This is a genomic window from Gluconobacter roseus NBRC 3990 (genome assembly GCF_006538885.1).
In the GTDB taxonomy this organism is placed as follows: Bacteria; Pseudomonadota; Alphaproteobacteria; order Acetobacterales; family Acetobacteraceae; genus Gluconobacter; species Gluconobacter roseus.
The window spans coordinates 170,037-227,707 of record NZ_BJLY01000003.1 but is presented as its reverse complement, the minus strand read 5'-3'; the positions used below and the strand labels follow the sequence as shown (position 1 = coordinate 227,707).

General features: G+C 60.7%; 48 protein-coding genes and 1 riboswitch (1 of these 49 only partly in view). Of the genes, 26 read left to right on the top strand and 22 right to left on the bottom strand.

Annotated features, from left to right (window positions below; translation table 11 throughout):
* Together GRO01_RS08510 and GRO01_RS08505 are read left to right on the top strand one after the other, a co-directional pair.
* On the top strand, positions 1-177 hold the 3' portion of the coding sequence (locus GRO01_RS08510; protein ID WP_062510925.1) for a cupin domain-containing protein. The gene continues 339 nt to the left of window position 1, outside the view; only the last 177 of its 516 coding nucleotides appear in the window; its start codon lies beyond the left edge, outside the window; its stop codon occupies positions 175-177.
* Between the two features lie 745 nt (positions 178-922).
* Complete coding sequence (locus GRO01_RS08505) at positions 923-4,129, top strand: TonB-dependent receptor domain-containing protein (protein ID WP_231490420.1); 3,207 nt, start codon at positions 923-925, stop codon at positions 4,127-4,129.
* A gap of 140 nt (positions 4,130-4,269) precedes the next feature.
* Here the strand turns inward: GRO01_RS08505 and GRO01_RS08500 are convergent, their stop codons facing one another.
* From GRO01_RS08500 to GRO01_RS08490, 3 genes are read right to left on the bottom strand one after another with little or no spacing between them, the layout of a single operon-like run.
* Complete coding sequence (locus GRO01_RS08500) at positions 4,270-5,505, bottom strand: NAD(P)/FAD-dependent oxidoreductase (RefSeq protein WP_062459500.1); 1,236 nt, start codon at positions 5,503-5,505, stop codon at positions 4,270-4,272.
* A gap of 38 nt (positions 5,506-5,543) precedes the next feature.
* Positions 5,544-6,512, bottom strand: coding sequence for a nucleoside hydrolase (locus tag GRO01_RS08495; RefSeq protein ID WP_062510921.1), 969 nt, complete (start codon positions 6,510-6,512; stop codon positions 5,544-5,546).
* Positions 6,509-6,760, bottom strand: a complete 252-nt coding sequence (locus GRO01_RS08490) for a DUF3297 family protein (RefSeq protein ID WP_041112680.1) — start codon at positions 6,758-6,760, stop codon at positions 6,509-6,511. The genes GRO01_RS08495 and GRO01_RS08490 overlap by 4 nt, the downstream gene beginning before the upstream one ends.
* Positions 6,761-6,942: 182 nt before the next feature.
* Between GRO01_RS08490 and GRO01_RS08485 the strand changes: the two genes are divergently transcribed.
* The 4 genes from GRO01_RS08485 (at position 6,943) to GRO01_RS08470 (ending at position 14,365) form a co-directional block, all read left to right on the top strand.
* Positions 6,943-8,157: a lipase family protein gene (locus GRO01_RS08485; RefSeq protein WP_062510919.1), complete on the top strand. Its 1,215-nt coding sequence runs from the start codon at positions 6,943-6,945 to the stop codon at positions 8,155-8,157.
* 71 nt (positions 8,158-8,228) lie between these two features.
* Positions 8,229-9,032, top strand: coding sequence for an SDR family NAD(P)-dependent oxidoreductase (locus GRO01_RS08480; RefSeq protein ID WP_062510917.1), 804 nt, complete (start codon positions 8,229-8,231; stop codon positions 9,030-9,032).
* 80 nt (positions 9,033-9,112) lie between these two features.
* On the top strand, positions 9,113-12,418 hold the full coding sequence (locus GRO01_RS08475) for an efflux RND transporter permease subunit (RefSeq protein WP_062510915.1): 3,306 nt from the start codon (positions 9,113-9,115) through the stop codon (positions 12,416-12,418).
* Between the two features lie 21 nt (positions 12,419-12,439).
* Entirely contained in the window at positions 12,440-14,365 is a 1,926-nt protein-coding gene (locus GRO01_RS08470; RefSeq protein ID WP_062510912.1) for an alpha/beta hydrolase family protein, read from the top strand.
* 34 nt (positions 14,366-14,399) lie between these two features.
* On the opposite strand, the gene flgA is transcribed toward GRO01_RS08470, so the two are convergent.
* The 6 genes from flgA to GRO01_RS08440 all read right to left on the bottom strand — a co-directional run bounded on the left by flgA (position 14,400) and on the right by GRO01_RS08440 (position 20,595).
* Positions 14,400-15,392, bottom strand: a complete 993-nt coding sequence (gene flgA, locus GRO01_RS08465; RefSeq protein ID WP_062510910.1) for a flagellar basal body P-ring formation chaperone FlgA — start codon at positions 15,390-15,392, stop codon at positions 14,400-14,402.
* A gap of 2 nt (positions 15,393-15,394) precedes the next feature.
* Positions 15,395-16,186: a flagellar basal-body rod protein FlgG gene (gene flgG / locus GRO01_RS08460; protein ID WP_062510908.1), complete on the bottom strand. Its 792-nt coding sequence runs from the start codon at positions 16,184-16,186 to the stop codon at positions 15,395-15,397.
* 35 nt (positions 16,187-16,221) lie between these two features.
* A complete protein-coding gene (flgF, locus tag GRO01_RS08455; protein ID WP_062510906.1) occupies positions 16,222-16,962 on the bottom strand; it encodes a flagellar basal-body rod protein FlgF in 741 nt (246 codons plus the stop codon).
* 82 nt (positions 16,963-17,044) lie between these two features.
* Positions 17,045-18,226 carry a GNAT family N-acetyltransferase gene (locus GRO01_RS08450; RefSeq protein ID WP_062510904.1) on the bottom strand — a complete coding sequence of 394 codons (1,182 nt, stop codon included), beginning with the start codon at positions 18,224-18,226 and terminating at the stop codon, positions 17,045-17,047.
* Positions 18,227-18,249: 23 nt separating this feature from the next.
* Positions 18,250-18,717, bottom strand: coding sequence for a RidA family protein (locus GRO01_RS08445; RefSeq protein WP_011252523.1), 468 nt, complete (start codon positions 18,715-18,717; stop codon positions 18,250-18,252).
* Between the two features lie 99 nt (positions 18,718-18,816).
* Entirely contained in the window at positions 18,817-20,595 is a 1,779-nt protein-coding gene (locus GRO01_RS08440; RefSeq protein WP_062510903.1) for a chloride channel protein, read from the bottom strand.
* A gap of 167 nt (positions 20,596-20,762) precedes the next feature.
* Here GRO01_RS08440 and GRO01_RS08435 point away from each other — a divergent pair, with 167 nt between their 5' ends.
* From GRO01_RS08435 to GRO01_RS08425, 3 genes are all read left to right on the top strand, one after another.
* Positions 20,763-21,530, top strand: coding sequence for an alpha/beta fold hydrolase (locus GRO01_RS08435; protein ID WP_062510900.1), 768 nt, complete (start codon positions 20,763-20,765; stop codon positions 21,528-21,530).
* Positions 21,531-21,797: 267 nt separating this feature from the next.
* A complete protein-coding gene (locus GRO01_RS08430; protein ID WP_231490417.1) occupies positions 21,798-22,481 on the top strand; it encodes a hypothetical protein in 684 nt (227 codons plus the stop codon).
* Between the two features lie 392 nt (positions 22,482-22,873).
* Complete coding sequence (locus GRO01_RS08425) at positions 22,874-25,057, top strand: putative bifunctional diguanylate cyclase/phosphodiesterase (protein ID WP_231490415.1); 2,184 nt, start codon at positions 22,874-22,876, stop codon at positions 25,055-25,057.
* 15 nt (positions 25,058-25,072) lie between these two features.
* On the opposite strand, the gene GRO01_RS08420 is transcribed toward GRO01_RS08425, so the two are convergent.
* Entirely contained in the window at positions 25,073-25,720 is a 648-nt protein-coding gene (locus tag GRO01_RS08420) for a DNA-3-methyladenine glycosylase family protein (protein WP_062510893.1), read from the bottom strand.
* Between the two features lie 237 nt (positions 25,721-25,957).
* On the opposite strand from GRO01_RS08420, the gene GRO01_RS08415 reads away from it, so the two are divergent.
* The 6 genes from GRO01_RS08415 to GRO01_RS08390 all read left to right on the top strand — a co-directional run bounded on the left by GRO01_RS08415 (position 25,958) and on the right by GRO01_RS08390 (position 32,869).
* Positions 25,958-27,076 (top strand): energy transducer TonB, encoded by a 1,119-nt coding sequence (locus GRO01_RS08415; protein ID WP_062510891.1) that lies wholly within the window; start codon positions 25,958-25,960, stop codon positions 27,074-27,076.
* A 76-nt stretch (positions 27,077-27,152) separates the two neighbouring features.
* Positions 27,153-28,088, top strand: a complete 936-nt coding sequence (locus GRO01_RS08410; RefSeq protein WP_062510889.1) for a hypothetical protein — start codon at positions 27,153-27,155, stop codon at positions 28,086-28,088.
* Between the two features lie 102 nt (positions 28,089-28,190).
* Entirely contained in the window at positions 28,191-29,081 is an 891-nt protein-coding gene (locus GRO01_RS08405) for a hypothetical protein (protein ID WP_062510887.1), read from the top strand.
* A 153-nt stretch (positions 29,082-29,234) separates the two neighbouring features.
* Positions 29,235-30,167: a ribose-phosphate pyrophosphokinase gene (locus GRO01_RS08400; protein ID WP_062510885.1), complete on the top strand. Its 933-nt coding sequence runs from the start codon at positions 29,235-29,237 to the stop codon at positions 30,165-30,167.
* A gap of 48 nt (positions 30,168-30,215) precedes the next feature.
* Positions 30,216-30,812 (top strand): histidine phosphatase family protein, encoded by a 597-nt coding sequence (locus GRO01_RS08395; protein WP_062510883.1) that lies wholly within the window; start codon positions 30,216-30,218, stop codon positions 30,810-30,812.
* Positions 30,813-30,928: 116 nt separating this feature from the next.
* The gene (locus tag GRO01_RS08390) at positions 30,929-32,869 is read left to right on the top strand and encodes a M61 family metallopeptidase (protein WP_062510881.1); all 1,941 of its coding nucleotides are present in this window, start codon (positions 30,929-30,931) and stop codon (positions 32,867-32,869) included.
* A gap of 130 nt (positions 32,870-32,999) precedes the next feature.
* Here the strand turns inward: GRO01_RS08390 and GRO01_RS08385 are convergent, their stop codons facing one another.
* The 4 genes from GRO01_RS08385 to GRO01_RS08370 form a co-directional block, all read right to left on the bottom strand.
* Positions 33,000-34,520 carry an efflux transporter outer membrane subunit gene (locus GRO01_RS08385; protein WP_141306951.1) on the bottom strand — a complete coding sequence of 507 codons (1,521 nt, stop codon included), beginning with the start codon at positions 34,518-34,520 and terminating at the stop codon, positions 33,000-33,002.
* On the bottom strand, positions 34,517-37,627 hold the full coding sequence (locus GRO01_RS08380) for an efflux RND transporter permease subunit (protein WP_062510879.1): 3,111 nt from the start codon (positions 37,625-37,627) through the stop codon (positions 34,517-34,519). The genes GRO01_RS08385 and GRO01_RS08380 overlap by 4 nt, the downstream gene beginning before the upstream one ends.
* 18 nt (positions 37,628-37,645) lie before the next feature.
* On the bottom strand, positions 37,646-38,782 hold the full coding sequence (locus GRO01_RS08375) for an efflux RND transporter periplasmic adaptor subunit (protein ID WP_062510872.1): 1,137 nt from the start codon (positions 38,780-38,782) through the stop codon (positions 37,646-37,648).
* Positions 38,783-39,059: 277 nt separating this feature from the next.
* Positions 39,060-39,866 (bottom strand): OmpW/AlkL family protein, encoded by an 807-nt coding sequence (locus tag GRO01_RS08370; protein ID WP_062510870.1) that lies wholly within the window; start codon positions 39,864-39,866, stop codon positions 39,060-39,062.
* A 271-nt stretch (positions 39,867-40,137) separates the two neighbouring features.
* Between GRO01_RS08370 and GRO01_RS08365 the strand changes: the two genes are divergently transcribed.
* Entirely contained in the window at positions 40,138-40,734 is a 597-nt protein-coding gene (locus GRO01_RS08365; RefSeq protein ID WP_062511439.1) for a Crp/Fnr family transcriptional regulator, read from the top strand.
* 74 nt (positions 40,735-40,808) lie between these two features.
* Positions 40,809-41,264: a hypothetical protein gene (locus tag GRO01_RS08360; protein ID WP_062510869.1), complete on the top strand. Its 456-nt coding sequence runs from the start codon at positions 40,809-40,811 to the stop codon at positions 41,262-41,264.
* A 49-nt stretch (positions 41,265-41,313) separates the two neighbouring features.
* Here the strand turns inward: GRO01_RS08360 and GRO01_RS08355 are convergent, their stop codons facing one another.
* Entirely contained in the window at positions 41,314-42,753 is a 1,440-nt protein-coding gene (locus tag GRO01_RS08355; RefSeq protein WP_062510867.1) for a cryptochrome/photolyase family protein, read from the bottom strand.
* Positions 42,754-42,955: 202 nt separating this feature from the next.
* Between GRO01_RS08355 and GRO01_RS08350 the strand changes: the two genes are divergently transcribed.
* The 5 genes from GRO01_RS08350 to ribH all read left to right on the top strand — a co-directional run bounded on the left by GRO01_RS08350 (position 42,956) and on the right by ribH (position 46,984).
* Positions 42,956-43,147, top strand: a complete 192-nt coding sequence (locus GRO01_RS08350) for an entericidin A/B family lipoprotein (RefSeq protein ID WP_062510865.1) — start codon at positions 42,956-42,958, stop codon at positions 43,145-43,147.
* Positions 43,148-43,328: 181 nt separating this feature from the next.
* Positions 43,329-43,486, top strand: a riboswitch (FMN riboswitch).
* Between the two features lie 129 nt (positions 43,487-43,615).
* The gene (ribD, locus tag GRO01_RS08345) at positions 43,616-44,638 is read left to right on the top strand and encodes a bifunctional diaminohydroxyphosphoribosylaminopyrimidine deaminase/5-amino-6-(5-phosphoribosylamino)uracil reductase RibD (RefSeq protein ID WP_062511437.1); all 1,023 of its coding nucleotides are present in this window, start codon (positions 43,616-43,618) and stop codon (positions 44,636-44,638) included.
* A complete protein-coding gene (locus tag GRO01_RS08340) occupies positions 44,620-45,258 on the top strand; it encodes a riboflavin synthase (RefSeq protein ID WP_141306949.1) in 639 nt (212 codons plus the stop codon). The genes ribD and GRO01_RS08340 overlap by 19 nt, the downstream gene beginning before the upstream one ends.
* Positions 45,255-46,508 (top strand): bifunctional 3,4-dihydroxy-2-butanone-4-phosphate synthase/GTP cyclohydrolase II, encoded by a 1,254-nt coding sequence (locus GRO01_RS08335; RefSeq protein ID WP_062510861.1) that lies wholly within the window; start codon positions 45,255-45,257, stop codon positions 46,506-46,508. The genes GRO01_RS08340 and GRO01_RS08335 overlap by 4 nt, the downstream gene beginning before the upstream one ends.
* The gene (gene ribH, locus GRO01_RS08330) at positions 46,505-46,984 is read left to right on the top strand and encodes a 6,7-dimethyl-8-ribityllumazine synthase (RefSeq protein ID WP_062510859.1); all 480 of its coding nucleotides are present in this window, start codon (positions 46,505-46,507) and stop codon (positions 46,982-46,984) included. Before GRO01_RS08335 ends, ribH begins: the two co-directional genes overlap by 4 nt.
* Before the next feature lie 32 nt (positions 46,985-47,016).
* Here ribH and pqqE read toward each other — a convergent pair whose 3' ends face one another.
* From pqqE to pqqA, 5 genes are all read right to left on the bottom strand, one after another.
* On the bottom strand, positions 47,017-48,087 hold the full coding sequence (pqqE, locus tag GRO01_RS08325; protein WP_062510857.1) for a pyrroloquinoline quinone biosynthesis protein PqqE: 1,071 nt from the start codon (positions 48,085-48,087) through the stop codon (positions 47,017-47,019).
* On the bottom strand, positions 48,084-48,374 hold the full coding sequence (gene pqqD / locus GRO01_RS08320) for a pyrroloquinoline quinone biosynthesis peptide chaperone PqqD (RefSeq protein ID WP_062510856.1): 291 nt from the start codon (positions 48,372-48,374) through the stop codon (positions 48,084-48,086). Before pqqD ends, pqqE begins: the two co-directional genes overlap by 4 nt.
* Positions 48,371-49,090, bottom strand: a complete 720-nt coding sequence (pqqC, locus tag GRO01_RS08315; protein WP_062510854.1) for a pyrroloquinoline-quinone synthase PqqC — start codon at positions 49,088-49,090, stop codon at positions 48,371-48,373. The genes pqqD and pqqC overlap by 4 nt, the downstream gene beginning before the upstream one ends.
* A complete protein-coding gene (gene pqqB / locus GRO01_RS08310; protein ID WP_062510851.1) occupies positions 49,087-50,001 on the bottom strand; it encodes a pyrroloquinoline quinone biosynthesis protein PqqB in 915 nt (304 codons plus the stop codon). Before pqqB ends, pqqC begins: the two co-directional genes overlap by 4 nt.
* Before the next feature lie 114 nt (positions 50,002-50,115).
* Entirely contained in the window at positions 50,116-50,196 is an 81-nt protein-coding gene (pqqA, locus tag GRO01_RS08305; RefSeq protein ID WP_010502998.1) for a pyrroloquinoline quinone precursor peptide PqqA, read from the bottom strand.
* Positions 50,197-50,380: 184 nt separating this feature from the next.
* On the opposite strand from pqqA, the gene GRO01_RS08300 reads away from it, so the two are divergent.
* The 4 genes from GRO01_RS08300 (at position 50,381) to hisD (ending at position 54,635) form a co-directional block, all read left to right on the top strand.
* On the top strand, positions 50,381-51,640 hold the full coding sequence (locus GRO01_RS08300; protein WP_062511435.1) for an AI-2E family transporter: 1,260 nt from the start codon (positions 50,381-50,383) through the stop codon (positions 51,638-51,640).
* Positions 51,641-51,845: 205 nt separating this feature from the next.
* A complete protein-coding gene (gmk, locus tag GRO01_RS08295) occupies positions 51,846-52,472 on the top strand; it encodes a guanylate kinase (RefSeq protein ID WP_083541414.1) in 627 nt (208 codons plus the stop codon).
* 145 nt (positions 52,473-52,617) lie between these two features.
* On the top strand, positions 52,618-53,343 hold the full coding sequence (gene hisG, locus GRO01_RS08290) for an ATP phosphoribosyltransferase (RefSeq protein WP_062495092.1): 726 nt from the start codon (positions 52,618-52,620) through the stop codon (positions 53,341-53,343).
* Complete coding sequence (gene hisD, locus GRO01_RS08285) at positions 53,343-54,635, top strand: histidinol dehydrogenase (protein WP_062510847.1); 1,293 nt, start codon at positions 53,343-53,345, stop codon at positions 54,633-54,635. Before hisG ends, hisD begins: the two co-directional genes overlap by 1 nt.
* A 47-nt stretch (positions 54,636-54,682) precedes the next feature.
* On the opposite strand, the gene GRO01_RS08280 is transcribed toward hisD, so the two are convergent.
* Together GRO01_RS08280 and GRO01_RS08275 are read right to left on the bottom strand one after the other, a co-directional pair.
* A complete protein-coding gene (locus GRO01_RS08280) occupies positions 54,683-56,314 on the bottom strand; it encodes a phospholipase C (protein ID WP_083541443.1) in 1,632 nt (543 codons plus the stop codon).
* 103 nt (positions 56,315-56,417) lie between these two features.
* The gene (locus GRO01_RS08275; RefSeq protein WP_244926375.1) at positions 56,418-57,629 is read right to left on the bottom strand and encodes a cytochrome-c peroxidase; all 1,212 of its coding nucleotides are present in this window, start codon (positions 57,627-57,629) and stop codon (positions 56,418-56,420) included.
* Positions 57,630-57,671: the final 42 nt, after the last annotated feature.

Sequence of the window (57,671 nt, the reverse complement as noted above, 5' to 3'; positions counted from 1 at the left end):
AAGAAGGTCGTCATGGGACCGGGCGAAGTCTCACTTGGTGAGGACCAGATGAGCCGCAAGGACGCCAAGGGCCATGTCGGGCATTTTGCCGGCAATGTCGGAGACGGCCCCGTCACCCTGATGGTTATACAGACCGACGAACAGCCAACCATGGATCAGCCCTGCCGTTTCCACTAAGCGGTTTCTGGTATTTCAGTATCTGATCAGAACAAGCCAAATCCGGATCAACCGTCCGGATTTGGTCTTCCGGAAGACCTATTCTGACAGGTCGTCACCCTTGGGTGCCACGACATAAAGCCCCCAAAGGCGCTGATAACCCCTCTCTGTCGTGAATAATCCGCCAAAAAGGACCAGAGAGCTTTTTTCGGATTTCCGCTTTCCCAAGCCAGTTACAATCCAGAAAATATCATGACAAACCGTTACTAAATTACGGTATCGGTATTATGATTGATGATCATAATATTTGATAAGAAAGAAAAATAAAATACAGATTCAATAAAAACTCATAGAATAATATTTTAAAATTAATCAGAAATGTTTTTTTATTTTTCATAAAAATCACTCTGCAATTTAAAAAGGTTTTTTGATGTAACATTATATTTATACTTATTTTTTTATATAAAACACATTTAGTAATATTTTTTATACCAATTATATATTACTTGAATTGAATTGTAATAATTCAAGTATAGATTATACATGTGACATAAAAGCAACTTATTTAGTTGGATATGACAATAGTGTTGCATTCCTGCTGCAAAATTATTGCGGACCGTTTCGATTTCCGATGAAAATGTCACCAGAGATAAAATTTACTTGCGACCTTCATCGAAAAGGAACAACGGCCGCGATGACCACCTCTGTGCATCACTCACTGAAAAGACGCACCCCTCCGCCCCGGACGCTTATCCGGGTGTTTTTGATGGCCGGCATTTCCTACAGCGTTCTGCCAAGTGTTAGCGCTCACGCCCAAACCACCACGACCGCATCCGCAAAACATTCCCCCGCTCATAAGAGCGCAGCCAAGAAAAAAGCTCTGGCAAAAGCTGCGACAAAAGCGACGCCGGTTGCTGCAGCCACTACCGCTTCGACTGCCGCACCGGTTGCAACCACGACAGCGACTGCTCCGGCAACCAAGTCAAACGCCAGGTTACTGCAGGGCACAGAAGCTTCGGATTCAGCTGAAGTCATCACGGTCACCGGTACACGTCTGTCCCAGACGCGCCTGACAAACGTCATGGCCGGAACCTCGCTCAGTGCCGATCAGATCAAGAAGCGCGGCTACACCGATATCGGTATCGCGCTGATGCGTGAAAACCCGGCTTTCGGTGTCGGCGACAACTCCAATACCCCGATCGGAAGTCAGGGTAGCTTCGGTGCCGGTCAGTCCTTTACATCGCTGCTGAACCTCGGGCCCCAGCGCACCCTGACGCTGATCGATGGCATGCGCATGGTGGGTGGCTCAACAGCCTCCCTGTACGGTAAAGGCTCGGGTTCGCAGGTAGACATCAGCGCCATTCCGACATCCCTTCTGAAAGGCGTAGACACAAAGCTTGGTGGCGCAGGTGCGGCTTATGGTGCGGACGCCGTTGCAGGTGTGATCAACTATCAGCTTGACGACCACTTTACCGGCGTAGATTTCAATGCTCAGGGTAACTGGAGCCAGAAGCTCGACGCGCCAGGCGAAAAGATTACCTTCAAGGTCGGCCATGACTTCGATCATGGCAAGGGCGGCATGGTCTTTGACGTCGAATACCGTAATCAGGGCGGTATGGTTGACAATGACCGGATCAATCTCACTGGCCGCGACCGGATAGGTTATGTGCGTGCGCCCTATACCAGCACAAACTCGCCCTACATCTATAATTTCGATAAGGCTTCGCGCAACATTATTGCAACCGTCACCGGCGTTCCACAGCTGACCGGCGCGAATGTTCCCATTTCCTACGGCAAGGTTGTGGACGGCATTGCCGGTGCCGGTGGCCAGCCGCTGATGTTCAGCAACAACGGGCAGTCGCTTGTTCCCATCACCTGGGACTATGCCACCAAGAGCGCCACAACCGTTGTCGGTGGTAATGCGACCGCGCTTCAGGATTACACCCAGCTCTACACGCCGACCAACAAGCTCAACCTGACGCTGCTCGGCCATTACGATATCACTGACCACATCCATGCGACGTGGCAGGGGTGGTATGCCCGCGGCACGGCGTCGAGCGAAGTCGGACAGGGAACATGGAGCACCCCACAGTTCGCTGATCCGCTGACCATAGACAACTACCATAACTATGGTGAAGTGAACGGTGCCTATCAGTTGAGCACTAACAATCCGTACTTGTCCTCAGCTGCACGTTCGACCATCGTGAATGCACTTGCCGCCAAAGGTCTGCCGACCGACACGTTCTACATGTCGCGTCTGAACCAGGATCTCGACGGCGGGATGTTCCAGACGACGATGCAGATGTTCCGCTTCCAGGGGGGCCTGAACGGTGATTTTGACGCTGTCGGACGTCACTTCAACTGGAAGGTCCGGGGTGAATACAGCCGCTACATGAACGACACATGGCAGCCGTCCATCGTTGCGCAGAACCTTATCAATTCGCTCAACTCCACCACCGATGCCAGCGGCAACATCATCTGCTCCCCCGGCTACACCAGCGCGCCTATCAAAACCCGCAGTTCCACCTGTGCGGCGTTCAATCCGTTTGGTACCGGCCAGGCAACGCCTGCGGCCGTGAACTACATCACAGCGGATGCCCATCAGAAGAACACCAACGCACAGCGTGACCTGCAGGGCGAAATCTCCAGTACCGTGATGCGTCTTCCCGCAGGCGATGTCAGGTGGGATATCGGTTACGAGCATCGCCGCGAAGGCTATCGCTTCAACCCCGGCGCGTTCTCCCGCGGATGGGAACAGGATGATGGTTCGTATCTGCAATACGGCAATTCAACAGCAATTCCGCCTACAGGTGGTGCGTATCACACGCATGAAGTCTTCGGCGAACTTGACGTTCCGCTGGTGTCGCCCAGCATGCATGTCCCCGGTGTCTACAGCCTGTCCGCCACCGCAAACGGCCGCTACATCAACAACAGCATGACCGGCGGCTACTGGACGTACATGTTCGGTGGTGCCTGGTGGCCCACACAGGACATCGGCCTGAGTGGCAACTATGCCCGCTCGATCCGCAATCCGTCCGTCACCGAACTGTTCGCACCCCAGAGCACGGATTACGAATACGGCATTGATCCCTGCTCCACGGCGGGCATTGGTGCGGGACCCAACCCGGCAATGCGTGCAGCAAACTGCGCCAAAGCCGGCATCAAGCAGCCGTTCGAATCCAACTTCAACAACTTCTCGATTGAAGGTCAGTCTGGCGGCAACACAAAGCTGAAGAACGAAGTCTCAACCAGCTATACCGGAACGCTGGAACTCCGGCCGCACTTCATCCGCGGTCTCGACTTCCGTGGCTCCTTCGTCGACGTGAAAATCGATAACGCCATCACGTCACTCACCCCTGAAAACCTGATGGATGCATGCTACGACTCGGCTTCCTATGGTCCAAGCAACGCTTATTGCAATACCTTCCAGCGTGGATCTGACGGGCAGCTTCAAACGTTCACGGCTGGCTATTACAATATCGCCAACTTTGAGACGCAGGCGCTTCAGGCCACCCTCACCTATGACACGCCGCTTTCGCGCTTCGGCCTGCCCCAGTCCGCAGGTGCACTCGGCCTCAGCGGCAATTATGTGCATTACCTGAAGAGTCAGCAGAACTATCTGGGCAGCACCTATCTGCTGAGCGGCACGACAAGCGCGCCCAACGACAACTTCACGTTGAACGCGAACTACATGAGAGGTCCGTTCACCCTTCAGTGGCAGACGCTCTGGTACGGCCCGTCACAGTACCAGGTGCAGGTTCCTGCAAACTACTATGCAGCCAACAAGCGTCCGTCCTTTGCCATGTTCAACCTGACGGTGGGCTACGACATCACCCGGAACTTCAGCGCAAACTTCATGGTGAACAACATCACCAACGCGCTGCCGAAATATCCCGGTACGGTCAGCCTCAACCGCTACTACGAGGCGATCATCGGCCGTTCCTTCCAAATGAACCTCGGCGTTCATTTCTGATCCTCCGGTCAGACGGAACACTGGAAAAGAGGGGCTTTGGCCCCTCTTTTTTTGTCTGTCGTCCCAAACGCAAGCACAAAAAAACGGGACGGATTTTCATCCGTCCCGTCTCTGGTTCCAGCTCCCGATAAGGGAAAAGGTCAGCCCGTCTCTTTGGGCGTGTGCTTCACCTTGATGTTGTATCCTTTGAGCATTCCGTACCAATACAGACGCGGGAAGACTTCCGTCTTGAGGAACCAAGCAAAGCGGCTGGGCTTGCGCTGGTCGTACGGGAAGCTCGGCGCGACCTTGCCGCCATACAGGAACTCGGCCAGCACGACCTTGCCGTAGGATACCGTCAGCGGGCAGGCGCCATAACCGTCATAGCTGCCCATCTGCGGGCGGCCATCGAGCGAAGCCAGCAGGTTTTCCACCACGACCGGAGCCTGTTCGCGGGCTGCCGCGGCTGTCTTGGCATTGCTGGTGCCCAGAACGTCACCGGCCCCGAAGATGTTGTCATAGGTCTTGTGACGCAGGACGGTCGGATCGACGTCCAGCCAGCCAGCGTCATTGGCGAGCGGGCTTTTCTTGACGAAATCCGGAGCACTCTGCGGCGGTACGACATGCAGCATGTCGAACTGGCGCACCACGGTCTGATCCGTTCCGACGATCTGGAACGTGGCCTCGCGCTTCTCGCCATCCACCTTGATCAGGTTTTCCTTCATGTGAAGGTTCACGCCATAATAGTCGATCTCGCGCTGAAGCGAGGGGACGAAATACGGCACACCAAACAGCGCGTTTCCGGCCAGCGAGAAATCGACTTCCGTGCGATGCAGCGAACCTTCGCGGCGCCAGTGATCGCAGGCCAGATAGACGATCTTCTGCGGCGCGCCGGCGCATTTGATGGGCATGGGCGGCTGCGTGAACAGCGCCTTGCCGCCATCGAGATGACGGATGCATTCCCACGTGTAAGCGGCCGTCTCACGCGAATAGTTCGACGTTACGCCGTTGCGACCCAGCGTTTCGGGCAGGCCTTCGATCTTGTCCCAGTCAAGCTGAAGGCCGGGGCAGACAACCAGACGGCGGTATTCGACAACGCGGCCACTTTTCAGCGTCACGGTATTGGCTTCGGGCTGGAAGCTTTCAACGCTGTCGCGCAGCCAAGTGACATTGCGCGGGATCAGTCCGCCTTCCTGCCGCAGCGTTTCGGGCAGCGTCATCACGCCAGCACCGACGAGGGTCCAGCCCGGCTGATAGGCATGCGTGGTGGACGGCTCGATGATGGCGATCGACAGGTTGGCGCGTTCACGCCTGAGCTGGGCTGCGATGGTAATGCCGGCGGCACCGCCACCAACGATGACGACTGAGAAGCGATCCTGCTGGGTCGGGTCTGCCATGTTCGGTTACTCCAACGTCATTGTACGACGGAAAGAGTCTAGTCCAGAAGGGCAAGTCTTTCCGTCAGAAGGGAATAGAAGGCGTCTGAATCAACGTCATTGATCCATAACGCGTTCGGAACGCGATCGGTTACGTTCCACAGGTCAACAACACTCTGACCCATGCACAGGGGTGCGTCGACCTCGATTTCCACATTGCACTCGCGCCCCCAGAACAGTTCCGGCTTCAGAAGCCAGCCGATGGTAAGCGGATCATGCAGCGCACCGCCCTCCCAGCCGTATTTCAGCTTCTCGAAGCGGTCTTCCGCGCCCAGCATCCGCACCACCATGTCCGTCACCGGCGTGCCGACCGCGGCGATCGGCGCCAGACGGGCCGGTGTGGCGATAGCGCGATGCGTCACGTCAAGCGGCAGAAGCGTGATGGGAATGCCGGAATGCATGACGATCCGGGCCGCATGAGGGTCCACGAAAAAATTGAATTCTGCGGTCGGCGTGATGTTGCCGCCTTCGCGCTGCGCCCCGCCCATGGCCACGACTCCCGCGATCCGGGACGCGATATCCGGCGCATGGGTCAAGGCGAGAGCCAGATTGGTCATCGGGCCGAGGCAGACGAGCGTGATCGCGCCCTCGGGTTCACGACGCAGCATGTCCACAAGCCAGGTCGCAGCATCAATCGCCTGCGGACGTAATGTCGGCTCCGGAAGATCGGCGCTGGCCATGCCCGTTTCGCCATGGACGTGCTCGGCGCTGATAGGCGCGCGGTGCAGGGGACGGGCCGCGCCCCCGAAAACGGGAATGTCGGTACGGCCTGCCAGTTCGAGCAGGGCGCAGGCATTCCGCGTCGTCAGGGCAACAGGCACATTGCCGGCAACGGTCGTGATGGCCTCGACCTTCAGTTCCGGCGAGGCCAGCGCCAGCAGGATGGCAACCGCATCGTCCTGACCCGGATCGGTGTCGATAACGATGCGGCGGGGTGCGATCGGTGCGGAGCCGGCCTGTGTCATCATGCTTCTTCTTCGGAGTCCTTGATCCAGACCTCAACTGGTCCCGTAACCTTGATCGTCATCGGGCGGCCACGGCGATCCAGCGTCTTGCCAACAGCCAGACGGACCCAGCCTTCGCTGATGCAGTATTCCTCGACGGTGGTGCGCTCTTCGCCCTTGAAACGGACACCGATGCCGCGCGAAAGCAGCTCTTCGTTGTAATACGGGCTGTCCGGGCTGGCGGAGAGACGATCAGGAATGGTGTCGGTCATGGCAGGGCTATCCTCGTTTGTATCAGATCCGATCATGTCGGACCGGCGCGTCAGAGGTCTTCTCTGTAGCGCCGGATGGACGGCTCTCCAAGTCCGCCTCCGTTCCGGAACAGGACATGGCCGCTCCCACAGGACGCAGAGCGCTGCTATGAGAGACGCTCCCCGTCGGAGACAGACCTCTCATGCCGTACCGCTCTTTTCGCCGTAAACCGGAGCGCCGCCTTCCCGGACTGACCGCCCTTGCATCGCTTCTGATGCTGCTGACGGCAGGAGCCGCACTGTCCGGCTGCGCCTCGGATGACGATGGCGACAACTGGTCCGTCAGCGCGCCGGTCTCGGCCGGGCAGGCCATCCGGCTGGATTCCGTGCCGTCCCATGAGCCGGCCTCGGTCTATCGCCTGACCTATCGCAGTACGGATGCGCACAATCCGCAGCAGCTCGTCCGCGTCTCCGCTCAGGTTCTGGTTCCGCGCGGTCGTGCCCCGGCGGGCGGCTGGCCGGTTCTGGCCTGGGCGCATGGAGAAAGCGGCCTGCACCTGACCTGCGCGCCGTCCGTCATGGGGATCGGCACCGTGCAGGCGCATTTCTATGATGGCTGGCTGCGTCAGGGCTTTGCAATCGTCGCAACCGACTATCCGGGAATGGGCGAGCCCGGCGCGCCGCTCCTTCTGAATGCGCGCTCGGAAGGCATGAGCGTTCTCGATTCCGTCCGCGCGGCCCGAGAGCGCCTGCCGGACCTGTCGGAGAACGTGGTGCTGAATGGTCATGCACAGGGCGGTCAGGCTGCCCTCGCCGCTGCCGCGATGGCTTCGACCTATGCGCCGCATCTGCGGATTCTGGGCACAATCGCCGCTGCCCCTCCCTATCTCGACGAGCAGACGGTGCAGGAACTTCTGCATCCCGCCAACCCGCATAGCTTCTCGCCCGCCGTGCCGGAACTGCTGACGCTCGGGCAGTCGCTGGTCGAAACCGATCCTTCGACGGACATCAACGAGGCCTTCACCCCACGGGGACAGCGTCTTCTGCATGAGGCCGGCTCCATGTGTGCCTCGGACTTCTTCCCGATCGCCAAACGCTCCGGTTTGGCGCCCGCCACACTGCTCGAGCCCGAAGCGGACCGTGTGCTGGCGCCGGTTTTCGACTGGGCGAAATATCCCGGCTTCTCCCTGCCCTCGCCCGTGCTCATCGAGTCCGGCGCGCAGGATCTGCACACTTCCACCAGTCAGCAGAAGCGCCTCGTCGCCCGTCTCTGCGCCGCCGGAACCGCTGTGACGCACCGGATTCATGACGCCAGCCATAACGGCACGCTCGCCGCGATGACCACGGAAGCCCACAGTTTCGCCGGGCAGCTTCTGCAAGGCACGACACCCCGTTCGGACTGCAATTCATCCCGCTAAACCCATGGGCCGGAAATGTTTTCACCCGGGCGGGGGTCGCATCCCGGAAACACTCTGTTAGACTTCGCCGGATGAATATCCTGATTACAGGGGCCGCATCCGGCATCGGACGCGGTCTTGCCCTGAAGCTGGCCCGCCCCGGCGTTTCCCTGCAACTGTGCGATCATGCGGCAGATGGCCTGGCGGAAACGGCCCGGCAATGCGACGAAAGGGGGGCCCGGTCAGTCCCCAAAGTGCTGGATACGCGAGACCGTCAGGGCATGGCGGACTGGATCGCCACAGCGTCCGGAGAACGGCTCGACATGGCGTTCCTCTGCGCAGGCATCACGGGCGGTCTGCCTCCCGAGGCCAATGACGGTCTGGTGCTGGAGCGCGAAGAGCGCGTGTGGGAGATGCTCGACACCAATCTGACTGGAACGCTCAACACATTCTTTCCGGTTGTGCAGGCCATGCGCCGGCAGAAGCGGAACGGCGAAAACCTTCGGGGCCGGATCTGCGTGATGGCCTCCATCGCAGGGTTCGTCTGCTATCCCGGCACACCGTCCTATTCCGCTTCCAAGGTCGCTCTGGACCGTTTCGTCGTGGCCAATGCCGCCCGTCTGGAGCGCTTCGGCATCAGTCTGACCAGCGTATGCTGCGGGTTTGTCGATACGCCCATGGTGACGCAGAACCGTTTTCCCATGCCGGGGCTGATCTCCACGGAAGACGCGGTTGGCCGGATCCTGCGCGGCACCCTGCGTCAGACCCGGCGCGTGATCTTTCCCGGCTGGCTGGTCATGGGTTCGCGCCTGATGGACCTGCTGCCACCCCGTCTGGCAGAGCGGTATTACGTGACCCAGCCTTCCGCGCAGCCGGCAGGGATGCCCGATTTCTGACGCCCTTCATGGCCGGAAACTGACATTTTGTGTCCTATCAGTAATGACCCGAAGCGCGGTTTTGTGGATAAACTGGCCACATGAATTTCTGCCGCCTGTTCATAGACCGCCCTGTCGCGACGACACTGATGTCCATTGCCATCTTCATGGCGGGCTTCATCTGTTATCCACTGCTGCCTGTCGCCACGATGCCGGACATGACCACGACCGCCATCATGGTCGTGGCAACCCAGCCGGGCGCGGATCCGCAGCAGATGGCGACATCGGTCACTACGCCACTGGAACGCAGGCTGGGATCGATCGCGGATCTGGAAAGCATCGAATCCGATACCAGTGCGGGACAGGCCCGGATTTTCCTGGAGTTCTCGTCATCGCGAAACATCGACGGCGCGCTCCGTGACACGCAGGCCGCCCTGCGCGCGGCACGCGCCGATCTGCCAACCGGTACGATGGATGCCGATCCGCAGGCCTTCAAAATGGATGGGGGTGGCTTCCCGGTCTATCTGATGAGTCTGACCGGCGATCAGAAAACCCAGGCCGAACTTTACGATGTCGCCAATATCCGCATCAAGCCGCTTCTGGCCGAGGTCAAGGGCGTAGGGCGTGTGGAAGTCGTGGGATCGGCCAACCCCGCCGTGCGTGTCGAACTCAATCCCGGACCGCTCTATAAATGGGGCATCGGTTTCGAGGACGTGCGAACGGCTCTGGCATCTGCCAATGCCTTTACGCCCAAAGGCTTCATCGACAGCCATGGTCAGCGGATGATGCTATCCACCAACGATCAGGCTACCACCGCAGCGCAGTACCGTGACCTGATCGTCGGATACCGCAACAATTTCTATCCCGTCCGGCTGAGCGACATCGCCACCATCACCGACAGTGTTCAGGACGTCTACCAGACCAGCTACATCAACGGGCACCGCGCCATCACCCTGGTCGTAACCGCCCAGCCACATGCCAATACCGTGGCCATCGTGGACGGCATCAACGCCAACCTGAAACATCTGCGCGATGCCCTGCCGGCTGACGTCAATCTGGTCGTGGGTCTTGATACATCCCGCTCCATCCGGGCGTCCCTAGCCGATGCACGGCTAACGCTTGTCCTGTCCGTTGTGCTGGTCGTGCTCGTGATCCTGCTGTTTTTCCGCAAGATGATCACGACGCTCATTCCGGCCGTGACGGTGCCTATCGCCCTGTCCGGCACGCTGGCGGCCATGTCGGCCTTCAACTTCACGCTCGACGTTCTGTCGCTCATGTCGCTGACCATCGCGGTCGGTTTCGTGGTCGATGACGCCATCGTCGTGCTGGAAAACATCGCCCGCCACATGGAGGAAGGAAAGGACCGCTATGAGGCCAGCCTGATCGGCGCTTCGGAAATCGGCTTCACGGTCCTGTCCATCAGCGCTTCGCTGGTTGCGGTCTTCATCCCGCTGCTGTTTCTGCCCGGCGGCGCAGGCTCGATCATGTTCGAGTTCTGCATGACGATGATCTCCGCCATCGTCATCTCGATGTGGCTTTCCCTGACTCTGACGCCGATGATGTGCGCGCATCTCCTGGAAATCGACCATGGGGACCAGCCGCGAAAGGGTGTGTTGGGCTCCATCGCCGTCATTACGGAAACCTCGCTGGACTGGACGCTGCGGCAGTATGGCCGTTCCATGCACTGGTGCCTGCGCCATCCCATCCTGATGGGACTGACCCTGCCGCTCAGCTTCATCGTGCTGGTAGGGTCGATCGTACTAATGCCCAAGGAGTTCATCCCGTCGCAGGACATGTCTCTGCTGGCCGGGCGCATCAAGGGCGATGCCACCATGTCGTTCGATGAGATCGACAGACGTCTGCGCGTGGTGGGCGCCGTGGCCCAGACGGACCCGGACGTGCTGTCCACCACGATCTTCAGTGACGACAAGAACAGCGGCGAGCTCTACCTGCATCTGAAGGAAAAGGATCAGCGGGCTTCGGCCGAAACAATTCTGGACCGGATCCGCAAGCGCCTGCCCAATGAGCCGGGCGCAGATGTCTCGTTCTGGAGCGTCGGCGGCAGCAGTCAGGGCGGCAACAGCTCCAAGAACACCGGCAGCTACCGGTATGTCCTGCGTGGTGACAACGTCTCCGACCTGTTCGGCTATGTCCCCACATTGCTGGGAGCCCTGCGGACCTCGGGCAAGCTGGTCAATGTCTCCTCCACGACCGAAGGACAGTCCGTCGCGGCCTACATCACCGTCGATCGCGATACGGAAGCGCGGTATGGCGTGACACCGCAGCTCATCCAGAACGTGCTGTATGATTCCTACGGTCAGGCCATCGCGTCCACGATCCACCTGCCTACCACCGATCACCGCGTAGTCATGGTGCTGGCCCCGCAGTACCGGATGGACCCCGAAACCCTCAAGCAGGTCTGGATCTCCACGTCTGCCGGAACCGCTGCCGGTGGCGTGGCCTCCAACCTGATCCGTGCCCGCAGCGATGCCAGCACTTCGGCAAACAGCTTCACCTCTCTGGCAACCGCATCGATCCAGAACTCGCTGGCCAACCAGATCTCGGGCAATACCTCAAGCGGTGCGGCCGTCTCGTCCTCGACCGAAACCATGATCCCGCTGATCAATGTCGCTTCCGTCCTGTGGAAGCCCCAGCCCCTCGATATCACCCATCGCGGCAATTATTATTCCGCCAACATCTCGTTCGATCTGGCGACGGGCGTGAGCTATAATGACGCGGTCGAGCTGATCAAGCAGACCATGCAGGACACACACGCTCCGGACGGTGTTCTGGGCGACTTCACCGGGACGGCCGGCGATACCCGCAAGCTCATGATCAATGGCGGGCTGGCATTCCTGGCCGCCATTGCGGTGATGTATATCGTGCTGGGCATTCTCTATGAGAGCCTGATCCATCCCATTACGATCCTCTCCACCCTGCCTTCCGCCGGTATCGGCGCAGTTCTGGGACTGTGGATTGCCGGAGAGTCCTTCAGCATCATTGCCATGATCGGCATCATCCTGCTGACAGGTATCGTCAAGAAGAACGCCATTCTCGTCATCGACTTCGCCATTCATGCCGAGCGTATCGAGAGACTCTCCCCCAAGGACGCCATCTTCAAAGCTTCGATCACCCGCTTCCGCCCCATCCTGATGACGTCGCTTGCCGCTGCTCTTGGTGCAGTGCCGCTCATCGTCAGCAATGGCTATGGCGCGGAAATGCGCCGGCCACTGGGTGTGTCCATCCTTGGCGGCATGGTCGTCAGCCAGCTCCTGACCCTTTATACCACGCCGATCGTCTATCTGTGGATGGATGCCATCGGTGCGAAAGCCAAACGCCTGTGGCACTGGCTGCTCGGCCTTCTGCGCCGCCACAGCACTGCCAATCCTTCCGCCAAACAGATCTGAAACCGGATAAAACAGCGCCCTATGACCTTACCCCGTCGCCTTGCATTGCTGGCCGCCCTGTTCCCCGTGACGGCACTGGCCGCACCCGTCCAGCTTTTCGACCATATTTCCATCTCCCCGGATGGAAGCCGACTGCTCTCGCTGGAAGAGCCGGCTGGAGATTCTGCACAGCCCGACACGTCACGGCCCGTGCTTTACACGCTCCCGTCCGGCACCCGCAGCAACCTGTCTTTATGTCACGGCTGTGAGGCGAGTTCGTTCGCCTGGCGCCGCGACGGGCAGGCACTGGCCTATGTCCTGAAAGACCCTTCGGTCAAAACCCTGTCGGTCTGGCAAGCCGACCGGGACGGTCGCCATGCGGTGCAGGTTCTGACCTTCAAGGGGACGCTTCAGTCCCTGTCCTATGGCCCCAAAGGACAGCTTGGCGTTCTGGCGATCGAAAACGCACACCGCCAGCCCGGCGCGATGGAAGCAGGAGCGCCTCCATCCGGAGAAATCAATGCGCAGATCGACGAACAGCGGATCGCCACGATCGAGAACGGTCGCCTGAACTGGCAGTCGCCAGCGGATTTGTATGTCTATGAATATGACTGGCGGCCGGACGGACAGGGCTTTGTCGCCACGGCAGCCCCGGGCAATGGGGATGATCACTGGTGGATCGCAAAGCTCCACGCCATTGAAAACGACCACGACACCGTCCTTTATACGCCACCCCAGCAACAGCAGCTCAACCTGCCGCGTGTCTCCCCCGACGGAACAAAGGTCTCCTTCATCGGCGGCCTGATGAGTGATTACGGAGCGATTGGCGGCGATGCCTACACTCTGGATCTGACGAAGCCCGGCGCCCAGCCTGTCAATCTGACTCCGGGGCTGAAGGCGACTGTCACCGACCTGTCCTGGGACTGCGGGCCAAGCCTCATCGCCACGGGTCTCAAGGGAGACCGCAGTGTCATCTGGTCCCTGCAAGGCGGACTGAGGCCGCTGTGGGAAGAGGCCATGATGCTTTCCAACGGTCGCTCGGAACCCAGCCTTTCCTGCGCCGGGCAGCACACGGCCATCATCCGGCAAAGCTTCGAGAAGGCCCCGGAAGTCGCCGCTGGCCCCATCGGGCAGTGGAAGCCTGTCAATCGCGACAATGCCGCCCTGCCGCCCCATCTCAAGGCCCGCAGCCTGACATGGAAAAGCGATGGCTATTCCGTACAGGGCTGGCTTCTGGAACCCCTGAAGCGCAAGCCCGGCGTAGAGCAGAACGGTAAGGTGCCGATGATCGTCTACGTCCACGGAGGCCCGTCCAGCGCTTCAAACCCGCGCTATTTCCGCGACAACAGTAAGCTGGCGATGGCGCTTCTGAATGCGGGATATGACGTCTTCATGCCCAACCCACGGGGCAGCTATGGACAAGGCGAGGCTTTCACCGCCGCAAACCGCCGGGATTTCGGGCACGGAGATCTGCGGGACATCCTGCGCGGCGTCGATATGGCCGAAAAAGTCGCGCCCATTGATGACCACCGTCTAGGCCTGACCGGTTTTTCCTATGGCGGCTACATGACAATGTGGAGCGTCACCCAGACAGACCGTTTCCATGCCGCTGTCGCAGGCGCCGGCATTGCGAACTGGCTGTCCTATTATGGCGAAAACAACATCGACAGCTGGATGCTGCCGTTTTTCGGGAAGTCCGTTTACGATGATCCGGACATCTATGCCCATTCCTCGCCTATTCTCTATATCCGGCAGGCCCATACACCGACCTTCATTTATGTCGGATCAGCGGATGAAGAATGCCCGATGCCGCAGAGCCAGGAATTCTTCCACGCGCTTCAGACGCTGCATGTCCCAAGCTCACTCGTCATCTATCCCGGACAGGGACATGGCATGAGCAGCCCACAGGCCTGGGACGATGCGGTCCAGCGCACCATTCACTGGTTTGACCGTTATCTGGTGAAATAACAGACAGAGCATGAACTTCCCTCTTTCTGAAAACTCAGAGAGAGGGAAGCGCCGTAGTCTGCTGACGTGCCCGGTTATCCGCGGACAGAGGCATGATGCCGGGGATGACTTCCACCTGCGTCCGATCCATTACACGTCCTGTCAGGACCATGTGGCTGCTGGCATTATAGACATGCACGGTATCGCCTTTCCCCCCGGCTTCCAGAACTGTCCCTGAAACCGTCAGATGCAGGCTTGGGCCGGAAAAGGTTGCGACAACCGGTGAGCCGCGATGCACAAGCTGGGGATGGGCGAGCTGGGAAACACTGAGGACCTGTCCTGCCGCAAGCACGCCCCGTGCTTCCAGTCCGACAGCTTCCTCCGGATTTTGCAGGGCGTCATCCGGAATAAGGCCGATACGTACAAACGTCATGGTGACATCTTCGGGCAGAATGGGCTGCCCCAGATGCATGGCATGACGCAGGGTCACGGCCCGGACCTCCATGGTCGCCGTTCCACTCACGTTGAAGGCCGTCCCCTGTCCCCCACTGGCAGAAGGAACCTCAAGGCGCGCGGTGAAATGCTCGCTGCCATGAGGGGGCCGATCGATATGCAGGATCGTCGGTGCGCCCTGATCCGCAACCGGAACAGCTACGGGCTTGAACCCCGTCAAAGCCACCTCAACCCGTGCTTCGGAAGGCAGCTCCAGCCCCTGTCGCACGACAGGAATGACATCATCCACTGTAATCATGCGCGCCGCATGCGTGACGGTTGCGGATACCAGTGGCGAGGCGTCGGGCCAGTCAATGCCGAACTGGGCCGCAATGGCAGTCAACTGCGGGCCACCCACAACATAGCTGGCGCCCAGTGCCGGGGCATCGCCAATCTCGGTATCCTGTCCTTTGCCCAGATCGGCAAACAGGTCGGACAGACGTACGCGCGGATGATCGACATTGACGTTTGTACGCAGGGTTGCGGCAGAGGCGAACGACAGTGCTGTGCATCCTGCCAGCAGCAGGATGCCACCTTTCAGCAGGATACGGCTCATGCTTAGCCACCACCCAGATTGGTCACGGTTTTCATCATGTCATCCGACGCGGTGATGACCTTGCTGTTCATCTCATAGGCGCGCTGGGCCGTAATCAGATCGGTGATTTCCGTCACGACGTTGACGTTCGAGTTTTCAACGTAACCCTGCATGATGCTGCCATAACCCACAGCTTCAGGATTACCCATCATGGCGTCACCGGAAGCCGTCGTCTGAGTGAACAGATTCTGCCCCATCGCGGCCAGACCGTTTTCATTGGTGAAGATGCCGAGTTGAAGCTGCCCGACGAGAGTCGTGTTGTTCTGCCCGGCGATCTGCACACTGACCTGACCGGACTGATCGACCGAGATGCTCTGGGCGTTATTGGGGATCGTGATCGTCGGGCTGATGAGATAGCCGTCCGCCGTCACGAGCGAACCGTTATTGTCCATCGAGAGCGTACCGTCCCGGGTATAGGCAAGCTGGCCCGACGGAAGCTGGACCTGAAAATAACCCCGTCCCTGCACGGCCAGATCCAGGGAGTTGCTGGTCTGCTCAAGGCTGCCCTGATCGTTGATGCGGTAAATCGCGGCTGTTTTCACACCCAGACCGACCTGTGCACCGGCCGGAATGGTCGTACCCGTATCGGAAGAACTGGCGCCGACGCGGCGAATGTTCTGGTAGATCAGGTCCTGGAACTCGGCACGGGAGCGCTTGTAGCCCGTGGTGCTCATGTTCGCGATGTTGTTGGAAATGGTTTCGACGTTGGTCTGCTGGGCCTGCATGCCCGTTCCGGCGATGTCGAGTGCGCGCATGGAGCGTTATCCTTAGTCCCGTAAGGGTCGGTAAATCAGGCCGAGACCTGAACGATCTTGTCGATGGCGTTTTTCTGGCGCGTTGCCTCGGCGTCCACGAACTGCGCCATGAAATCGAAGTTTCGCTGGATTTCCATCATCTGCGTGACTTCGGTCATCATCTGAACGTTGCTGCCTTCCACCATGCCCTGCACGATGTTGGGCCGCTCGACAGCCGTGGTCGGCTGGTCGGAACGCAGCAGCCTGCTGCCTTCGGCCTGGAGGGTATTGTTGTCCTGCGCCGTCACAATCCCGATCTGGCCCTGCTCGCCGGTTTCGGTCGAGATCACGCCGTCTGCGGAAATGGTGATGCGATGGTCGGTCTGGGGCAGTTCGATCGGCTGTCCATCACGGTCCAGCAGGGCATTTCCGTTTTCATCGACAATGGCGCCATCCTGCTGTTCCTCGAAACGGCCGGCCCGTGTCAGACGGACACCATTAGCAGTGCGAACCTGAAAATAGCCCTCCCCCCCCAGCGCAAGATCAAGAGGATTGCCGGTCGACTGCATATCGCCCTGCTGGAAGTCCCGGTATGTCGCACGGTCCTGCGTATAGGATTCCGTATCCGCACCTTCGGCCTGCTTTGAGCCGTGCTGGTGGGAAAGGAAGTCACTGAAGAGGACATTTTCGCGTTTGTAGCCCACGGTCGAGGCGTTCGACATATTGGCCGCGACCACGGACATGGCACGCTGCTGGGCATCCATGCGCGAAAGCGCGATATAGGTACTGTTCTCCATGGGCTTTACAGGCTCCGGTCAATCCCGATTTCGGAGCACAGCCTAGCCGCAAAAAGCTTTCCCAATCGTTAAACGAACAGGGTTATCCCGACTCGCCGTGACGATATGGTGAAAGAGTTTCCAGTTCCGCCGCCTCTGCCTGCATAGCGGTCCGTTCCTCTTCCACAAAGGCCGCGACGGCCTGCCGTAGACCGGGATCAAGGATGGCATGCGCGGAATGGGTGAAGGTCGGGAGATAGCCGCGCTGGATTTTGTGTTCGCCCTGCGCCCCGGCTTCCACGCGGGACAGACCGTGCTCGATGGCGAAGTCGATCGCACGGTAGTAGCACAGCTCGAAATGCAGGAAGGGCCAGTCCCCCTCGCAGCCCCAGTTCCGGCCAAACAGCGCCTCCGTCCCCATGAGGTTCAAGGCACCGGCAACGGCTTTTCCGTCATGATGGGCCATCATCAGGACCACACGGTCGCCGAGCCGTTCGGACAGCATGGGAAAAAAGCGCTCGGTCAGATAGGCGCTGCCCCATTTCCGGTCGATCGTGGACTGGTAGAAACGGTAGAACGCTTTCCAGTCTTCCGGGGTGATCTGGTCTCCGCGCAATGTACTGAAGGTCAGACCGCAGGACTGCGCGGCGCTGCGTTCCTTGCGGATGGATTTGCGCTTGCGCGAGGCTAAAGCGGCCAGAAAATCATCGAACGTGGCGTAGCCGTTGTTCTGCCAGTGATACTGGATGCCCGTGCGCGGCAGATAACCCGCTTCGGTAAAGGCCTCCATCGAAGCCACATCGCAGAAATTGGCGTGCAGGGAGGACAGGCCGAGTTGCGCCGTGGCCTGAATGAGCGCGGACGCCAGAGCCTGGGCCACGCCTTTCGGATCGGGCAGATCAGCCCGCAGCAGCAGCCTTGGGCCGGGAACCGGCGAGAACGGAACGGCGCAGACGAATTTCGGATAGTAGCGACCGCCCGCAGCTTCGTAAGCGCGGGCCCAGCTCTGGTCGAAGACATACTCGCCCCAGGAGTGGGACTTTCCATAAAGCGGAGCGAGGGCCGCGATTGTCCCGCCCGGTGCCCGCAGCACGGCATGGCGCACAAGCCAGCCGGTGCGGTCCGCGACGGAACCGCTGTCTTCAAGGGCGGACAGAAAGCCGAAAGAGACAAACGGGTTGTCCGCGCCCGCGCAGGCATCCCAGTCCTCGACCCCGATCTCGTGGATCGAGGCGTGGAGGCTCAGGCTCCAGTCAGAGGACGAAGCGGTCTCCGGTTCTCCCATTCGGTCTCTCCCATCCGGGGTGATCAGGCGATTTCGAACAGCGCCTCGACTTCGACCGGCGCGTTCACGGGCAGGCTCGGTACGCCGATCGTGGAGCGGGCATGACGGCCGGCATCACCGAAAACCTCGACGGCCAGATCGGACGCGCCGTTCATGACAGTGGCCTGATCGGTGAACTCGGGCGTGCAGGCGATGAAGCCACCCAGACGGACAACGCGGGTGATGCGGGAAAGATCACCGTCCAGTGCAGCCTTGGCCTGGGCCAGCACATTGATCAGGCAGGCGCGGGCACAGGCCACACCGGCATGAACCGAAACCTCGTCCCCGAGCTTGCCGGTGATCAGCAGCTTGCCATCCACCAGCGGAAGCTGACCGGAGACGATGAGCTGGTTTCCGGTGCGGACGGTCGTGACGTAATTTGCAACCGGAGCGGCTGCGACCGGCAGCGTGATTTCAAGGTCGGCGAGGCGTGAGTCGGGGGTTGCGGTCATGGCAGGTCTCCGGTTGGGGCGCCCGAAGCGGGCATCTGATGGGACCGCATGTTGAAACGGGAACGCCGTGATGCCAAGGGGCAAGACCGCATCGGCGGATCAGGTCGGCAGGCTGTCGTCCCCCGCTAGACTCCGGCGGCTGCGTTCGAGTTCCTCAGCATAGCGGCGCAGGGCATGCTGTTCGGTCAGGGTTCCGATCACCTGCCGCGACTGCGGATCCTCGACCACGACCAAGGCGTCGGCCTCGGCTTTTTCGAACAGTTCGATGGCCTCGCGGATGTTCATATGCGGCGTGAGCATGGCGTTGCGGAACAGTGCCAGCGTTCCGATCGGTGTCTGCGACGCCGGGACGGCATGCAGCTCTGCCAGTTGGACCATGCCATCATAATGTCCGTCCCCATCAAGCAGGACGATCCGCTGGGCCGAGCCAAGCGGGAACAGGGCCTGCGCGCGGTTTACAGGCGTTTCTGCCGGAAGGGTGCGGACCTGCCCGCGCATCATCCGGCGGACATTGAGCGAGCGCATCCAGCCGATATCGACGGCGGAGCGGATCGACTCACCGCGCAGATGGAAGCGCCAGGTCGCGAAACTGTAGCCGAACAACCGCCGCACGGTCAGGAGCGACAGCACCGCGGCTACGAGAGTGGCCCCGCTCATGGAGACGCTGCCGGTCAGTTCCAGCATCAGGCAGATCATGGTCATAGGGCTGCCGATCACGGCCACAGCCATCGCACTCATGCCGACCAGCGCACAGGCCGTGACGGAATCCGGCGCAACACCCAGCGGTTCCAGAAGCGTGCCGTAGATCGTGCCCGCCAGTGAGCCGAGATAGAGCGATGCGAAAAACAGCCCCCCGCGAAACCCGGACCCGATACACAGGCAGGATGCCAGAGCCTTCAGAAGCAGCAAGACAACAGCCATCTGCGCGGTGACGTTTCCGGCGAAGACAGCGCGCATCGCCTCATGCCCGGCGGAGAGGACGGACGGATGCAGCGTCGCCAGCCCGCCCACGATCAGACCGCCAACCGCAGGCCGCAGCCAGACAGGACCGGGCATCTTACGAAACAGCGCCTCGGTCTGGGTGACGCAGAACATCAGGCCGATCGCGGTCAGGGCAGTCAGGACACTAATGATGACCGCTCCGGCCGTCCCTTCCCAGGACAGGGTGCCTGGCGATGGAATAACGATGCCCGGCGGGACACTCCCCAGCGAGCGCGTCACACCCACGCCCGCCAGCGCGGCAACCGCCACAGGGGACAGGCTTCCCAGAGAATAGGAACCGATCACCAGTTCGAACGCATAGAACGCGCCGGCGACCGGCGCATCGAACGCCGCCCCGATCGCAGCCCCCGCTCCGGCCCCTACCAGCACGCGCAGATCCTCACGCCGCACGCGGAAGGAGCGCCCAATCCGCGAACCGAAAGCCGCAGCAATCTGGGTAAAGCCGGCTTCAAGCCCGATGGAACCGCCGACCCCGTTGGACAGAACCGTCTGGCAGACGATGACCAGACTGTCCCGCACCGACATGCGCCCGCCATGCAGTGCATTGGCCTCGATGGGGTCCACGGGACTGCGGGGCATGATTTTTGCGATCATGACGCCGAACAGTCCAATCGCCAGCCCGCCACCGGTCAGCACAGCTATCGTACGAAGCGGTGGCAGGGTAGTCAGCCCGGACAGATGCCCCCCGGACATGCCGGAGACGCCAAAAAGCAGCCGGTGCATGAAGAAGGTCAGATGGGTGACCACAAAAACGCACAGACCCGACAGAATCCCGACGAATCCCGCCAGAACACTCAGCCAGATCTCGTTTCCACGCACCAGGGTTCGCAGATTCGACGGCGCATGGGGGAACAGACGCGCCTGAAAGCGGTTCATCCGCTGGCGCAGGACGCGGGACCTGTCCTGAAAACGGCCGGAAGAGCCGTCAGGAGATGCGGGCGAAGGGGCGGGACTGGTGGACAAGCGGGCTCCCGGGCGGCAGGTGTGATCCTGTTTGACGGCAAGCGCGTCGGCGATCAACAGCTGTCATGGAAGGATCATTGATGAAACTGCATGTCATCGAACGCGGCGAAGGCCCGGAAACGGTCGTCTTCCTGCACGGGCTGTTCGGACGAGCCCGGAACCTCGGCTTCCTCCAGCGCGGCGCGGCTGCCGATTTCCGGACTCTTGCGCTGGATCTGCGCAACCATGGCAACAGTCCGCACGGCCCCGTCAGCTATGCGCTCATGGCGCAGGACGTGCTGGAAACGCTGGATGATCTGGGAGTCGAGCGCTTTGCCGTCGTGGGGCATTCCATGGGCGGGAAGGTCGGAATGATGCTGGCCCTTGCTGCTCCCGAGCGCGTCACGAAGCTGCTTGTTGCGGATATCGCACCAGCCCGGACAGGGCATGGACATGGCGAGATGATCGCCCGACTGGGTGCCCTGACATTTCCGTCAGTTCTGGAGCGGCGGGAAGGGCTGGATCTTCTGGAGCCGGTCGTCGGCAACAGGGCCGTCGCGGAACTCCTGCTGCAGAACATCCGGCTGGGCGAAGCTCCGGGCTGGAGCATCGGGTTTGATGACCTTGCCCGTGACATCCACGCGATCGAAAACTGGCCGAATCTGCAGATTGCACCCTACGAAGGGCCCGTTCTTTTCCTTCGTGGTGGCGAGTCGCCCTATGTCAGGCCAGAACATCACGATCAGATTCGCGCGCTCTTCCCCCATGCGCTGATCCGGACCCTGCCCGGGGCCGGACACTGGCTGCATGCCGAGCAGCCCCGTCCGTTTCTTCGGGAAATGATGGAATTCCTGCGCGCTCCCGCCTGAAGCAGGACGTTACGAAATCAGACCAGATCAATAGGTGACAGTTTTACATGCCTCATATCATTACGATTAAGCAACGTACTGAAAGTCTAATATATTAATTTTTTGATAATTTAATAAAACTCAATTAAAATTAAAGTAAAAGTTTTACTTTTCTGAAAAATTAACGACTACAACATCAATGCCGGAACGGCGCATGCAATAAACTTCATCAGGATTACGCGGATGTACGCTCTACTGTTCTCCGAGCCTTTGGTAAATCGCTCTGAAATGCGTGTCTTTACACGCGAGAAGATCTATTCTTCCGCGCTGGCCCGAGGTGCAGCCCACGGCGATAAAGAAACTATTCGGGCGATGATGATCGGGTGGTGGCCTTTTATTCAGGCTTTCGAGCGCGCTATTGACGTGCGCGTCGGCCATCTTCCCATCAAGCCGCTCGTCCAGCGTTTTGGCCAGACGCGCATCAAGACTTTCTTTTCGGAAGCCCGTGAAGCCGTCCGCGAAATGAAGGAAGAGGAAGGTTCACACGCCATCCTGTGGGCAGACGGAGCAAAGGAATTCGGCCTCGACCTGTTCGGAACCCACTATGATACACTTCCGAGCGTCCAGAAGCTGATTGCCAATGCCGACAGCGAAGATCCTGTGATCTTCTTCTCCTGGCTGGCCGCTGTGGAATATATCGCTGAAGAACTGGCCGCCTATCTGTGCCATGCGCCGAAGTTCACCAGTCTGTTTGCCAAGAAGCACTGGACCTGGGGTCTGGCCCATGACGAGCACGAACATGATGGTCCGTCCCATCTGGAAATCGACGAGGACCTGGCCCGCGCCTATTATCCGTCCAACGATCCGGACATCACGCGTGCGGCTCTGACGGCCAATATGCGCGAATGCATTGAAATGTTTGAAAAAGCGAGCTTTGAGATTTACGGCACCGTGCCCGAAATGGCACATTAACGAAACCTTAATCCTTTATAGGCTATCTCCGTGCCCGGTGTGCCATAACCGACGCGCGGAGATGTTGCCCGCAACAAATTCGTCCGCCGCAAAGAAAAACTTCATAAACTCCTGTCATCGTGGCACCCTCCTCCTCTATTGGGAAGGTTCATGATGCCCCTGCCTGTCTCGCTGGATCCTGTTTTCGCTTTCCGGTCATGCTCGGCATAATGACTGCCATGCTGAACCTGCTGAAACGGATACGGTTAACCCGGCTCTTTCCCTTCCGGGCGGATATTCCGCCGGGCGCGGAAGAAGGAGTCCGCCTTTCACGCTGCAGGGTGCTGCGTGGCCTGAACTTCTTCCATTTCGTTCCCCAAATCAGTTGCGGTCCCGTCGCCGGCCTCTGCCTGATGAGGAACTATCCGACCTACGGCATGGTCCTGTGCGGATCCGTCCTGTTTCTGCTTCTGGTCTACAACATCTGCTTTTACGCAATCCCGACCGAGAAGCTCGTCGACACCCGACAGTCATGGATCCTCAAGGGTCTCAATATCGCGTTCGCCCTGTGCTGGATCACGCTGCCTCCAATCGTATTTCCATATGGAGATGCCAATGACAGGGTCCTTGTTGCAGGGATCATGGTTGGACTGACGGCAACGACCATCACTCTGATGCCATTGACCGGGCTGGGAGAAATCATTGCGTTCATGCTGATTTTTTCCTGTTGCGACGCCCTGTTCCAAGCATGGCAAATCGACCACGGATCATTCTATTTCTACATCGCCATCGAACTGGCGGTTTATCTGTTCTTCGTCCTGTCCCTGACAATGGCGGTCCGAACGCTGTTTACGGCATTTCTCATCAGCAGATCCTCACTGGAACAGCGCAACAGCATCGTGCAGCTGCTGCTCTGGAATGCGGATGATGATACCGGCGACTGGCTCTGGGAGACCTGCACATCCGGAACATTGAAAAATGTTTCAGCCAGTCTGGCCTCCGCCTTCGGCAACAGCCGGGAATGGCTGGAAAACCGGGTTTTCTTTGACATCCTGTCCGATCTGGCCGGATCGTCTGCATTTGATGGGGACGAGCGGACCGGGCTTGGCCGCCTGCGCCAGTGCCTCGACAACCGGATCTTCTTCCGTGACATCGTGGTCTCCGGGACGCTGCATGGCCAGCAGCGTTTCTGGTCTCTGAGCGGTCGCCCGGTCTTTCAGGACCGGAGCTTCATCGGATATCGCGGTGTCGGAACGGACGTGACCCAGACGCACTGGGCCCAGGAGAGTGCCTCCTTCAGAGCAAGGCATGACCTGCTGACCGGCCTGCCAAACCGCGGCGCGTTCCTCGATGACATGGAAACCTATCTCATCGAAGCTGAACGCACAGGCGAAGCTTTTGCGCTGCTCAACCTTGATCTGGACGGCTTCAAGCAGATCAATGACCGGTATGGCCATTCCGCCGGTGACGAGATGCTGCGGAAAGTCACGGTCGTCCTGAGCCGCACGCTGAGTGAACGCCACAGGCTCTACCGGTTCGGTGGTGACGAGTTCATGCTGCTTGAGCGTCAGACCACGCCAGCCCAGGCATCCACCACGGCTACGGGACTGATCCATGCGCTGACGAATGTCCCCATCCGGATTGGCGAAGGCGTACGCTGCGCGGTCGGGCTGAGCGTGGGAATCATCCTCTCCGTCGGCGGATCGGAGCGTGTCGGAAGCCTGCTGGAAGCCAGCGATCTGGCGCTTTACGAGGCCAAGAGTCTCGGTGGTCATACGCACCGTTTCTACAATCCGGAACTGCGTACCGTGGCCAAGCGGAATCGCGACCTGATCCGCGCGTTCCCCGATGCCCTTGAAAAGGGAGATCTGGGCATTGTCTATCAGCCCTTCTTCAACACCCAGAGCCAGAAGCTCTGCGGATTCGAAGCACTGATCCGCTGGTCGCATCCCGAATATGGCCGTGTGCCGCCTGAACGGATCATCCAGTTGGCTGAAGAAGCCGGACCGATCCACAGACTGGGCGTTTATGTCATGGAGCGGGCCTGCCTGTTTGCCCGCGAATGGGAGCCGGGCCTGGTTCTTTCGATCAATGTTTCGGTCGGCCAACTTGAAGCCCCCGCCTTCCTCAAAGACACGTTCCGGATTCTGGAAAAGACCGGCTTCCCGGCCCGCTGCCTTCAGATCGAGATGACCGAAAACATCTTCATGGAGCCGGATGCTGCGACATTCACGCTGCTGAGCCGTCTGCAGAGTGCGGGGATTTCCATCGCACTCGATGATTTCGGCAAAGGCTTCTCGTCGCTTGGGTATCTGCGGTTCTTTCCGTTCTCCAAGATCAAGCTGGACGGCCTTTTCGTTCGCGACATGCTCCGGGAATCCCGGGCCGCCTCGATCGTCCGGGCCGTGGTCGATCTGTCCATTGATCTGGGCGTGGCCGTTACGGCGGAGGGTGTGGAAAGCCAGGAACAGCTCTCCTACCTCAAGCGCCTCGGCTGCACGGAAGTGCAGGGCTATCTGCTGTCCCGCCCCCTTTCTCCAGAAGACACCCGCCGATTCATGGCCATGCCGCCGGTCCTGCTGGAGGAATCATCCTGAGATAGAAGCCGGGCCTCAGGCGGTTAGCGGATTAGGAGCCGTTTTCTTCCCTTCCTCCGCCACGCGCCAGCAATACCAGGCGAGTGTCGAACGATAGGGCGAAAAACGGGCTGTCTCTTCTTTCAGAGCCTTTGGTTTGGGCGGAAGCTCCAGCCCTTTGATCCTGCGCCAGCCTTCCCGGACTCCAAAATCATCGACCGGCATGACATCGGGGCGGTTGAGCGTGAACATCAGTAGCATTTCCACGGTCCAGCGCCCGATGCCCCTCAACATGACGAGGCGCGCGATCAGGTCCTCGTCCGTCATAGATGCTGCTTCAGACCGGGTGGGTACGGTGCCATCCAGCCGGGCCTGCGCCACACCGCGCATGGCCAGAAGCTTGCTGCCCGAAAGTCCACAGGCACGCAGGCTTTCCTCGGACAGGCTCAGGAGCCGTGCGGGAGACGGTGGCGGCCCGTCCATGTTTTCCTGCTCGCCGAGAAGGCACAGACGGCCGAAGATTTTCCGGGCTGCCGCGCCATGAAGCTGCTGCCCGGCGATGGCCCGCAGAAGGGCATCGTAGGGTTCCTGCCCGTTATCACCACGTAGCGTGCACGGGCCGATACGGGCGATGACGGCAGCAAGATCGGGATCTGCGGCGAGGAGTGTTGCAGAATCAGCCATTAGGGACGAGCCTTTCCGGAAGTTAAGGTTTGCGTGACTCTTTGTGTCTTTCGTGGGTCGCTCATTACTGCCATGATACGCCAATACAGACGTCCACCCCCAGCCCCGGATAACCAGCCTGCCGGATGACAACCCCGACCGCCCTGGTGCAAAAGGTCTGGCGATGATGCGACGCCGCCTTCTCTTCGCCGACCGGCCGTTCCCTGCCCGGTCCTTTCCAGACGGGCCGTCCCGCATATGAGCGGAACGACCGCTGTCACGTCAGGAAAGCCGCAGAAACGCGAGCCCCAGCTCTTCGCCCCCTCGGCGCGGATCGTTCCCGCACGTCCACAGCATGCGCCCGCTGGCACCCGCGAACGCCTGAGAGATTACGTCCCGCCATCGGTTGCGGTCCGGCCGGTGCTGACGCCGATGATGCGTCCGCAGACCATCGTCGAGAACGGCCCCACGGTTCCGTTCATTTTCTCCGCAGGCCTGCACGCGGCTATTCTGGCCTTCCTCCTGATGCAGCATCACGGCATGCATGGCTCGCCGGCCGGGCAGGAACAGCCTCAGGTCGAAATGGTTTTCGACGCGCCGCCATCAAAAAGCAGCATGCGCGGTCCCCGGGCACGCGAGGAAGGGGGCGCTCCGCCACCGCCATCTGCACAGAGTCCGCAGGAGACACAGGAAAACCAGCAGCAGCCGGAGAAGGAACAGTCCACGCCGACCCCGGCCGTCCCGACGCCGGAGACGCCGTCTGCGCCTGATGTCCCGCAGGAACCGTCCGCAGAGCTACCCAAGACGGCACCGACGCCAGCCCCCGTGACGCCGGGCGCGGCCCCCAGCCAGCGCAGCCAGCAGACGTCGCCGCACGCCCATCGTGCCCAGCGCTCCGTTCGCTCCGACCGGAACAATCCGTTCGCGCATCCGATGGATCTGTCGTTCGGCGAACAGCCCTCGCCCTATCGTCGCCATCGTGGCCGCGCTTCCGGCTCCGGCGGTCCGATCGACATGTCCCTTGGGCCGCTCAGCCTGAACGGCGCCATCAATGCGCCGTACCAGACACGCACCAGCGTCAAGGGCGTCAGCGAGGATTACGGCGGGGAGATCGACCGCTGGATCCGGGCGCATATGTACTATCCGGAAGAGGCCGCCCGCGCCGGAGAGGATGGTCCGTCCTCGGTGCATGTGGTGCTGGACCGTTCGGGCCGTGTGAAATCAGTCCGGCTGATGAGTCAGTCCGGGTCCTATTCGCTGGACGCCGCGACAACCGGCATGTTCCAGGGCGCCCATCTGCCACCGGTTCCGCCGGACATGAAGGGCGACCATTTCGATATTGATGTGACGATCAACTACATCCTGATCCGCCGGTAAAAACGGGAGCGGCTTCGACATCGGAGCCGCAATCCCATACAGTCCGCCGGGTCACTGTCCTGTTACCGGAACGCCGATGCGCCGCCTCTGTTCGACCCTGCTGCCTCTTTGCTTTCCCCTGGCCCTGGGGGGATGTTTCAGTCTCTCGCGGCCCTTCGCCGATCCGGGGCAGCAGGCCAGGTATCTGACGGTCGCCAATCTTCCCCCGGCCCGTCTTGCCGTTCCGACACCCACGGATTCCCTGCTGTCGGACGATGCCGCCGCACTCTGGGCGCATGACATGGCGCAGGCCATGGTCGGACAATCCGTTCCCGCCATCGCCCAGCCCCGCAAGAAAGGGGACTGGTGGCTGAAGATGAGTGCCGCTACCCATGGCGGTGCGGTTGTTCCCCATTACGTCATCATGACGCCGGAAGGGAAAGTCCGGGCGGAAACGGATGGCCCTGCCGTGGACATGGCAGGCTGGAGCGCGGGTGATAAAACTGCCCTTCAGGGGGCTGCCGTTCAGGAGGCACCACAACTGGCGGGGCTTCTCACGGGGATTCAGGCCAACATGATGCAGCAGGACCCGCACAGCCTTATGAACCGGCCTGCGAAGATCTGCTTCAAAGGTGTTACCGGAGCACCCGGTGACGGGAATGTTGCGCTCGCACGTGCCTTTTATGCGTCACTTCCGGACAAGACCAATACGGTAACAACGACCGAAAAAGGCGCGGATTTCATCGTCCGCGGCACGGTCGCTCTCAAGACGGGTGCAGCGGGCAACACCGGCCATCCGGTCGATCATATCGAAATCGTCTGGCATGTCCTGACCCCGGACGGAAAAGAAGCGGGCGCTGCCACCCAGCTCCACGATATCGTACCGCATTCGCTGGACGGAGCATGGGGCGATACCGCCGACATGGCCGCTGACGAAGCCGCTCAGGGTGTGCGGACCATCGTCACCAATTTTTCGGGCCGCGAGCACAAGCCCCTGCCGGATGGTAAAGCTGCTCCCAGGAAAGCTGCCTGAAGACATCAGCGAACCTGTAAGAAACATCGGTTTGTAACTATTTGTATCTTTTGGTAGCCTCACCTGTTACAGAACTCCGGCTTTTCCCATCCGGAGTTTCTGATGCGTCTTTCGTTCCGCCCGCTGTTGCCCGGCCTGGCCCTCTGCGCCGGCCTTACCCCTGTCGTTTCCGCCTTTGCAGACCCGGTCCCCGTCATTGCCGTGAACCGTGAGATCGGCCTTTCAATGACAGGTACGTTCCGCAACAGCGTCAGCGGGGTCAACACCCGCACGATGGAAACTGGCGGTTCGGGCCACTCTGCCTTCAGCGAAGACTTTGCGAGCTCTTCACGCTACCGCACCATCGGCTGGACCCCAGGCTTTCAGGCGGACGCCTCGGTCATGTTCAACGCCTTCGGAATCGAAAACCTGTACGGTGCGCTTCATTTCTCGCTTGAAGACGGGCAGAGAAACTACAAATCACGTTATCGCACCTATTCCAGCACCTCCGCTCCATACGGATTTTCAGTGGGAGGAAACGACAGCTCGAACGGGACAGACAATCGTGGAGAAATCGGCAAAGGCTTCCTGCTGTTTTCCAGCCGCTTTCTGCTGACCCCATTCATCCAGGGCGGATATGTCACGAGCGGCGCTGATGGAGATTTCGGCTACGGGTCCGGGTCTTACTTCGCCGGTGCCGGCCTGAAAGCCGATTACGCCCTCACATCCCGCCTCGTCCTGCGTGGACGGTTCGGATGGGCGGAAGTCCTCAATTCCGGCGTTTCCTACAACAACCAGCCGCGTCCTTTGTGGGAGGGCGGTCTTGGCATGGACTACCGCATGACCCGGCGCCTCCATCTGACGGCAGGAGGGGATTATTCCTATATATCCTATGGTCGTGACCGGAATATCGGATCCAGCAGCGCATGGGGAACGGCCTATTCCTACTCTTACACCTCAAGCGCCCTGAGCAACGGTCTGAAGCTGCATGCGGGTCTGGCCTGGCAGTTCTGAAGCCAATCGGGCGAAGGGTGTCCGGTCGGCATGTCATGCAGACACTGGCCGACTGGTACGCATAAAGAATGAGGCAGGATGGATGACAGGGGGGCTTTGCGCTGTTAGAAGGCCAGCAACTTCCCTGTCGGACACCGGACGAGGCCGTTTTTCATGAAGATCGTAGCCTGCAACAGTAACCTGCCGCTGGCCCGTGCGGTCGCCCATGAACTGCGGATGCCGCTGTGCAAGACCGTAGTCAAACGCTTTGCCGATGGCGAAGTGTTCGTCGAGATCCAGGAAAATGTCCGCGGTGAGGACGTCTTCGTCGTGCAAAGCACCTGCATGCCGACGAATGACCATCTCATGGAACTGCTGGTGATGTTGGACGCACTGCGTCGCGGTTCCGCACGGCGTGTCACGGCTGTCATGCCGTATTTCGGCTATGCCCGGCAGGATCGCAAATCCGGTCCGCGTACTCCGATCAGCGCCAAGCTGGTGGCAAACCTGCTGACCGAAGCCGGTGCGAACCGCATCCTGACGATGGATCTGCATGCCATGCAGATCCAGGGCTTCTTCGATATTCCGACCGACAACCTCTATGCCGCGCCCCTCTTCGTGCGCGACCTCAAGACGCGCCTGCCGGACCGTGAGCTCATCATTGTCTCGCCGGATGTGGGCGGTGTGGTCCGTGCGCGTCAGCTCGCGCAGCGCCTGAATGTGGATCTCGCCATCATCGACAAGCGCCGCGAACGCGCAGGTGTTTCAGAAGTCATGAACGTCATCGGTGACGTCGCCGGCCGCTACTGCGTTCTGGTGGACGACATCATCGACAGTGGCGGATCGCTGTGCAACGCGGCCAATGCCCTCATGGCCCGCGGTGCGGAAGGTGTCGAGGCCTATGTCACTCACGGCGTTCTGACTGGTAATGCCTGCCAGCGCGTGAAAGACAGTCCGCTGAACATGCTGACGCTGACTGACAGCATTCCGGCGACCGAGGCCCTCCTCGAGACCCCGAACATCCGCCAGATCACGACAGCCAACCTCCTCGCCCGGGCCATGAGCGCCGTTGCCGATGAAAGCTCAGTCTCCTCTCTCTTCGACTGATTTTTCACGGTTCGCTGCGCGGTCCAGCCTTCGTGAACGGACTTTCCCATGTCGCAGATTGCCCCCAAGCCCTACTGGTATCTCCGTCATGGTGAAACCGACTGGAACCGTCAGGGGCTGGCGCAGGGTCGGACCGACATTCCGCTTAACGAAACCGGTCTGACGCAGGCCGCACGGGCCGGAAACACACTGGCCGAACTGTTCCAGAACGGGCAACGTCCTTTCGACCGGATCATATCGTCTCCCCTGAGCCGCGCCTTTGTGACCGCCACCCATACCCGCGATGCCATCCGTGACCTTGCGGGCGTGGCGCTTCCTTTCCGCGTGGATGAGGATCTGGCCGAAGTCTGTTTCGGCGTTCAGGAAGGCACGCTGATGGGAGACTGGTACGAGCCCTGGATCGAGCAGGGCCACCTTCTGGAAGGAGGCGAAAGCTTCCATACCCTGACGCAGCGCGCTGTCACGGCCATCAACCGTGAGCTCGAAGCCGGAGGCACGCCTCTTTTTGTAGCGCACGGCGCCCTGTTCAGGGGACTGCGTGCGGGAATGGCACTCCCCGTCAATGTCCGCCTTCCCAACGCTGTTCCGATGTATCTCGAACCGGGCGAAAACGGCTGGACCATCCACACGCCACCCCTGATCTGAAGACGCTTCAGCAGGGCTTGTGCGATGGGTCGCGGAAACTGCAGAACTCCCTCTTGTGAAGCTCTGCCAAGCCGGTTACGGCTTGAGGCAATTTGATTTACAAGCGGAATATCATCATGTCCTCACTGCGCCTTCTGGCGGCCCTGACTGCGTTCAGCGGTCTGGTCTCTCCCGCGCTTGCCCAGACCCAGCCCATGCCGCTGCCCATGCCGGCTCCAGTCCCGGAACCGCAGGACCGTCCCTTCCCGGGCAGCCTGACGGTTTCGGTCGATGCGACGGATACGGTCCATCACGTCATGTCCATCCATGAGACGGTTCCGGTGCCAAAAGAGGCGCAGCAGAAGGGCGAGATGGTCCTTCTGTACCCAATGTGGATCCCCGGCGACCATTCCCCGACAGGCGTCATCGAACAGTTCGCCAGCCTGCATGTGCAGAGCGGGGGCCGCACACTGAACTGGAAGCGCGATACGGTTAATGTCGCCGCCTTCCACATCCCGGTCTCCGCCAGCACGCCGAGTTTGGATCTGCATTTCCAGCTTATGACCCCGATTGCACCGGGTATGGGCCGGATCGTCATGACACCATCCATCGTCAACGTGCAGTGGGATCAGGTTTCACTCTACCCGGCCGGGTATTTCACCCGCGACATTACGGTGCAGCCCTCCGTGCGGGTACCGCATGGCTGGCAGATCGGCTCGGCCCTCCGTGCTGCCACCTATGGCGACGAGACGCATTTCAACGCCACGACCTTCAATACGCTCGTGGACTCCCCGATCTATGCCGGGCGCTATTTCCGCAAGTTCGACCTGACCGGCCCGGACCATGTTCCGGTTTCGCTGGATGTCGTAGCGGACGATCCGGACTCACTGGACGCCACGCCCCAGCAAGTTGCGGCCCATCAGAACCTTGTGCGTCAGGCCACGTCCCTGTTCGGCTCGCATCACTATGACCACTACGACTTCCTGCTGGCCCTGACGGAAGAACTCGGCGGCATCGGCCTTGAGCATCACCAGTCCAGCGAGAACAGCGCGGCTCCGGGCTATTTCACGGAATGGGACAAGACGTTTCCCACGCGTGACCTGCTGGCGCATGAATACACCCATTCCTGGAACGGAAAGTATCGCCGCCCGGCCGATATGTGGGCCCCGAACTTCAATACGCCACAGCGTGGCTCCCTGCTCTGGGTCTACGAAGGACAGACGCAGTACTGGGGCAATGTTCTGGCTGCACGTTCGGGCCTCGTGACCAAGGATCAGGGCTTCGAGGCCCTGGCCTATATGGCGGCGTCCTATGACAACCAGACGGGCCGTCAGTGGCGTCCGCTGGAAGATACGACGAATGATCCGGTCATCGCCCAGCGTGCCCCGCTTTCATGGCGTGACTGGCAGCGTTCGGAAGACTATTACGTCGAAGGCCAGCTCGTCTGGCTGGATGCCGATGCGCTGATCCGCAAGCTGTCGGACGGTCACAAGTCTCTGGATGATTTCGCAAAAGCCTTCTTCGGCACGAACAGCGGCAGCTTCGTCGTCAGCCCCTATCAGTTCGACGATGTGGTTGCGACGCTCAACAGCGTACAGCCTTATGACTGGGCGAAGTTCCTGCACGACCGTCTGGACACGATCCAGCCGCACGCTCCGCTCGATGGCCTGACCAATGGTGGATACAAGCTGGTCTACACGTCCAAGCCAACCTCCTTCGTCAAGGCCAGCGAAGCCGCCCGCCATGCTACGGATCTGTCCTTCTCCCTCGGTCTGATGGTGAACGGCGCCGGGCATGTGGGACGTGAGCACTGGATGAGCCCGGCCTTCAAGGCAGGCGTGGTTCCAGGCATGACGATCCTGGCCGTCAACGACATGAGCTTCACGCCGCAGCGTCTGCTCCATGCTGTCACGGACGCGCAGAAGGATCCGAAGCAGGACATCCGCCTGATCGTGAAGTCCGGCGACCATGTCAGCACGGTCTCCATTCCCTATCATGACGGTCTGCGTTACCCGCATCTGGAGCGCATCGAAGGCACGCCGGATCGTCTGAGCGCGATTTACGCACCGCGTCCGTAAGGGCGCGTTTCCCGGGGCTCCGCCCCGGAACCCCGCAAAGGGACGCGGTCTCTTTGATCTCGATTCCAATTAAACGGTTTCCAAAGGCCCCCGGCCTTTGGCGGGTTTCAGGGCAGAGCCCTGAGCACCCTCACCAGGGCAGCAGCGATTTCCCGAGCGACTTCTGTGCCGCCGGGGTCATGCCCATGTCATTACGGTTCCACCAGCCGCCACCCAGAGCCTGAAACAGCCCCACGCTGTCGGAGAAGCGCGCGCCTTCGGCCTGCACATAGGCCAGACGGGCCTGCGCATCCGTCTGCTGCGCCTGAAGCATGACCAGTTCGCTGACATCGCCAAGACGAAGCTGTCCCTGTGCGATCTTCAGGCTCTGCGACGTGGCTTTCAGAGTGGCCTCACTGGCCGTCATTGCATCTGCATCGAAGGTGACGGCATGCAGACTGTCCGCCACGTCCTGAATCGCGGACAGGACGGTGGCCTTGTACGTCTCATTGGCCTGAAGCAGGTTGTCACGCGCCTGACGCTCGGCATGCAGGAGCGAACCACCCTGGAAGATCGGCTGCATGACGGTCGCGGCAATCGTCCAGTTGCCAAACCCCGGCTTGAAGAAATCACTCATCACCCCGACCGCCTGCGCCGGCGTGGCGCTGAGCTGGACATTCGGCAGACGGTTGGCGATGGCCACGCCGATCTGTGCGCTGGCCGACTGGATCTGCGCCTGAGCAGCGCGGATGTCAGGCCGCTGGTTCAGCAGGTCCGAGGGTAGCGAGACGGGAAGCGTCTTCGGGAGGGTGAACTGCTCCAGCCGGAACTCGGGCAGTGGCGTGTTGGGGGTCACGCCGACCAGAACAGCCATCTGGTCCCGCGTCTGGGCCAGTTGCAGCTCAAGGCCGGGCAACGTGCCTTCCAGCTGGGCCACGGATGCCATTTGCTGGGTCATGTCCTGCCGCGACGCATTGCCGATCCCCTGCTCGGCCGTCACCGTTTTCAGGACGCTGCGCTGGCTGCGGATGAGCTCGTGGGTGGCGTCGATCTCGGCGCGGATCGTGGCTTCCTCGATCGTCGCATTCACGAGATCGGAAATCATCGTCAGTGCGGTGGCCTCAAGCTGGAACTTCTGCAGATCCGCCTGCGCCCCGGCCGCCTCGATCGCCCTGCGCGTACCGCCCCACAGATCCGGCACATAGCCGATGTTCAGCTGCGCGGTATGGACGTTGTACAGCCAGACATTGGCGTTCGGAATCGGCGAGTAGACGCGCGATGTCTTGTTGCGTGTCGGGTTGAACGAGGCGGAGAGCGTCGGATACAGCCCCGCCCCTTCGATCCGGCGCTGTTCCCAGGCGGATTTCAGCCCCTGCTGCATGGCGCGCAGGGACTGGTTGTTCGCGAGCGCCTGATCGACCAGCGCATTCAGGTTTGGATTGCCAAACACCATCCACCACTGGCCCGGAATATCCACGCCGGACTGGAACTGCTGGGGCACGGAAGCCCCGGTCGTGCCATGCCCGGAGGTCGGTTTCAGCGGCGTGCCCTGATAGGCCATGTTTTTCGGCATGTCCGGACGATGGAAATCCGGACCGACCGCACAGGCCGAAAGCGCAGTCAGGCCCAGCAGGACCGCAGCCCGGCGGAAGGGAACATCACGCAGCATCATGATCCTGTTCCCTCGGTGGAAGGTTTCGGGTGCTTCTTCGCATCCCGGCGTTCAACCCACATTTCAAGCTCGCTGAAATAGACCGGCAGCGCGAACAGCGTCAGCAGCGTGGCAATGCCCAGACCGCCCACTACGACCGTTGCCAGACCGCGCTGCACGTCCGTGCCCACGCCCGTGGCGAGCGCTGCGGGGAACATGCCTGCTGTTGCGACCGTGGCCGTCATCAGGACCGGGCGGAAGCGTTCGGCCGCACCGGCGATGGTCGCATCGCGCACGCCCAGACCTTCCACACGATGGCGGTTGATGCTGGCGATCATGATGATGCCGTTCTGCACCGCCACACCGAACAGCGCGATGAAGCCCACGGCGGTCGCGATGTTCAGCGTCTCACCCCGGACATGCAGCGCGATCAGGCCACCCAGCGTCGCCAGTGGCACGACGCTGAGGATCAGCAGGGCCTGACGGATCTTGCGGAACTCGGCGAACAGCAGCACCAGCATGACGGCGAACATCACGCCCAGCGCAATCATCAGGCGCTTCTGGGCCCGTTCTTCCTGCTGGAAGGAGCCGGCCCATTCGAGCGTGTATTTTTCCTTGTCGTAATGCAGCTGCTGGTCGATGCGGCCCTGTGCATCTGCCAGATACTGCGAGAGCGGCCGCTTGCCGTTGTCCACGCGGATGGTGATCTGGCGATGGCTCATCTCATGGGCGATGTTGCTCTCGCCCATATGCAGTCCGACATGCGCGACCTGAGACAGCGGGATATAGGCCCCTTCCGCATCCAGAAGCGGAATCTGCGACAGGGCCTGCATGTCCTGCAGATCCTTGCGACGGATATGCAGCGTCGCGTTGTAGAAGCGGTCATCCACATAGACGGTCGTGATGGGCGCATCGCCGATGGCGTTCGACACCACGTCGGAAATATCCGAGATGTTGATGCCGTAACGCGCCGCGGCCAGACGGTCGGCCACCACGTCGATCTGCGGGATGCGCGGCTCCTGGAAGATCGACGCCTCGGCCGTTCCCGGAACCTGATGGAGAATGTCCACGATCTGCTGGCCGATGCGGCGCAGTTCCTGGAAATCATTGCCATAGACGCGCAGGACGAGCGGGCTGTGCGCACCGCCGACCAGATCGCTCATATTATCCTGGATCGGCTGGCTGATGCCGAAATCAATGCCCGGAATCCGGGAAAGACGCTCGCGCAGACGTTCGACGAACTGCGCCTTTGTCTCGCCGGACGGCCACTGGTCATAGGGCTTGAGCCCAACCGGCATTTCGATATGCGACGGCGTCCACGGATCGGTGCCGTCATCCGAGCGGCCAAGCTGCGTGATGGCGTAGGATGTTTCGGGGAACTCACGGACGGCATGGCGCAGTTCGTTGGCGATGGACTCGCCCTTTTCCAGCGAAATGCCTGTCGGCATCTGCACCTGAAGCCAGAGCGACCCCTCGTCCAGATCGGGAAGGAACTCACGGCCAATCGTCGCGCCCAGGATCACGACCGCGACCATGGCCGCAGCACCGGCACCATAGGCGATCAGCGGGCGGTCGATGAAATGGCCGAGCCAGTGCGTATAACGCGCATGCAGCCATTCCAGTGGACGGTTGTGCCAGATGTGCTTGGGTTTGCGTAGCGCTAGATAGGTCAGGGCCGGAATAAGCGTCAGGGCGCAGAGCAACGCGCCCAGCAGCGCGAAGCTGACGGTATAGGCCATCGGGCGGAAGAGCTTGCCCTCGCTGCCCTCGAAGGCGAAGAGCGGGCTGTAGGCCACGATGATAACGAGCGTGGACGAGAAAATCGCCCGCCCGGCCCGCTGGGCGACGGGCAGGACTTCGGACGGAACAAGCTCCTCGGTCGGGCGCTCCTCGCGGATACGAAGGATCGTCTCCGTAATGACGATGGCACCGTCCACGATCACGCCGAAATCGATGGCACCGAGCGAGAACAGGTTCGCCGACATGCCGAAGCTATGCATCAGCACAAACACCACCGACAGCGCGAGCGGGATCGTCACCGCCGTGACGATGGCGCTGCGGGGGCTGCCGAGAAACAGGGTCAGGATCACGCCGACGAGGAGAATACCCTCGATCATCGTTTCCGTGACCTTGTGGGTCGTGGACAGGACCAGATGGTCACGGTCCATATACGGCACAATGCGGACATGGCTCGGCGCGAGCTGCTGCTGGAGCTTGGCCACCGTCTCGTGCAGGCCGTCGAGCACGAGCGAGGGGTTTTCCCCGCTCAGCATCGTCACCACGCCTTCGATGGTATCCGGATTCTTGTCCTTGCCCAGAATGCCCTGACGGACCTGATGCCCGAACTGGACCTGTCCCAGATCCCTGACGAAGACCGGCACGCCGCCATGGCTGGCGACGACGATATTGCCCATGTCGTCCAGCGTATGGATCATGCCGATCCCGCGGATGATGTAGGACTGCTCGCCCCGGCTGACGCGGCCGCCACCGGCATTGACGTTGCTGTTGCGGATGGCCGTCAGCACGTCCTCAAGGCCCACGTGGTAGCGCATCAGGGAGGCCGGATCGAGAACGAGCTGGTACTCGCGCGTCAGACCGCCGAAATTGTCCACACTGACGACGCCGGGCACGTGCTGGATCGCCGGGATGATGGTCCAGCGCTGGAGATCGGACAGTTCCAGCAGGTTCTTGTCGTCGGATTCCAGCGTGTAGCGGTAGATCTCGCCGCTCGGTCCTGAAATCGGCCCGAGCGACGGCATGGCGCCGTTGCTCAGCGGATTATTGGCAAGCTGCGTTTCAACAAGCTGACGGGCCGCGTAGACATTCGTGCCTTCGCGGAAGATCAGCGTGATCAGCGACAGGCCGAAGGTGCTGGTGGAGCGGCTGTCCGTCACACCCGGAACGCTGGCCAGCGTCCGCTCAAGCGGGATCGTGACCTGCTGCTCCATTTCCTCGGCGGCCAGACCCTCCTGCTGCGTCGTGATCGACACGCTGACCGCACCCAGATCCGGATAGGCCTCGACCGGCAGGATCTTCCAGGAAAGACCACCGAGAAGCGCCAGGATCAGGGCGGAAAAGAAAACGATGTTCCGGTGGTTGAAGCACCAGGAGATGAAACGTTCGATCATCAGCTCAGGGCCACCGGATCAGTCATCATTCAGAAGGATGGCACCGCTCGTCACGATGCGTTCACCGGCAGAAAGCCCTTTGAGCACACGGACACTGTCGCCCTCATCATAGCTGATGACGATGTCGCGCCGCTGGAATGTGCGCGGTGCAGTTTCGACAAACACAGACACCTGATCGTTATTCATCAGAAGGGCGGTCTTGGGGATGATGACGTCACTGCCCTGCGGGACGTTCAGTGTCGCATCCACGAACATGCCCGGGCGCAGGGCTCCATCGGTATTCGGGCAGGCGATATAGGCATTGACCCGGCGCGTATCGGCGTGAAGGGCAGGATCGAAGCTGACGACCTGGCCGGAGCAGGTCCGCCCTGGGAATTCGTCGAAACTTACTGAAAGAACATTGCCGTCACTGATCTGTGCCAGACTGTCCTGCGGAATGGCAGCCGCGACCCACACTTCCGACAGGTCCAGAACCGTCATCTGGATGGCGGTCGGGTCGGTGATGTTCTCGCCCGGCGCCATGGTCGTCATGGACACGACACCATCCACCGGAGAGACAAGCGGGGCCTGTCCCTGCGCCGAATAACCCGGACGCGCACCAAGAACCTGGAGCCTGCGCTGCGTCCGCTCGGCTTCTGCCTGGGCCTGCGCCAGATCGTTGCGGGCGGATTCAATATCCTTGACGGCATTGCCACCAATCGCCTGCACGCCCTGCGCACGGGCATAGGCACGACGGGCGAAATCGAGCGTGGCGCGGGCACGGGTATCATCCGCCCAGGCCTGATCCAGATCACCGGCCGCAATCGTGGCGAGGACCTGTCCACGCTTGACCCGCTGGCCAAGATGAACGGAAACACCGGTGATCCGGCCCGTTACGGGCGCGTAGACATTCACCTGACGGTCCGGCTCCGTCATGACCTGCGCGGGCAGGGCAAGACCGTGACCACGGGACACGCTCGCAACGGCCTGTATGGTCAGGCGTTTTTCCAGCGGGCTGCCTTCACGGACGACAAGGCCGTCATGTGACTGGGTCACCATGGGGGACTCGGCCGTTGCAACGGAAGTGTGCGGGGTTCGCATCCGCAGGACGAAGACGAGAAGAATGGCCAGGCATAGCAGGCCTATGGCCAGCGCGCCGACGCGTGAAACGCGCATGCTGATAGAAAACCCCGTAATTCTGTCAGGACAGACGCCCCGTTTCGTCCGAAACGTCTGGAAAAGGAGATATCGGCCACCACTCGGACGATTTCATGGCAGCCGGTCTTACCATGCCCATGGCAGGACGTCAGATGTCACATACGGAAACGAAAGGACTTTTGCACTGGCCGATTGCCCGCATTGCAAAAGTTTTATGAGATTGCCACAAAAATGAAAAAAAGCGGCCCTTCCAGAGAAGAGCCGCTTTCCTGACGTCCGGGTCCTGATCGGGAGATCAGAAGCGGTATTCGATACCTGCGCCGACGACGGTCGGGTCGAGGGAATCATGCGCCGTAATCTTCGTGGTCTCGGCACTGTCCTGGGCCCAGGCGTGGACACGCATGAACATCTGCTTCACGTCGAAGTTGAAAAACCAGTTGCCAACGACCTGATAGTCGAAACCGACATTGACGGACGGGCCACCGGTCACACCGATGTTCACCTTCTGCGTCAGGCCGTTATTGGCCGGAGAGATGTTGTGGAACCATGCCAGCGTTGCGCCAACACCCACATACGGGTTGAAGCGCTTGTGCGGACGGAAGTGCCAGGCAAACGTGACCGTCGGCGGCAGGACCCAGGCGCTACCAACATCGACCTTGCCCAGACCTGGAACGCCTTCAGCAGCGATTTCGTGACGGGTGCTGGCGGCAATCAGGTCAACAGACAGGTTGTCCGTGAAGAAGTATTCGAACGTCAGTTCCGGCATGACCTGACGCGTCGTCTTCACGCGGCCACCGAGATGGGCGCCGTTCAGGGACAGGCTGCTGTCACGGTCTTCCGGCAGGACGCCGAGAGCAGACAGACGGACGATGAAGTCGCCCTTGCCGAGTCCGATACGTGTGTTGGCGCAGGTCTGGAACAGGCCGCAGCGGCCCGAAGCCGGCGCATGGATGTTCACGGAAGGCACCGGAGCCGCCGTCATGGGAGCGCTGACCATGACCTGAGGAGCAGCGGCAGGAGCGGTAGCCGGAGCCGTCTGGGCAAACGCCGGAGTTGCAACAACACCAACTGCGGCAGCCAGCGCAAAAGCGTTAAATTTCATCTGGAAGTTCCATCAACATTCGTTGAGCTTCACAAAGCACTCCTCCCCACCCATCACCTTGACCTGAATCAAGTCTGGTAAATTATGTGGTAGTGTGGCTGAAAGTCTTCAGGCCGAGGTCAGCACAACGGGAACGGGGTTCATCATGTCAGCGTCACATAGTCCGGAGGATGTCCATGATCGATGCGCCCATTGCGTGGGACGTCGTCTGAGTATCTGCAACAGCATTGACGACTGTGATCTGGCCATTCTTGCCAATGAGTCTTCACGCATGACAGTTGCTGACGGCCGATCCTTTATCGAAGAAGGTGCGCCAGCCCACGATTTCTTTGTGGTGACCGGTGGGCGGGTCAAGCTCTTCACCCTTCTTCCGGATGGCCGGCGCCAGATCACCGGCTTTGCGGAAGGCGGGGACTTCCTTGGACTTGCGGCCTCCACCAGCTATGCCTTTGGCGCCGAGGCTCTCGGCGGCGCCACGCTGTGCCGCTTTCCCCATGCCGGCATGCAGCGCCTGACCGAACGCTTTCCCAGCCTTGAACATCGCCTCCGTGAAGAAGCCTCCCGCGAGCTGGCCCTGATGCAGGCCCGCATGACGCTTCTGGGACGCAAAACGGCCCGTGAGCGCGTGGCCACGTTCCTGATGGAGCGCTGCTCCCATCTGGAGCGGACCGACCCCTCCCAGCCGATCGAACTCGACCTGCCGATGCCCCGGACCGATATCGCGGATTACCTCGGACTCACTATTGAAACAGTCAGCCGGATCCTCAGCGCATTCAAGAAAGAGAAACTTATCAGTATCAGAAGCATTACCCATATCACGTTACTGATGCCCGAACGGATATCGACGATCGCCGAAGGCATGGAATAGCCCGCTGTTCGCAGGGGCCACATTCCCGCCATCAGGGCGTGCTCTGATTTACTGATCCGTTTACAGGAGATTTTATGAACTTCACCCTTCTTACCCGCTCGATGCTTGCCGCTGCGCTGGTTTCCGGAGCTGTCTCCCTTGCGCCGCAGGCACATGCCGCTGACAGCACGACGGCGAGCAACTGCCAGCAGAACGGCCAGAACGATGTCATTGGACGTCTGGCCCAGCGGGAAGACTGCCTGAACAGCCGGGTCCAGAACTACCAAAAGCAGTCCCAAGAAGCACAGGCCACGCGTGAAAAGCGTCTGCAGGATCTGAAGGACAAGTATGCGAACGCTCCGGCCAACCAGAAGGCCCGTCTGCAGAACCAGATCACCAACGAGCAGTCCAAGCTGACCAACATGCGTGATCAGCAGACCCAGCGTCTGCAGCAGTTGCGGAATGCGCCCCAGCAGCAGCGTGACCGCGTCAACAATCTCGGGAACAAGACCCGTGGGGACGTCAACAACTTCCTGAATGGCGGTCTCTGATCCGTCTTTTCCGGCCCCTCTCTATAAAGGGGGCCGGAATTTCAGGAGTTCAGAGACTCCTGAAGGCCTGAAGGGCACGATCCCGCCCTTCCTTGAGGTCAACGATCGGGCGGGGATAGGACTTCCCGAGCCTGACACCCGCCTTTTCCAGTTCTTCGTCCTTGGCCGCCCATGGCTCGAACAGGGCCTTGCCGGAAAGACGGCGCAGTTCCGGCACCCACTGACGGATATAATCGCCGTCCGGATCAAATTTCTCAGCCTGTCGCGTAGGATTGAAAATCCGGAAAAACGGTGTGGCCTCGATACCTGTCCCGGCGACCCACTGCCAGTTCATGGCGTTGTTGGCAAAATCCACATCTACCAGCGTATCCCGGAACCAGGCTTCTCCCTCTTTCCAGTCGATCAGAAGATGCTTCGTCAGGAAGGATCCCACGATCATGCGGGCCCTGTTATGGACCCAGCCGGTCTGCCAGAGCTGACGCATCCCGGCATCCACGATCGGCACCCCCGTCTGCCCGCGCTGCCAGGCTTTCAGATCGGCAGCACTTTTGCGCCAGTGCATTTTGGAAAACTTGGGACTGAGATTTTCAAACGGCAGTTTCGGCAGATGATACAGCGTATAGCGGGCGAACTCCCGCCAGCCGAGTTCCGACAGGAAGATCCGAGGCCCTTCCGTATGTGCGCCATGTTTCTGAAGAGCCGCCCAGACCTGTCGCGGTGAGACTGCTCCGGAGGCCAGATAGGGCGACAGGCGCGACGTTCCCTCCTCCGCCACCCGGTCCCGTCCTCTCGGATAGTCCGCGACGGCATCCTTGAGGAAATCCTGAAGATGCTCCTGCCCCTCGGCCTCGCCCGGCTCCCATGTTTTGCGAAAGCCTTCTGCCCAGTCCGGTGCATGCGGGCAAAGGCCCTCTTCATTCAGGCGCGCATCTGACAGCAGGGATTTCGGAATGGCATGAAAGGACAGTTTGTGTGGTGCATCGAGCGGTTCCGGAACGGCCTGGGTCTGGAGTGCTTTCCAGAACGAGCCGCAAACCTTGTAGAATCCGCCCTGCTTCGTCTGCACAGCCTCCGGATCAACCAGAACCGTGCCCCAGTGCGCTTTCACCTCACAGCCCTGCTGTTCCAGCGCCTGACGGATCCGGTCATCCTGCGCCCGCTCGCGTTCATGCAGGCGATGATGCCAGTGGATCGAGGCCGCGTCCGTCTGTTTTGCAAGCTGGGGAACCAGCTTTTCCGTCGATCCAGAAAGCGTCAGCAGGGTGCCACCATGTTTTTCAAGCTGCCCCCGCAGCTCCGCCAGAGCCCCATGAAGCCACCAGCGGACCGCCGCCCCGAGTGGATGGAGCGCGGGAGTGACATCATCAATAATATAGAGACAGATCAGAGGGCGGCCGGAGGCAGCTGCCTCATGCAGGGCAGGATGGTCTGCCATGCGCAGATCGTCCCGAAACCAGACGATGGCAGGGCGGTTGTGGGAGCTGGACATGGATCCTCACGGCAAGGGAAAGATATGTTACAAAGCGCATAACAGCGCAGTTCGTTCAGATTGGCGCTCGTCAGGATAATATTTAAGTCTTTTTTGGGGCTGACAGGGCGATTACCTGAAAGAAAATTTCCTCTTCCTGCCGTGAACCATTGTCGTCAGGTGTCGTTTACAAGGCAAAACGCTCTTTAGAGGATTTTTACCTATGTCCACCAAGTCCATTGCACGCATCGCCCTGTCCCTGGCTCTGCTGTCCGGCGCTGGCGTCACGCTCTCGGCCTGCAACACCGTGCGCGGCGCCGGTCAGGATGTCAGCTCCGTTGGGCATAACGTATCCCGTGGCGCCAATGCGACCCAGGGCGCCATCCAGCGCAACACGAATGCCTCCCCGAACTGAGTTCTGCCGAACTCCGTCAGAGTTTTCAAAAACCGCCGGTCTCCCGACCGGCGGTTTTTTAATGTCTGAAGACCTTCATATATAGCTGTCTCACTCATCAGCCTCCCTTTCCGGTGAACGGCACACGCGGATTTTTGCTTGTCTTTTGTCCACAGACAGTTCCATAGTTTCTTTTGAACAAAGACGTTCTCAGGGCGGGGTGAAATTCCCCACCGGCGGTATTGGCGGATTTTTCCGCCTCAGCCCGCGAGCGCCTTCCGGATTTCGGTCTGGAAGGGACAAGCAGATCCGGTGAGACTCCGGAGCCGACGGTTAGAGTCCGGATGGAAGAGAACGCAGCACTTGGCCGGTGACGGACAGGTTTGGGCATCTGTTGCCCAGCCTGTTTTCCGTATCGGTTGAGGGCGGCGTGCGCCTTGCGAGCGTCCCGACTGTAACGGGACCAGAAGACGCAACTTGGCTGACCAGATGATCCTTTCCGACACAGTTTCGCTGACCGCGATCCGCCATGGCTTTCGTTCGGCCATCTCGCAGGCTGTCGACACTTTCGGCGCTACGGCACCCAACCCGTCTGTGGGCTGTGCGCTTCTGGATGCGGACGGCCGTATCCTCACGGTCGGCGTCCATCCGCGCGTTGGACAGCCCCATGCCGAAGCGATGGCTCTGGCGCAGGCCCGGGCGGCAGGTGTGCTGGATCAGGCGCGCGTGGCGCTCGTAACGCTGGAGCCCTGCAATCATACCGGACGTACCCCACCGTGCAGCGAAGCCCTGCGCAACAGCCCGGTCCGCGAGGTCTGGATTGGTGCGGCCGATCCCAACCCTCAGGCCGCCGGCGGAGCCGAGCGGCTGCGCGAAATGCCCGATGGAAAGCGCGTCGTCATGCTGGCGGATCGGCCGGACATGACCGATCTGGCCCGAGACTGCCGCGCTCTTCTGGCCCCTTTCGCAAGCCGCGTCGTCCGGCACTGCCCGTGGATCAGCGTCAAGCAGGCGCTGGACGAACACGGCTCCATGGTGCCGCCGCCGGGACAGAAAACCTTTACATCCCCGGCCTCACTCACGCTCGCGCATCGCCTGCGCCGGGCGACGGATGCAGTCATCACGGGTATCGGCACCGTTCTATCGGACCGGCCGCGCTTCACAGTCCGGCATGTCGCGGATCATGAGGGCCGTTCGCCGCGCCTGCTCGTCGTCTGCGACCGCCACGGCCGCCTTCCGGCAGACTGGGTTGCGGAGATGACGGAAGCCGGGTTCGAGATTCTCACCAGCTCCGATCTGCTCTCCGTTCCCGCCATGCTGGCGGAGCGCGGCGTGAACTGGGCGATGATCGAGGCCGGTCCCGCCCTGCTGGCATCCGTGGCCGAAGCCGGGCTGTGGGATGACTGGCTCACCATTCACAAAACTGCGGGCGCTGACCGCATCGACCTGAAATCGCGGGACGAGAGCCCGCTGCGACTGCTGAGGGAAAACGCATGTTCTCTGGAATCATAGAGCGTCTGGGAACCGTCCGCTCCGCTTCCGTCCGTGACAGAGCGATGGACCTGACCGTGGAAACGGGCTTTCCAGATCTGGAACTCGGCGAGAGCGTGGCAGTCAACGGCGTGTGTCTGACAGTCGAGACTTTCGACAAGGCCGGTGTGGCGACGTTCCACCTCAGCGGCGAGACCCTGTCACGCACCCCGCTGGACCAGCTCAAGGCCGGATCACGTGTCAATCTGGAACGCGCCGTCGCCGCCAGCACGCGCCTTTCGGGCCATATCGTGCAGGGCCATGTGGATGGCGTGGCGACCCTCGCCAGCGTCGAAAAGGCGGGCGAGTCCTATGCCCTGCGCGTGTTCGTCCCGCAGGCCCTGCGTCAGTATGTCGTGGAAAAGGGCTCCATCACCTTCGACGGTATCAGCCTGACGGTGAACGAACTGCATGACGACATCACCCGCGGCAACCAGGCCGGTTTCGAAGTCGGCCTGACGATCATCCCGCACACCTGGGAGCATACCAACCTCTCCACGCTATCGATCGGAGACCGGATGGATGTGGAAGTCGATGTGCTCTCCAAATATGTCGAGAACCTGCTGCGGTTCTCGCCCAGTCTTGCAAAGGCCGCATCATGAAGCCGTCCCTGAAAGCGGCCATCGAGGCCATCCGCGCCGGCGGCATGGTCATCATGGTCGATGACGAGAACCGTGAGAACGAAGGCGATCTGGTCATGGCGGCGCAGTTCGCCACGCCGGAAGCCATCAACTTTATGGTCCGCGAGGCGCGCGGGCTGGTCTGCCTGCCGCTGGAAGCCGAACAGGTGGACCACCTCGGCCTGCCGCCCATGGTCACGCGCAACCGCGACCCGCGCGGCACGGCCTTCACGGTCTCGATCGAAGCAGCAACAGGTGTGACAACCGGCATTTCCGCCGCCGACCGCGCCCGCACGATCGTTGTCGCAGCCAACCCGGCCGCCACACCGGACGATGTTGTCTCGCCCGGCCACATCTTCCCGCTTCGTGCCCATCCGGAAGGCGTTCTGGGCCGCAACGGGCATACCGAAGGCTCCATTGACATTGCCCGTCTGGCCGGGCTGGAACCGGCTGGCGTGATCTGTGAGATCATGGCTGATGACGGCAGCATGATGCGCCTGCCGGAACTGCGGAAATACGCCGCCAAACACAATATGCCCGTGGTCAGCATTGCAGACCTTCAGGACTGGTGCCGCGAGCATGGCCGTGGCCCTGTTGCAGGCCATGACCTGATCTGCACACCCGTCCCGGCTGCGGGTGAAATGGTAGCGGAATCCGCTCTCCCCAGCATTTTCGGCGGCCATGATCTGCGCATTCATGCCTTCCGCGCCGTCGATGGCGTGGAGCATGTCGCGCTGGTGAAGGGCGATCCGTCCAAAGGCGTGCCTCTGGTGCGGCTGCATTCGGAATGCGTGACGGGCGACGCGCTCGGCTCCCTGCGCTGCGACTGCGGCGCGCAGCTCCGCGAGGCGCTGGAACGGATTTCGGCGTCGGAATCCGGCGTGCTGGTCTATCTGCGGGGCCATGAAGGACGCGGGATCGGGCTAGCCAACAAGATCCGCGCCTACGAGCTTCAGGATCATGGCATGGACACGGTGGAGGCCAATGAAGCCCTCGGCCTGCCCGCCGATGCCCGCGAATGGGATGCGGCGGCCGATCTGCTGCGCCATCTGGGCGTGAGCTCGCTCCGCCTTCTGACGAACAATCCGGACAAGGAATCCAACCTGGTCCGCTTCGGCTTTGACGTGAAATCCAGCGAGCGGCTGGAAATCGAGGCCAATCCTTTCAACCGCGCCTATCTTGCGACCAAACGCAAGCGGATGGGCCATTTCCTTCAGGAACAGCCGGCATGAGCAAGCACATCCCCGTAGCCCCCGACCTGCGTCTCTCGCCCGCGCCGAAAATGGCCATCGTGGTCAGCCGCTTCAACACGAACATCACGGGCGGCCTGAAGAACGGCTCGCTCGAATGGCTGGAAGAGCGCGGCATCACGGATGTGGACGTCTATGACGCGCCCGGCGCTTTCGAACTGCCGCTTCTGGCCCAGCGTCTGGCAAAGTCCGGCAAGTATGAAGGCGTGATCTGCCTCGGCTGCGTCATCAAGGGTGACACCGCGCATTTCGAGTTCATTTCACTCGGTGCGACCATCGGTATCATGCAGGCCCAGCTTGCGACCGAGGTACCGATCGCCTTCGGCATCCTCACAACCTACACCGAACAGCAGGCCGTGGACCGCTCCCGCGCGGATGCCGAGAACAAGGGCCGTGAAGCAGCAGCTGCCTGCGTTGAAAGCGTGGCTTTTCTGCGCAACGTTCCCGGCCAGCCCTGATCATTCCGGCGGCAGGCCGGGGCCCTGCGCTGTCAGAAATGCCGGTAGAGAAGTTCCGGCCTTTCTGACGCCTCGGTGACGGCCTGTTCCACCCGGTCATGGTAGGGAGAGAGACTGCACACGGGATCGGTATTCGCTGCATTTCCCGTCAGCGCCATCGCCTGACAGCGACACCCGCCCCAGTCACGCTCCTTGCGCTCGCAGGAGCGGCAGGGCTCGGGCATCCAGTCCGTGCCGCGGAACATGTTGAACAGCGGCGAAATGTTCCAGATCTCGGACAGGGTCACGTCTTTCACATTCGGGAACGCGACATCCGGAATGATTTCGGCTGCATGGCACGGCAGGACCCGGCCCGAAGGCGTGACATTCACGAAACGCTGGCCCCATCCCCCCATGCAGGGTTTGGGCCGGTCTGCATGATAGTCCGGCGTCACATAATCAACGGACAGACCACCTTTTGCGCGCTCCGCTTCCACGGCACGTGTGGATTCTTCCAGCTGGTCCCGGCTGGGCAGAAGCGCATCGCGGTTTTTCAGCCCCCAGCCATAATACTGGGTATGCGCGATCTCGACCCGTCCCGCACCAAGTTCCCGCGCCAAGGCAAACATCTCGGGGATGCGGGCAACATTTTCCCTGTGCACCACAAAATTGAGCGTCATCGGAATACCCGACGCCCGGATGAGCCGCGCCGCCGCGATCTTCCGGGCCTGCGCGCCCTTGAGGCCGCCGATACGTTCGGCCCCCGCTTCCGTCACATCCTGAAAGGAGAGCTGGATGTGATCCAGCCCTGCTTTGTCCAGAGCTTCCAGCTTTGCTTCATCCAGCAGAACGCCGGAAGTGATCAGGTTTGAGTACAGGTTAAGACGCCGGGCAACAGCAACCAGTTCGACCAGATCGGGTCGGGCCATGGGCTCGCCGCCGGAGAAATGAACCTGCAGAACACCGAGTTCGGCAGCCTGCTCCAGAACGGACGTCCAGGTGGCTGTGTCGAGTTCTGCCGCCTTGCGTTCGAGTTCAAGCGGATTGGAGCAGTAAGGGCAGGAAAGCGGGCATCGATGCGTCAGTTCAGCCAGAAGGCTCATCGGCGGCGAAGGGAGTGTCATGTGTGCAGGACGTTCTTTTCTGTCAGTTCAGAAAGAAGCGCGAGGACATCCTTCGCAATGACCTCACGCGGGGCGGAAAACTCGATTGCAAGCTGCTGGATGATCTCGCCGACGCTGCGTTTTCCATCCAGCAGCCGCAGAATATGCGGCGCAGCGCCCTCAATCACAAATGCTTTTTCAGGCGCCTGCACAATCCACACGTCCCGCACGCGATCGTGCTGGAGCCGGTGGCCGCGCGCGAAGGAGAGAACCGTCTCCTCCGTTACGATACGGGGGCTCTCCGTCATGGAACGAAGGCACCCGGCGGAATGTGGCCTTCCACATAGGCGTAGTCGAGCGCATCCAGCATCGTCCACAGAACGGAGCACTTGAACTCCAGCGCACCGAGAACCTCTTTCTGCTGCTCGGGCGTGCGGGCGTTTTCACGGACATAGGCCAGCGCGAAATCGGAATCCCGCGGAGCCTGCGTCAGACGGGGCGTGAAATAGGCCAGCGTCTTTTCCGACACAAAATCATAGTGCCGCAGCATCCCGGACACGCGCTCGCTGATGATCGTCGGCGAGAACAGTTCCGTCAGCGACGACGCAATGGCCGCCAGAATCGACTGATCGCGTACGAAGTTCACATAGGCATCGACCGAGAAGCGCGTGGCCGGAAGCAGGCCCTCGAGACTTTCCACATAGTCCCGGTCCAGCCCCAGCCCATCCGTCAACATCAGCCAGCGCGCGACACCGCCCGTTCCGGGTTCCGTGCCGTCATGGTCCTCGATCCGGCGACGCCATTCGCGGCGCAGTTCGGCCGTCGGCAGACGTGCGAGAAGCGTGGCGTCCTTGGCCGGGATGCGGGCCTGATAATAATAGCGGTTTAGCGCCCAGGCCTGGACCTGCGCGCGGTCGAGCTTGCCGTCATGCAGTTTGCGATGGAACGGATGCCGGTTGTGATACCGCTCGGCACCGATCTGGCGAAGCTTTGCTTCAAGCTGGTCAGGAGTGAGGAGCGTCATGGTGTGTCCAGTCTGAAAGTCATGCCGTCTTCCGCCACCGTCCACCCGGCGCGTTCGACGTCTTTGCGTTCGGGGCTGTCTTCGAACAAAATTGGATTGGAGTTGTTGATATGAATCAACACCTTGCAAGGTTTTTCGCATGTGGTGAAACATTCGACCGGTCCACCGGCATCATTCACGGACACATGCCCCATTCGCTGACCGCTCTTCGGGCTCAGTCCGGCGCGGATCATTTCGTCGTCCCGCCACAATGTGCCGTCGAAGAACACGAGATCGGCCGCGGCCACCCGTTCCACGATCTCCGGCGTGATCTGCGCACAGCCGGGAATGAAGAGCATCATCTTTTTTCCGTCCGTAATGGACAGGCCCAGCGTTTCATCCGGGCGTGAGCCTGCGGCTTCCGCGTAGAGCGGCGCCTTGCCCGGAACGGCGAAGGCTGTGAGCAGAAGGCCGGACGGTATTCCGTCCTTGTTCATCAGGGACGTGGCTTCGTCGAGAATGAGCGGAACGCGCGGAACGATTTCGGGATCAAGCGCGCCGAAGATCGGGTTATCCGCAAGTTGCTGCAGGGTCGAGTCGCTGCCCATCAGCGTAAAGGGTTCACGCTCACGCAAGGTCAGGAGGCCCGTCACGGCATCAATCTCACCGCAGGTCAGGACAACGCCCTGAATGGGGGTGCCCCGCAGGCTGCCCTGATGGTGCAGGGCCGGTGTATCGATGATCTGCTGGCGCAGATCGGGCGAGGCATTGAGAATGAACCAGCGCTTTCCGTCGGCACTGACGGCAAGGGAAGCCTGGGTCCGGGCTTTTGCGCCCTGTCGCGTGCGGGCGGCCACACAGCCGGGTGCTGCGGAGTTCCACTGCGGAAAACCGCCCCCTGCCGCCGCGCCGAGCACGATGACATCAATCATTTTTTCACAAACCGTCTGACTGGGGCGCCCTACGACACCCATGAACGAAAACGGCCGCTCCGTGGGGGAGCGGCCGTGCCATATTCCTCAAGGACTGTACCTCAGGGAAGAGGCTTATTTCTTCTCGCCGCAGACATACGAGTTGATTTCTGCGCCCAGCGGGATTTCGGTAACTTTCGGTGTGTTCCAGGCCATGATGATTCTCCTTTGTCTGCGATAACCGGCAGATGCGTCAGACTACGCATCCATCGGTGCTCCTCATGATTTAGTGACCGGATGCCACTGGAGTTCAAGGGGGTTTTTGGGCAGAACACGCAACTGTGTCCTTTCGCGGATCGTTCCGATCCGTGCGTTCCGTCTTTCGCTTCAGGCAGAAAACATGTCCGGCCGTCCCACTGCGTCTTCCGCCGACCCTGCCTGTAGCGACAGTGCATCCCCCTCCGGCAGACCAGGGGACAGGCTGCTACCGGACGGAGATTTTCCGGATCCGACGCTCGATCGCAACCTGCTGCGCGAACATCTGAACATCCGGGATATCTGCGTCCTGATCCTGACGGTTCTGGCGGTCTTCTATTCGCTGTATTTCACGGCGCCCATTCTTCTTCCCTTCGTCTTCGCACTTGTCCTGAACCTGCTGATGATCGCGCCGATGCGCTTCCTCACGCAGCGCCTGCATCTTCCCCGGCATCTGGCCGGGCTCATGCTGATTGTCATGATGTTCGGCGTGGTGGGCGGGATTGCCACGACCATTTCCGTTCCGGCGGCCGGATGGATTACCCGCGCGCCGCAGACCCTTCCTGCCCTGCAGAGCAAGCTGGCCGTACTCAGCGGACCGATCGACGTGGTCCAGCGCGACTATATGCGTCTGTCGGCCATGTTCAGCGGCCATTCGGGCAGTACGCGCGCCACGCATGGCGTGACCGGGACGATTGGTGGAGAGACGGCCCTCTCGCGCCTCGGGTCTTCCGTTCTGGCCGGGACACGCGAACTGGCTGGCGGCTTCTTCTCGATGCTGCTGATGCTGTTCTTTCTCATGACGGAAGGGGATACGCTTCTGCGCCGCTGCGTCGAGATCATGCCGACCTATGCCAAGAAACGCCGCCTGGTGGAGATGGCGACCCAGATCGAGCAGAACGTCTCGCTCTATCTCGTGACGATCACGATGATGAATCTGGGTGTCGGGCTGGTGAACATGATCCAGTGCTGGGCCACCGGCATGCCCAACCCGCTTCTGTGGGGCGTTCTGGCGTTCCTGCTGAACTACATTCCCATTATCGGGCCGCTGACGGGTGTGGTGGTCTATTTCGTGGTCGGGCTGTTCAGCTTTCCATCCCTGCTTTACGCGCTCCTGCCGCCGTCGATCTATCTGCTGATACACGTGCTGGAAGGCGAGACCATTACGCCCATGCTGCTGGCCCGGCGCTTCACCCTCAATCCTGTTTTCGTCATGGGATCGCTGCTGTTCTGGGACTGGATGTGGGGCATTTCGGGCGCGTTCCTGTCCGTGCCGATGCTCGCGGTCTTCAAGATCGTCTGTGACCATATCGAAGTGCTGGCCCCGCTCGGCCATGTGCTGGGCGGCCCGACGCGGCGGACGATCAGCAGTGCCATTGTTGCGCAGCTTCAGTCCGAGCCGTGAGGGTCGGAGCTTTGCCCCGCACTCCACAAAGGGGCTCGCCCCTTTGATCCCGATTCAAATAAAGCGGTTTCCAAAGGCCCCCGGCCTTTGGCGGGTTTCAGGGCAGCGCCCTGAATTCAGCCCGAATATCTGGCCAAAACTGCCCTTTTCACGCTAGACGCTTGGCAGAACATTTCCCATCCGGCTCACAATGCAAGGAGACCCCATGACCCAACTGCCCCGCCGCGGCGTCTGTCTGGTGATCTCGGCCCCGTCTGGTGCGGGCAAGTCCACCATTGCCAACGCTTTGCGCGCTTCGGAGCCTACGCTGCGCCATTCCGTCTCGGTTACGACGCGCAGTCCACGTCCGGGCGAAGTCGAGGGCGTGCATTACCATTTCCGGGATATCGCAGAATTCCGCCGCATGGCCGCGGATGGTGAGCTTCTGGAATGGGCAGAGGTGTTTGGACGGGGTTACGGCACGCCACGCGCGCCGGTTGAGAAAGCACTGGATGCCGGGCATGACATGGTGTTCGACATCGACTGGCAGGGGCACCGCCTGCTGCGTGCGGCCCTGCCGGACGATGTGGTGAGCCTGTTTGTCCTGCCACCTTCCTTAGAAGAACTGGAACGCCGGCTGAACAAGCGGGCCTCAGACCATCCGGAAGAAATCGCCAAGCGCATGAAGGCGGCGCTGGATGAAATTTCCCACTGGGCCGAGTTCGATCATACGATCATCAACTCGGACCTCGATACCGCCATTTCGCAGGCCCGCTCCGTGCTCACGGCCGCGCGGCTTGCCACACGGCGTCAGCGCAACCTGCTGGACATGGTCGCCAGCTTCAGTCACTGATCTCGTCAGTCAAGACGGCCTGAAAAGCCTGCACCCCGGTTTTCGCGGATCTGGAAATCTTTCTGCGGAACTTGGGAAGAGTCCGGCTTCGTGATATGGCCTGCCATTCTCTCAGTGGCTGCGGACGGCAAGGGAAAGACACTTCATGACAGCGCCCCAGAACGGGACCGGAAACGGCCTCCAGACCGGAGCGGACCTCGCTGTCCGCAGTGATTCACCGCTGATTCTGGCATTGCCGAAAGGGCGGATCCTTAAAGCGCTCGCTCCTGTCCTGAGCCGCACCGGCATCGAGCCTGATCCGGACTGCCTGACGGAAAGCAGCCGCCGCCTGCGTTTTGGCACGTCCGACCCGAATCTGGATGTGGTCCGGGTGCGCTCCTTCGATGTTGCGACCTTCGTGGCCTATGGCGGCGCCGATATCGGCGTCTGCGGTGCGGATGTGCTGATGGAGTTCGACTATCCGGATATCTATGCGCCGCTCGATCTGGGCATCGGTGGCTGCCGCATTTCCGTTGCACGCCCCAAGACTATGGTCGAAGATCCCGCAACCGGTCAGTCCCGCCTGCGCGTCGCCACGAAATACCCAACCATCGCCCGCCGCCATTTCGCCTCCCGCGCCATCAACGCTGAGATCGTGCATCTGAACGGCGCCATGGAACTGGCGCCCACACTGGATCTGGCGAGCGTGATCGTCGATCTGGTCGATACCGGCTCCACGCTGCGTGCAAACGGCCTGATGGAAACCGAGACCATCGCCCATGTCACGAGCCGCCTGATCGTCAACCGCGTTGCGCTCAAGACCCGTCCTGAAGAAATCAGCGCCCTGATCGAACGCTTCCGCGCCGCCCTGAATACGGAGGAAGCCGCCTGATGAAACGCCTCAATACGTCCGCGACCGGTTTCTCCGAAGAGTTTGCAACACTGCTTGCCGCGCGTGGAAGCGATGAACGCAGCGTGGCCGAGCCGGTCCGCGCCATCCTCGCCGATGTGCGCAGCCGGGGCGATGAAGCCCTGTGCGATTACACCGCCCGCTTTGACCGCCTGACCCTGCCAGCCGAAAAGCTGCGGATCAGCGCCGAAGAAATCGCCTCCGAAGCTGCGCGCGTCCCTGCTGACCTGATGGACGCCCTGCGCACTGCCGCCCGCCGGATCGAGACGTTCCACTCCGCGCAGATGCCGAAGGATCTGGATTTCACGGACGAAGACGGCATCCGGCTCGGTATGCGCTGGACCCCGCTGGATGCAGTCGGGCTGTATGTTCCGGGCGGCAAGGCGGCCTATCCGTCTTCCGTGCTGATGAATGCCCTGCCTGCCCGCGTGGCTGGCGTAAAGCGGCTGGCCATGTGCGTGCCGTCTCCGGATGGCGTGCTGAACCCGCTGGTTCTGGCGGCCGCACAACTCTGTGGCGTCGAGGAAATCTACCGCATCGGTGGCGCGCAGGCCGTAGGCGCCATGGCGTTCGGTACGGACCTCATCGCGCCCGTGGACCGCATCGTCGGGCCGGGCAATGCCTATGTGGCAGAAGCCAAGCGGCAGGTCTTCGGGCATGTCGGCATCGACAGCATCGCCGGACCGTCCGAAGTCGTGGTCGTCGCCGATGGCCAGAACGATCCGCGTCTTGTCGCGCTCGATCTGCTCGCCCAGGCTGAACATGACGAGCAGGCCCAGGCCATCCTCATCACGACAGATGCCGCTTTTGCCGACCGTGCTGCCGAAGCCGTCCGCAAGGAGCTGGAAACGCTCCCCCGCACGGCCATCGCCTCGAAAAGCTGGGATGATCACGGCGCGGTCATCGTGGTCCGCTCGCTTGAGGAAGCCGCCGAGATCGTTAACGCGCTGGCCCCCGAGCATCTGGAAGTCATGCTCGACGCCCCGCGCGAGTTCTCGGCCATGATCCGCCATGCAGGCGCGATCTTCATGGGCCGTTACTGCCCCGAAGCCGTGGGCGACTATGTCGGCGGTCCGAACCACGTCCTGCCGACCAGCCGCACGGCGCGGTTCGCCTCCGGCCTGTCGGTCTTCGACTTCATCAAGCGCACCACCACCATCGAAGCTGACGAAGCCGGCCTGCGCCGCATCGGCCCGGCTGGCGTGGCGCTGGCTAAGGCCGAAGGGCTGGACGCCCATGCGCTTAGCCTGTCGGCCCGGCTGGAAAAGAACTAATCCAGCCTCCAGCCAGAAGGTTCTAACACCTCCCGGAACATCCCGTATTACCGGAGCAAACCCGTATCCGGGTCCAGAACCAGAGGCGTGATGTTCGGCGTCTGCGTGAAGTCGAACATCATATTGATCTGGCCCGCGGCCGCATCAAACGAGCCGCCACCAAGACGCTTTCCGCCCAGCCAGTTATCTTCGATGAAGCGCACCACAGAGGCCTGACTCGTCAGGTCATGACTGACGAAGTTCCGGCGGGCATACGGCGAGATCACGATGAGCGGGATGCGCGTCCCCGGCCCACAGCGGCCATTGACCGGCTTGCCCGCCACCCCTTTCGGAGCTGATCCTGCGGTTCCGCAGATCCCGGGGCCATTGAGTTGATCGGCGGAGCTGTCGAACGAGCCCCAAAGTGGTTTGTGGAACGCATGGTCATACCAGCCGTCTGAGTCATCATAATCGATGATGATCGCCGTGCTGCTCCATTCCGGCTGGCTCTGGATAAAATTGACGAGCGTCACGATACCGTTCTGCTCATCCAGCGGGTCTGAATTGCCAGGATGACCGTCCTGATAGGCCGACATCTTGATATAGGAAACCGCAGGGAAATTCCCCGCCTTCACGGCCGTATAGAAATCCTTGATATCATACTGATGGTTGGCCGGTTCCCGCGTTGCAGTGCCGGGAATTGTGCTGAAGCCGATCGAAGCCGTGGAGTTCGGCCGGGCATGCGTCGGATTGGCTGTACTCGCGAAATACTGGAACCAGGCATGATGCGGAACATAATCCGTGCGGGTTCCCACCGTTTCGGAATAGGTGCTGCGATTGCACCCCGTGGTGTTGTTCGCGTTGGTGAGCGTCAGGTCGAAGCCCCCCATGAAACCACCCCAGGAAATCCCCTTCTCGTTCAGCAGATCGCCGATGTTTCTGGCATTGATCAGCACCTGTGATGGGGTCGAGCAGCGATCGTAAGCCGGATCCTCATCGTTGATCAGGGTGTATCCACCCTGTCCGTCATGAATGTAGGCATTGCCAAGCATGTTGCCCGCGATAGGCTGAAGACCATTGGTCTGGCCAGCCACAACCTCAAGCGCACCCGGCGTGGACGGGCCGTATGTATCGCTCCAGTTATTGTCGCTCATCGCGTAATGCTGGGCGTAATTCCAGAGTGCGGTAACCGTATTGCCATCAAAATACCCCAGGACCTGCCCCTTCGTCCCGAAGGCACCGGAACTTCCAGATGTTGCCGATCCGGTATATTTCGGGAAGAGATCCATCTTCCCGCCATCGTAAGCCTGCTGTTCCGGCGTGTAGCTGTGGTTCTGATCCGCCGTATTGGCCTGCGTCCGGTCAATGCGGAACGGAAGCGCTGCTCCCGCCCCGTTCGCCGGACTGGAATTCGGATTGTTCGTAAGAAGATTGGCGCTCGTGAGATTGTTGACAGCAGGCGTATCAGCCAACGCCGTAAAAACCGGTTCACCGCTCACATTCGCCGCCTTGGGATAAGTCGCGAAATAATGGTCGAAGGAGCGGTTTTCCTGAAAAATCACGACGACATGCTTGATGGGCGTCGCAGTCTGATAGGACGCAGCCGCAGAGGAAGACGCCGCCAGCCCCACGGACGGAAGAAGCATGGAACCGGACAGAAGGACTGCCAAGCCGAATTTTGCTCGTTGTACGCGCTTCATGAACACCTTGCGGAACCTTTCCTCACTACGGTCAACCGGTTTGACAAACATTCTGAACCCCACGCCCATCGTTCGTCCAAATGCTTCTGGTTTGTGGAGCATGTCACCCATCCTGTCGTTTCCCTGTCTGTCCCGTAACGGTATCCACTGCGGGAGCTACAGCCGGAGCATCCGTATCTGTCAGCGTGCCGAGAAACGCGATGATCGCCCGGCGCTCGTTTTCGCTTAACGCCGGCGTCTCTCCGGACGGGCGATCAAAGGGCGCATCTATTGTGTCAATATTGGAACGATATTGTTCCGGAATATCGTTATAGACGTCGATTTTTTCATCCACTCTACGGGGATAGAATTTTTCAGGCTGAATATCTCGGACAGCATAAAAATCCAGAACAGTTTCGAGCGTGTGAAAAACACCGTTATGGAAAAAGGCATGACGCGTTGCGACATTGCGCAGGGTCGGTGTCACGAACATCCCGCAATAGGCCGCAAAAGCCTTCCGACCGTCGGGCTGAGCGTCGCACACCCCGAGATCGTCATAGCTAGGGACGGCATTGCGGCTGATCGCCATGTTGCGCGGCGCGCCCAGCGCTTCATACTGATGATCGGTAAAAAGCGGCGGCAGGCCATCGCGCGTAACGTGGTCGAGATGGCAGGCCGCACAGTTGCCTTTCCGCGGATCGTTGAACAGAAGATATCCCTCGCGTTCGAGCGGCGTGAACCGGGCTTTCCCTTCCAGCCAGGCATCAAACCTGCTGGAATATTCGTGGAAATGACGGTCTTCCAGTTCATAGCGCCCGATTGCAAAGAGCGCTTCTTCACGCAGGAAGGCAGGATCCTTTTCCCCGCGCGTTCCCGCCAGCGCAAGAAGATCTGCACGGTAAGGTGCCGTGTTCAGCCGCGCAGTGACATGCTCCGGCGTGGAGGCCATTTCATCGGGATCAAAAAGCGGGCCGCCCGCCTGCTGCTGAAACGTATCGGCCCGACCATCCCAGAAGAATCCGCCCTGCGGAACAATATGCGCAGCGGATGACGCCGTATCCGTAGCACTTTTGCTGCCGCGCTGGTTTCCCGTACTCGGCACAGCGATAACGCGCGGAGCCACATCGTCATTTCCCAGATCCGGCCCGATACTGAACGGCGGCATACGTTCCAGATAGGTCAGCGTGGGAATTGCCCGCCGCCCCTGCCGGTGTAGATCCGCTCCGCCTTCGAAAACGGATGCATTGCCCGTCGGTCCGTAATGATTCGCCGGATCATGACAGGACGCGCAGGACAGTTTGCCCGAACCGGACAGCGCCCTGTCGTAAAACAGCATGCGCCCGATCTGCGCCATCTGCGACAAAGGAGCCTGTCTGGG

What these genes read in the sequence shown, in the direction of transcription:
- GRO01_RS08375 (WP_062510872.1), bottom strand. Translation starts at nt 38,782, where the DNA reads ATGCGCGTTTCACGCGTCGGCGCGCTGGCCATAGGCCTGCTATGCCTG.
- GRO01_RS08485 (WP_062510919.1), top strand. Translation starts at nt 6,943, where the DNA reads ATGCCGTACCGCTCTTTTCGCCGTAAACCGGAGCGCCGCCTTCCCGGA.
- GRO01_RS08490 (WP_041112680.1), bottom strand. Translation starts at nt 6,760, where the DNA reads ATGACCGACACCATTCCTGATCGTCTCTCCGCCAGCCCGGACAGCCCG.
- pqqB (WP_062510851.1), bottom strand. Translation starts at nt 50,001, where the DNA reads ATGATTGATGTCATCGTGCTCGGCGCGGCGGCAGGGGGCGGTTTTCCG.
- GRO01_RS08275 (WP_244926375.1), bottom strand. Translation starts at nt 57,629, where the DNA reads ATGCTGTTTTACGACAGGGCGCTGTCCGGTTCGGGCAAACTGTCCTGC.
- GRO01_RS08475 (WP_062510915.1), top strand. Translation starts at nt 9,113, where the DNA reads ATGAATTTCTGCCGCCTGTTCATAGACCGCCCTGTCGCGACGACACTG.
- GRO01_RS08280 (WP_083541443.1), bottom strand. Translation starts at nt 56,314, where the DNA reads ATGAAGCGCGTACAACGAGCAAAATTCGGCTTGGCAGTCCTTCTGTCC.
- flgF (WP_062510906.1), bottom strand. Translation starts at nt 16,962, where the DNA reads ATGGAGAACAGTACCTATATCGCGCTTTCGCGCATGGATGCCCAGCAG.
- flgG (WP_062510908.1), bottom strand. Translation starts at nt 16,186, where the DNA reads ATGCGCGCACTCGACATCGCCGGAACGGGCATGCAGGCCCAGCAGACC.
- GRO01_RS08440 (WP_062510903.1), bottom strand. Translation starts at nt 20,595, where the DNA reads ATGAACCGCTTTCAGGCGCGTCTGTTCCCCCATGCGCCGTCGAATCTG.
- GRO01_RS08435 (WP_062510900.1), top strand. Translation starts at nt 20,763, where the DNA reads ATGAAACTGCATGTCATCGAACGCGGCGAAGGCCCGGAAACGGTCGTC.
- GRO01_RS08380 (WP_062510879.1), bottom strand. Translation starts at nt 37,627, where the DNA reads ATGATCGAACGTTTCATCTCCTGGTGCTTCAACCACCGGAACATCGTT.
- GRO01_RS08425 (WP_231490415.1), top strand. Translation starts at nt 22,874, where the DNA reads ATGAGGAACTATCCGACCTACGGCATGGTCCTGTGCGGATCCGTCCTG.
- pqqD (WP_062510856.1), bottom strand. Translation starts at nt 48,374, where the DNA reads ATGACGGAGAGCCCCCGTATCGTAACGGAGGAGACGGTTCTCTCCTTC.
- GRO01_RS08395 (WP_062510883.1), top strand. Translation starts at nt 30,216, where the DNA reads ATGTCGCAGATTGCCCCCAAGCCCTACTGGTATCTCCGTCATGGTGAA.
- hisD (WP_062510847.1), top strand. Translation starts at nt 53,343, where the DNA reads ATGAAACGCCTCAATACGTCCGCGACCGGTTTCTCCGAAGAGTTTGCA.
- hisG (WP_062495092.1), top strand. Translation starts at nt 52,618, where the DNA reads ATGACAGCGCCCCAGAACGGGACCGGAAACGGCCTCCAGACCGGAGCG.
- GRO01_RS08405 (WP_062510887.1), top strand. Translation starts at nt 28,191, where the DNA reads ATGCGTCTTTCGTTCCGCCCGCTGTTGCCCGGCCTGGCCCTCTGCGCC.
- GRO01_RS08430 (WP_231490417.1), top strand. Translation starts at nt 21,798, where the DNA reads ATGCGTGTCTTTACACGCGAGAAGATCTATTCTTCCGCGCTGGCCCGA.
- GRO01_RS08365 (WP_062511439.1), top strand. Translation starts at nt 40,138, where the DNA reads ATGACAGTTGCTGACGGCCGATCCTTTATCGAAGAAGGTGCGCCAGCC.
- GRO01_RS08450 (WP_062510904.1), bottom strand. Translation starts at nt 18,226, where the DNA reads ATGGGAGAACCGGAGACCGCTTCGTCCTCTGACTGGAGCCTGAGCCTC.
- GRO01_RS08415 (WP_062510891.1), top strand. Translation starts at nt 25,958, where the DNA reads ATGAGCGGAACGACCGCTGTCACGTCAGGAAAGCCGCAGAAACGCGAG.
- GRO01_RS08410 (WP_062510889.1), top strand. Translation starts at nt 27,153, where the DNA reads ATGCGCCGCCTCTGTTCGACCCTGCTGCCTCTTTGCTTTCCCCTGGCC.
- GRO01_RS08340 (WP_141306949.1), top strand. Translation starts at nt 44,620, where the DNA reads ATGTTCTCTGGAATCATAGAGCGTCTGGGAACCGTCCGCTCCGCTTCC.
- pqqE (WP_062510857.1), bottom strand. Translation starts at nt 48,087, where the DNA reads ATGACACTCCCTTCGCCGCCGATGAGCCTTCTGGCTGAACTGACGCAT.
- flgA (WP_062510910.1), bottom strand. Translation starts at nt 15,392, where the DNA reads ATGAGCCGTATCCTGCTGAAAGGTGGCATCCTGCTGCTGGCAGGATGC.
- GRO01_RS08495 (WP_062510921.1), bottom strand. Translation starts at nt 6,512, where the DNA reads ATGATGACACAGGCCGGCTCCGCACCGATCGCACCCCGCCGCATCGTT.
- ribD (WP_062511437.1), top strand. Translation starts at nt 43,616, where the DNA reads ATGATCCTTTCCGACACAGTTTCGCTGACCGCGATCCGCCATGGCTTT.
- pqqC (WP_062510854.1), bottom strand. Translation starts at nt 49,090, where the DNA reads ATGACGCTCCTCACTCCTGACCAGCTTGAAGCAAAGCTTCGCCAGATC.
- GRO01_RS08355 (WP_062510867.1), bottom strand. Translation starts at nt 42,753, where the DNA reads ATGTCCAGCTCCCACAACCGCCCTGCCATCGTCTGGTTTCGGGACGAT.
- GRO01_RS08470 (WP_062510912.1), top strand. Translation starts at nt 12,440, where the DNA reads ATGACCTTACCCCGTCGCCTTGCATTGCTGGCCGCCCTGTTCCCCGTG.
- GRO01_RS08505 (WP_231490420.1), top strand. Translation starts at nt 923, where the DNA reads ATGGCCGGCATTTCCTACAGCGTTCTGCCAAGTGTTAGCGCTCACGCC.
- GRO01_RS08480 (WP_062510917.1), top strand. Translation starts at nt 8,229, where the DNA reads ATGAATATCCTGATTACAGGGGCCGCATCCGGCATCGGACGCGGTCTT.
- GRO01_RS08400 (WP_062510885.1), top strand. Translation starts at nt 29,235, where the DNA reads ATGAAGATCGTAGCCTGCAACAGTAACCTGCCGCTGGCCCGTGCGGTC.
- GRO01_RS08360 (WP_062510869.1), top strand. Translation starts at nt 40,809, where the DNA reads ATGAACTTCACCCTTCTTACCCGCTCGATGCTTGCCGCTGCGCTGGTT.
- GRO01_RS08370 (WP_062510870.1), bottom strand. Translation starts at nt 39,866, where the DNA reads ATGAAATTTAACGCTTTTGCGCTGGCTGCCGCAGTTGGTGTTGTTGCA.
- GRO01_RS08350 (WP_062510865.1), top strand. Translation starts at nt 42,956, where the DNA reads ATGTCCACCAAGTCCATTGCACGCATCGCCCTGTCCCTGGCTCTGCTG.
- GRO01_RS08500 (WP_062459500.1), bottom strand. Translation starts at nt 5,505, where the DNA reads ATGGCAGACCCGACCCAGCAGGATCGCTTCTCAGTCGTCATCGTTGGT.
- GRO01_RS08300 (WP_062511435.1), top strand. Translation starts at nt 50,381, where the DNA reads ATGTCCGGCCGTCCCACTGCGTCTTCCGCCGACCCTGCCTGTAGCGAC.
- GRO01_RS08385 (WP_141306951.1), bottom strand. Translation starts at nt 34,520, where the DNA reads ATGATGCTGCGTGATGTTCCCTTCCGCCGGGCTGCGGTCCTGCTGGGC.
- ribH (WP_062510859.1), top strand. Translation starts at nt 46,505, where the DNA reads ATGAGCAAGCACATCCCCGTAGCCCCCGACCTGCGTCTCTCGCCCGCG.
- GRO01_RS08390 (WP_062510881.1), top strand. Translation starts at nt 30,929, where the DNA reads ATGTCCTCACTGCGCCTTCTGGCGGCCCTGACTGCGTTCAGCGGTCTG.
- GRO01_RS08445 (WP_011252523.1), bottom strand. Translation starts at nt 18,717, where the DNA reads ATGACCGCAACCCCCGACTCACGCCTCGCCGACCTTGAAATCACGCTG.
- pqqA (WP_010502998.1), bottom strand. Translation starts at nt 50,196, where the DNA reads ATGGCCTGGAACACACCGAAAGTTACCGAAATCCCGCTGGGCGCAGAA.
- GRO01_RS08335 (WP_062510861.1), top strand. Translation starts at nt 45,255, where the DNA reads ATGAAGCCGTCCCTGAAAGCGGCCATCGAGGCCATCCGCGCCGGCGGC.
- gmk (WP_083541414.1), top strand. Translation starts at nt 51,846, where the DNA reads ATGACCCAACTGCCCCGCCGCGGCGTCTGTCTGGTGATCTCGGCCCCG.
- GRO01_RS08420 (WP_062510893.1), bottom strand. Translation starts at nt 25,720, where the DNA reads ATGGCTGATTCTGCAACACTCCTCGCCGCAGATCCCGATCTTGCTGCC.